Annotated in this window: 47 protein-coding genes (1 of these 47 cut by a window edge); 34 read left to right on the top strand and 13 right to left on the bottom strand. The window is 64.6% G+C overall.

Annotated elements, in window-relative coordinates:
* Both C2134_RS04360 and rfaD read left to right on the top strand, forming a co-directional pair.
* A partial coding sequence (locus C2134_RS04360) for a DUF924 family protein (protein ID WP_146042093.1) occupies positions 1–289 on the top strand: 289 nt, incomplete at its 5' end.
* A 51-nt stretch (positions 290–340) separates the two neighbouring features.
* Positions 341–1,342 carry an ADP-glyceromanno-heptose 6-epimerase gene (rfaD, locus tag C2134_RS04355; protein WP_103317833.1) on the top strand — a complete coding sequence of 334 codons (1,002 nt, stop codon included), beginning with the start codon at positions 341–343 and terminating at the stop codon, positions 1,340–1,342.
* Between the two features lie 56 nt (positions 1,343–1,398).
* On the opposite strand, the gene C2134_RS04350 is transcribed toward rfaD, so the two are convergent.
* Positions 1,399–2,205 (bottom strand): FCD domain-containing protein, encoded by an 807-nt coding sequence (locus tag C2134_RS04350; RefSeq protein WP_233196351.1) that lies wholly within the window; start codon positions 2,203–2,205, stop codon positions 1,399–1,401.
* A gap of 94 nt (positions 2,206–2,299) precedes the next feature.
* On the opposite strand from C2134_RS04350, the gene C2134_RS04345 reads away from it, so the two are divergent.
* The 10 genes from C2134_RS04345 (at position 2,300) to zapE (ending at position 14,815) form a co-directional block, all read left to right on the top strand.
* On the top strand, positions 2,300–3,253 hold the full coding sequence (locus tag C2134_RS04345; RefSeq protein ID WP_043622451.1) for a chemotaxis protein: 954 nt from the start codon (positions 2,300–2,302) through the stop codon (positions 3,251–3,253).
* 234 nt (positions 3,254–3,487) lie between these two features.
* On the top strand, positions 3,488–4,231 hold the full coding sequence (locus tag C2134_RS04340) for a (Fe-S)-binding protein (RefSeq protein WP_103317831.1): 744 nt from the start codon (positions 3,488–3,490) through the stop codon (positions 4,229–4,231).
* Entirely contained in the window at positions 4,228–4,923 is a 696-nt protein-coding gene (locus tag C2134_RS04335) for a LutC/YkgG family protein (protein ID WP_103317830.1), read from the top strand. Before C2134_RS04340 ends, C2134_RS04335 begins: the two co-directional genes overlap by 4 nt.
* The gene (locus tag C2134_RS04330) at positions 4,923–6,380 is read left to right on the top strand and encodes a LutB/LldF family L-lactate oxidation iron-sulfur protein (protein ID WP_103317828.1); all 1,458 of its coding nucleotides are present in this window, start codon (positions 4,923–4,925) and stop codon (positions 6,378–6,380) included. Before C2134_RS04335 ends, C2134_RS04330 begins: the two co-directional genes overlap by 1 nt.
* A complete protein-coding gene (locus C2134_RS04325; protein ID WP_103317827.1) occupies positions 6,377–9,196 on the top strand; it encodes an FAD-binding and (Fe-S)-binding domain-containing protein in 2,820 nt (939 codons plus the stop codon). The genes C2134_RS04330 and C2134_RS04325 overlap by 4 nt, the downstream gene beginning before the upstream one ends.
* A 128-nt stretch (positions 9,197–9,324) precedes the next feature.
* Entirely contained in the window at positions 9,325–10,959 is a 1,635-nt protein-coding gene (locus C2134_RS04320; RefSeq protein WP_103317825.1) for a lactate permease LctP family transporter, read from the top strand.
* Between the two features lie 193 nt (positions 10,960–11,152).
* Positions 11,153–12,043, top strand: a complete 891-nt coding sequence (gene cysM, locus C2134_RS04315; protein WP_103317823.1) for a cysteine synthase CysM — start codon at positions 11,153–11,155, stop codon at positions 12,041–12,043.
* A 77-nt stretch (positions 12,044–12,120) separates the two neighbouring features.
* Positions 12,121–12,732, top strand: a complete 612-nt coding sequence (gene yfcF, locus C2134_RS04310) for a glutathione transferase (protein WP_103317822.1) — start codon at positions 12,121–12,123, stop codon at positions 12,730–12,732.
* Between the two features lie 49 nt (positions 12,733–12,781).
* Positions 12,782–13,564 (top strand): substrate-binding periplasmic protein, encoded by a 783-nt coding sequence (locus tag C2134_RS04305; protein ID WP_158248691.1) that lies wholly within the window; start codon positions 12,782–12,784, stop codon positions 13,562–13,564.
* An 87-nt stretch (positions 13,565–13,651) separates the two neighbouring features.
* Complete coding sequence (zapE, locus tag C2134_RS04300; RefSeq protein ID WP_103317819.1) at positions 13,652–14,815, top strand: cell division protein ZapE; 1,164 nt, start codon at positions 13,652–13,654, stop codon at positions 14,813–14,815.
* A 3-nt stretch (positions 14,816–14,818) separates the two neighbouring features.
* Here the strand turns inward: zapE and C2134_RS04295 are convergent, their stop codons facing one another.
* Positions 14,819–15,568, bottom strand: coding sequence for an MgtC/SapB family protein (locus tag C2134_RS04295; protein ID WP_103317817.1), 750 nt, complete (start codon positions 15,566–15,568; stop codon positions 14,819–14,821).
* Between the two features lie 290 nt (positions 15,569–15,858).
* On the opposite strand from C2134_RS04295, the gene rbsK reads away from it, so the two are divergent.
* The 6 genes from rbsK (at position 15,859) to C2134_RS04265 (ending at position 21,679) form a co-directional block, all read left to right on the top strand.
* Positions 15,859–16,749 carry a ribokinase gene (gene rbsK, locus C2134_RS04290; RefSeq protein ID WP_103317815.1) on the top strand — a complete coding sequence of 297 codons (891 nt, stop codon included), beginning with the start codon at positions 15,859–15,861 and terminating at the stop codon, positions 16,747–16,749.
* On the top strand, positions 16,746–17,144 hold the full coding sequence (gene rbsD, locus C2134_RS04285) for a D-ribose pyranase (RefSeq protein WP_103317813.1): 399 nt from the start codon (positions 16,746–16,748) through the stop codon (positions 17,142–17,144). The genes rbsK and rbsD overlap by 4 nt, the downstream gene beginning before the upstream one ends.
* An 11-nt stretch (positions 17,145–17,155) precedes the next feature.
* Positions 17,156–18,664 (top strand): sugar ABC transporter ATP-binding protein, encoded by a 1,509-nt coding sequence (locus C2134_RS04280; protein ID WP_103317812.1) that lies wholly within the window; start codon positions 17,156–17,158, stop codon positions 18,662–18,664.
* Complete coding sequence (locus C2134_RS04275; RefSeq protein WP_103317810.1) at positions 18,661–19,599, top strand: ABC transporter permease; 939 nt, start codon at positions 18,661–18,663, stop codon at positions 19,597–19,599. The genes C2134_RS04280 and C2134_RS04275 overlap by 4 nt, the downstream gene beginning before the upstream one ends.
* Positions 19,600–19,648: 49 nt before the next feature.
* Positions 19,649–20,584 carry a ribose ABC transporter substrate-binding protein RbsB gene (gene rbsB, locus C2134_RS04270; protein WP_103317809.1) on the top strand — a complete coding sequence of 312 codons (936 nt, stop codon included), beginning with the start codon at positions 19,649–19,651 and terminating at the stop codon, positions 20,582–20,584.
* Positions 20,585–20,668: 84 nt separating this feature from the next.
* A complete protein-coding gene (locus tag C2134_RS04265; protein WP_103317807.1) occupies positions 20,669–21,679 on the top strand; it encodes a substrate-binding domain-containing protein in 1,011 nt (336 codons plus the stop codon).
* Here the strand turns inward: C2134_RS04265 and C2134_RS04260 are convergent.
* The 3 genes from C2134_RS04260 to C2134_RS04250 all read right to left on the bottom strand — a co-directional run bounded on the left by C2134_RS04260 (position 21,676) and on the right by C2134_RS04250 (position 25,722).
* Entirely contained in the window at positions 21,676–22,869 is a 1,194-nt protein-coding gene (locus C2134_RS04260; protein ID WP_158248690.1) for an MFS transporter, read from the bottom strand. The two genes, C2134_RS04265 and C2134_RS04260, sit on opposite strands and share 4 nt — an antisense overlap.
* A gap of 65 nt (positions 22,870–22,934) precedes the next feature.
* Positions 22,935–24,329 (bottom strand): CoA transferase, encoded by a 1,395-nt coding sequence (locus C2134_RS04255; protein WP_103317803.1) that lies wholly within the window; start codon positions 24,327–24,329, stop codon positions 22,935–22,937.
* Positions 24,330–24,456: 127 nt separating this feature from the next.
* Positions 24,457–25,722 (bottom strand): S10 family serine carboxypeptidase-like protein, encoded by a 1,266-nt coding sequence (locus C2134_RS04250; protein WP_103317802.1) that lies wholly within the window; start codon positions 25,720–25,722, stop codon positions 24,457–24,459.
* A gap of 203 nt (positions 25,723–25,925) precedes the next feature.
* Between C2134_RS04250 and C2134_RS04245 the strand changes: the two genes are divergently transcribed.
* The 3 genes from C2134_RS04245 to C2134_RS04235 all read left to right on the top strand — a co-directional run bounded on the left by C2134_RS04245 (position 25,926) and on the right by C2134_RS04235 (position 29,220).
* Positions 25,926–26,801 (top strand): flagellin N-terminal helical domain-containing protein, encoded by an 876-nt coding sequence (locus C2134_RS04245; RefSeq protein ID WP_103317800.1) that lies wholly within the window; start codon positions 25,926–25,928, stop codon positions 26,799–26,801.
* Between the two features lie 194 nt (positions 26,802–26,995).
* On the top strand, positions 26,996–27,490 hold the full coding sequence (locus C2134_RS04240; RefSeq protein WP_146042092.1) for a putative pterin-binding protein: 495 nt from the start codon (positions 26,996–26,998) through the stop codon (positions 27,488–27,490).
* Positions 27,487–29,220 carry a hybrid sensor histidine kinase/response regulator gene (locus tag C2134_RS04235; protein ID WP_158248689.1) on the top strand — a complete coding sequence of 578 codons (1,734 nt, stop codon included), beginning with the start codon at positions 27,487–27,489 and terminating at the stop codon, positions 29,218–29,220. The genes C2134_RS04240 and C2134_RS04235 overlap by 4 nt, the downstream gene beginning before the upstream one ends.
* Positions 29,221–29,287: 67 nt before the next feature.
* Here the strand turns inward: C2134_RS04235 and C2134_RS04230 are convergent, their stop codons facing one another.
* The 8 genes from C2134_RS04230 to C2134_RS04195 all read right to left on the bottom strand — a co-directional run bounded on the left by C2134_RS04230 (position 29,288) and on the right by C2134_RS04195 (position 36,638).
* Positions 29,288–30,169, bottom strand: coding sequence for a helix-turn-helix domain-containing protein (locus tag C2134_RS04230; protein ID WP_103317795.1), 882 nt, complete (start codon positions 30,167–30,169; stop codon positions 29,288–29,290).
* A 242-nt stretch (positions 30,170–30,411) separates the two neighbouring features.
* Positions 30,412–32,502, bottom strand: coding sequence for a flagellar biosynthesis protein FlhA (locus C2134_RS04225; protein WP_103317794.1), 2,091 nt, complete (start codon positions 32,500–32,502; stop codon positions 30,412–30,414).
* Complete coding sequence (flhB, locus tag C2134_RS04220) at positions 32,499–33,638, bottom strand: flagellar type III secretion system protein FlhB (protein WP_103317792.1); 1,140 nt, start codon at positions 33,636–33,638, stop codon at positions 32,499–32,501. Before flhB ends, C2134_RS04225 begins: the two co-directional genes overlap by 4 nt.
* Entirely contained in the window at positions 33,631–34,410 is a 780-nt protein-coding gene (fliR, locus tag C2134_RS04215; protein WP_103317790.1) for a flagellar biosynthetic protein FliR, read from the bottom strand. The genes flhB and fliR overlap by 8 nt, the downstream gene beginning before the upstream one ends.
* On the bottom strand, positions 34,411–34,683 hold the full coding sequence (gene fliQ, locus C2134_RS04210; protein ID WP_103317789.1) for a flagellar biosynthesis protein FliQ: 273 nt from the start codon (positions 34,681–34,683) through the stop codon (positions 34,411–34,413).
* Positions 34,684–34,696: 13 nt separating this feature from the next.
* The gene (fliP, locus tag C2134_RS04205; protein WP_103317787.1) at positions 34,697–35,440 is read right to left on the bottom strand and encodes a flagellar type III secretion system pore protein FliP; all 744 of its coding nucleotides are present in this window, start codon (positions 35,438–35,440) and stop codon (positions 34,697–34,699) included.
* Positions 35,440–35,781, bottom strand: a complete 342-nt coding sequence (gene fliN / locus C2134_RS04200; RefSeq protein ID WP_103317785.1) for a flagellar motor switch protein FliN — start codon at positions 35,779–35,781, stop codon at positions 35,440–35,442. The genes fliP and fliN overlap by 1 nt, the downstream gene beginning before the upstream one ends.
* 17 nt (positions 35,782–35,798) lie before the next feature.
* Positions 35,799–36,638 carry a flagellar motor switch protein FliM gene (locus C2134_RS04195; RefSeq protein WP_158248688.1) on the bottom strand — a complete coding sequence of 280 codons (840 nt, stop codon included), beginning with the start codon at positions 36,636–36,638 and terminating at the stop codon, positions 35,799–35,801.
* Positions 36,639–36,871: 233 nt separating this feature from the next.
* Here C2134_RS04195 and fliE point away from each other — a divergent pair, with 233 nt between their 5' ends.
* From fliE to motA, 13 genes are all read left to right on the top strand, one after another.
* A complete protein-coding gene (fliE, locus tag C2134_RS04190; RefSeq protein ID WP_103317782.1) occupies positions 36,872–37,213 on the top strand; it encodes a flagellar hook-basal body complex protein FliE in 342 nt (113 codons plus the stop codon).
* An 11-nt stretch (positions 37,214–37,224) separates the two neighbouring features.
* Entirely contained in the window at positions 37,225–38,898 is a 1,674-nt protein-coding gene (fliF, locus tag C2134_RS04185) for a flagellar basal-body MS-ring/collar protein FliF (protein WP_103317780.1), read from the top strand.
* A complete protein-coding gene (locus tag C2134_RS04180) occupies positions 38,882–39,940 on the top strand; it encodes a flagellar motor switch protein FliG (RefSeq protein WP_233196350.1) in 1,059 nt (352 codons plus the stop codon). The genes fliF and C2134_RS04180 overlap by 17 nt, the downstream gene beginning before the upstream one ends.
* Positions 39,937–40,608 (top strand): flagellar assembly protein FliH, encoded by a 672-nt coding sequence (fliH, locus tag C2134_RS04175; RefSeq protein ID WP_103317778.1) that lies wholly within the window; start codon positions 39,937–39,939, stop codon positions 40,606–40,608. The genes C2134_RS04180 and fliH overlap by 4 nt, the downstream gene beginning before the upstream one ends.
* A gap of 3 nt (positions 40,609–40,611) precedes the next feature.
* Complete coding sequence (gene fliI, locus C2134_RS04170; RefSeq protein WP_103317776.1) at positions 40,612–41,925, top strand: flagellar protein export ATPase FliI; 1,314 nt, start codon at positions 40,612–40,614, stop codon at positions 41,923–41,925.
* Positions 41,922–42,359, top strand: coding sequence for a flagellar export protein FliJ (fliJ, locus tag C2134_RS04165; protein ID WP_103317774.1), 438 nt, complete (start codon positions 41,922–41,924; stop codon positions 42,357–42,359). The genes fliI and fliJ overlap by 4 nt, the downstream gene beginning before the upstream one ends.
* An 84-nt stretch (positions 42,360–42,443) precedes the next feature.
* On the top strand, positions 42,444–43,793 hold the full coding sequence (gene fliD / locus C2134_RS04160; RefSeq protein WP_103317772.1) for a flagellar filament capping protein FliD: 1,350 nt from the start codon (positions 42,444–42,446) through the stop codon (positions 43,791–43,793).
* A 24-nt stretch (positions 43,794–43,817) separates the two neighbouring features.
* Entirely contained in the window at positions 43,818–44,210 is a 393-nt protein-coding gene (gene fliS, locus C2134_RS04155; protein ID WP_103317770.1) for a flagellar export chaperone FliS, read from the top strand.
* A complete protein-coding gene (locus C2134_RS04150; protein WP_103317768.1) occupies positions 44,197–44,484 on the top strand; it encodes an ABC transporter substrate-binding protein in 288 nt (95 codons plus the stop codon). Before fliS ends, C2134_RS04150 begins: the two co-directional genes overlap by 14 nt.
* Complete coding sequence (locus C2134_RS21690) at positions 44,481–45,494, top strand: flagellar hook-length control protein FliK (protein ID WP_233196349.1); 1,014 nt, start codon at positions 44,481–44,483, stop codon at positions 45,492–45,494. The genes C2134_RS04150 and C2134_RS21690 overlap by 4 nt, the downstream gene beginning before the upstream one ends.
* A gap of 25 nt (positions 45,495–45,519) precedes the next feature.
* Positions 45,520–45,957: a flagellar basal body-associated FliL family protein gene (locus C2134_RS04135; protein WP_103317763.1), complete on the top strand. Its 438-nt coding sequence runs from the start codon at positions 45,520–45,522 to the stop codon at positions 45,955–45,957.
* A gap of 5 nt (positions 45,958–45,962) precedes the next feature.
* Positions 45,963–46,658 (top strand): FliA/WhiG family RNA polymerase sigma factor, encoded by a 696-nt coding sequence (locus C2134_RS04130; RefSeq protein WP_103317761.1) that lies wholly within the window; start codon positions 45,963–45,965, stop codon positions 46,656–46,658.
* Between the two features lie 16 nt (positions 46,659–46,674).
* Positions 46,675–47,244: the 5' portion of a flagellar motor stator protein MotA gene (gene motA, locus C2134_RS04125; protein ID WP_103317759.1), read on the top strand. The gene runs 297 nt beyond the window's last position; 570 of the gene's 867 nt are visible here — the first part of the coding sequence; the start codon lies at positions 46,675–46,677; its stop codon lies off the right edge, out of view.

Raw genomic sequence — 47,244 nt, 5'->3', positions numbered from 1 at the left:
CCGTTTGGCGCTGGAATGGGAGCTGGACAAGCAATTGCCTCCGGTGGCGCGGGTGTTTTTTTATCTGCCGTTCGAGCATAGCGAGGACCTGGCGGACCAGCAGCTGTCTGTCAGGCTGTTTACCGCCTTGGAGCCGCAAGTGCCGGATGGCGGCTATTTGGATTACGCGCAACGCCATCATGATGTGATTGCCGAGTATGGCCGTTTTCCGCATCGCAACGCCGCTTTGGGGCGGAGCAGCACGGCGGCGGAACTGGCGTATCTGGCCCAGCCCGGCGCCGGCTTCTGAACCCATACATTTTCCGGACCTAGCAGTCCGTTGCCGAACAAGGATCAATATATGACTATCGTCGTCACCGGCGCCGCCGGTTTCATCGGTTCCAATCTGGTCAAGGGTTTGAACCAGCGCGGCATTACCGACATCCTTGCCGTGGATAATCTTTCCAGCGGCGACAAATTCCACAATCTGGTCGATTGCGAGGTCAGCCATTACCTCGACAAGCACGAGTTTCTGCACCTGTTGCTGGACGGCGAGTACGAGGGCGAACTGACCGCCATTCTGCATCAGGGCGCGTGCTCCGATACGATGAACCATGACGGCAAGTACATGATGGACAACAACTATCAGTACACGCTGGCCTTGTTCGATTATTGTCAGCACGAAGAAATCCAGTTCCTGTACGCCTCCAGCGCCGCAACCTACGGCAAGGGCACCGTGTTCCAGGAGCAGCGCGAATACGAAGGCCCGCTGAACGTTTACGGCTACTCCAAGTTCCTGTTCGACCAGGTGCTGCGCCGCCGCATCAAGGAAGGTCTGTCCGCTCAGGCCGTGGGGTTCCGCTACTTCAATGTTTACGGCCCGCGCGAGCAGCACAAGGGCCGCATGGCTTCGGTCGCTTTCCATCACTTCAATCAGTACCGCGAGCATGGCAAGGTCAAGCTGTTCGGCGGCTGGGATGGATGGGGCGACGGCATGCAGAGCCGAGACTTCGTCTCGGTCGAGGACGTGGTCAAGGTCAATCTGCACTTCCTGGATCACCCGGAGAAAAGCGGCATCTTCAATCTGGGCAGCGGCCGGTCGCAGCCGTTCAATGATGTGGCCGAGGCCACCGTCAATGCCTGCCGCCGCCACGAGGGCAAGCCGGCGCTGACCTTGGCCGAGATGGTGCAGCAGGGCATCGTCGAATACATCGCGTTCCCGGACGCGCTGAAGGGCAAGTACCAGAGCTTCACCGAGGCTGACATCGCCAAGCTGCGCGAAGCCGGCTATCACGACGCGATGCTGTCGGTCAGCGAGGGCGTCAATCGTTACGTCGATTGGCTGATGAGCCGCCAAGGCTGAGCCGCGTTTGGCGAATTTGGGCCGCGCCGTCGTGAGACGGCGCGGCCTTTTGCATTTCAACGGCCGGAAATATCCTGCTGCAGCCGCATGCGGGCGCGGGCGTCGCGCTCGGCCAGAATCTGCTGGTTTTGCAGGGTATCGGCGACAAAATCGATATGCCGTTCCGCCGCCAGTTGCGCGGCGTCCGGCTGGCGGTCGCGTATCGCCTGCCAGATGGCCAGGTGTTGCGCGCGCAGCGCCTCGGCCACTTCGCCGACGGCGAACAGATTGGCGATATTGTCCTTCACGTGCCGTTGCAGCATGGCCAGCAGGCTGCCGGACAGGTGGGCGAACAAGACATTGTGCGAAGCCTCGGCCACGGCCTGGTGGAATGCCACGTCGGCCTGCGCCTGCTCGGCCAGGCTGCCGCCGCGATAGGCCTGTTGCAGCCGGTCCACGCAGTGCTGCAGCCGTTCCAGGTCCGCCGTCGTCGCGCGGCTGGCGGCGCAGCGCGCCACCGTGCCTTCCAATACGCGGCGGAACTCCAGTACATCGTCGTGCAATTCCTCGTGCTGGTTCAGCAAGGCTTCCCAGGGGTCGGAAAACGCCGTTTCCAGGCGGTCCGTCACCCAGGTGCCGCCGCCCTGGCGGCTGGATAGCAGGCCGCGCGATACCAGCTGTTGTATCGCTTCGCGCAAGGAGGGGCGAGACACGCCGAACTCCTCGGCCAGTTGCCGTTCCGGCGGCAGCCGGTCGCCGGGTTTGAGCACGCCGTCGAGTATGCGTTTTTCCAATTGCTGCACGATCATGTCGGACAGCTTGGGCAGGGTGACTTTCGGATAGGCCATGGCAGGGATGATTGGTCTGACCAGATAGGCCAGCATAACAAATGCCTTATCCATTGTCATGACGGAGAGGACTATCTAATTTTTGAGATTTGCTATAAAGACCTAGTACTTTTATCAGAGGAATGCCGCCATGTCCGACCTTCTGAAGAAGATTGACGCCCGGACCAAGCTGGCAGGCACCAATAAACTGGAAATCCTGCTGTTTTCGCTAGGCAACGATCAGCGTACCGGGCGCAAGGAAGTGTTCGGCATCAATGTGTTCAAGGTGCGGGAAGTGATGCGCACGCCGGAGATTACTTCGGCGCCGGAAATGCCGGCCTCGGTGGAAGGCATGGTCAGTCTGCGCGGCTCGCTGGTGCCGGTGATCGATCTGGGTAAATACACCGGGATCATGTCGGAGAAGCGGCCGGAAATCATGATCATCACCGAATACAACGGCCATACCCAGGGCTTCCTGGTGGAGACGGTGGACACCATTCTGCGGCTCGATTGGGCGGCGATGCGCGTCCCGCCGGACATGATAACCAACCGCATGGCGGGCTTGGTCACGGCTGTCACCGAGCTGGACAACGGCACGCTGGTGATGATGATGGATGTGGAGAAAGTCCTGGCCGAAACCTGCCTGGTGGATGAGGCCCAGAGCTATATCGCCATTGAGCCGGTGAAGGAGGATCGCCATATCTTCTTCGCCGACGACAGCGCGGTGGCGCGCAAGCAAATCGAGCGCACGCTGGAGGCGATGCACATCCGCTATACCTCGGCCATCAACGGCATGCGCGGCTGGGAAGATCTGCAAAAGATGGCGCAGCAGGCGGAGGCGGCCGGCCACAAGCTTAACCAGGTTCTGCACCTGATCCTGACTGATGTGGAAATGCCGGAGATGGACGGCTATATGTTGACCAAGATGATCAAGGACGATGCCCGCTTCGCAGGCATTCCGGTGTTGATGCATTCCTCATTGTCCGGCATGGCCAACAAGAAGCTGGGCGAGTCGGTGGGTGTGGATTCCTATGTCTCCAAGGATGAGCCGCAGAAGCTGGCCAGCAAGCTGCGCGAGATGCTGCTGCTGGATAAGGCGGCGTAGGCTTTCTATCCTGTTTCCAGGCTAACGCCATTCAGCATGGCAGGGCGCGTCAGTCCGACGGCGGCGCGCCCTTATTGTTGCCTCCCCGCATGATTCATCGAGCTTTTCCCGGGCGCCGTCATCATATCAGGCTCGCCATCTCGACAGTCCTCTTGTCATATTGACGAAACCAAGCATTCACTCTAAAGTGGTTTTTATAAAAATAATTGGTCTTACCAATTTACAAAGGAAGCCATGAAGACGCCTGCCGATGTTTATCTGTTCGGCACCTGTCTGCTCGACCTGTTCCTGCCGGAGGCTGGCCTGGATGCCATCGCTCTGCTGGAAAGGTTGAGCGTGCGGGTGCATTTCCCTCAAGCCCAGAGCTGCTGCGGTCAGCCGGCCTATACCAGCGGCCATCCTAAGGAAGCGCTGGCGGTGGCGCGCGCGCAATTGTCCTGCTTCCCGGAGGACTGGCCCATCGTGGTGCCGTCCGGCTCTTGCGGCGGCATGATCAAACACCACTGGCCTCGCCTGTTCGCCGGGGAGCCGGACGAAGTGCAGGCTTGCGACATCGCGGCGCGGGTAGTGGAGTTTTCCGATTTCCTGCTGAACCACCTCGACTGGCAGCCACAGGACCAGGGCGCGCCGGTCAAGGTGGCGGTGCATACCTCCTGTTCGGCGCGGCGCGAGATGGGTGTGCACAAGACCAGCTGGGCATTGGTGGACCGCTTGCAGAATGTCGAGCGCGTGGTGCACGACCACGAATCCGAATGCTGCGGCTTCGGCGGCACCTTCTCCATCAAGCACCCGGACATCGCCGGCGCGATGGTGGCGGACAAGGCGCAAGCGCTCGCGAACAGCGGCGCGGTGGAGTTTGTCACCGCCGATGGCGGCTGCCTGTTGAATATCAACGGCAAGCTGGGGCAGTGCGGCAGCGGATTCAAGGGCCGGCATCTGGCCAGCTTCCTGCTGGAGCGCACCGGAGGCAAGCGATGAGTGCCCGGGCTTCCATCTTGCAGAAGTTGCGCGCAGCGCCACGGCAGGCGCTTTCGCGCCCGGACCTGGCCGGCCATTTCCAGCATTTTTCCAGGCCTGACGATGAAGTCGCCCGCTTGCGCCACTGGGCGGCGATGATGCGCGCGGTGAAAACGGAAATTTTGTGGACCCGGCAAGACAACTGGGACGCAGCCTTGCTGGATTGGCTGGCGGCGCATCCGCAGCCCTCCATTGTCTTGTCCGACACCCCGCATGGCCGTCGCCTGGCGCAGCGCCTGGAGAGCGTCCATAACGCGCCGCGCATCGTCTGGTTCGACCATGAGGTGGATGACTGGAAGGCGGAGCTGTTCGACATCGCCGCCGGCTTCACCGCCGCGCGCTGCGGCATAGCCGCCACCGGCACGCTGGCGCTGTGGCCGGACGAGGCCGAGCCGCGCACCATGAGCCTGGTGCCGCCCTTGCACATCGCCTTGTTCGACGCCGCCAAGCTGTACCCGGATTTTTATTCCGCGATGACGGCCGAGCGCTGGTCTGACGGCATGCCTACCAACGCCTTGCTGATTTCCGGCCCCTCCAAAACCGCCGACATCCAACAAACCTTGGCCTACGGCGCGCACGGCCCGCGCGAGTTGCTGGTACTGGCGCTGCTGCCGCCGCACATCGCCATCCATGACGTGGAAGGAGAGGCGTGATGAGCGAGCACAAGATCACCATCTATCCTTCCCGCGCCTTCAAGGACAACGCCAAACTGGCGCTGACGGATGGCAAGCTGCGGCAAAGCCTGCGCGGCGCGATGGATTTCCTGATGGCCAAGCGGCTGTCGGCATTTCCCGACGAGGCCGAACTGGCGGCCCTGCGCACCTTGGGCGAGGGCATACGCCAGCGTTGCCTGTCCAGGCTGCCGGATTTGCTGGAGCAGCTGGAGAAAAAACTCATCGCCAACGGCGTCCGGGTGCATTGGGCGGAAACGCCGGATGAGGCCAATCGCATCATCCACGGCATCGTCGCCGCCCGGAACGGCAAGCTGATGGTGAAGGGCAAGTCCATGGTCAGCGAGGAGATCGAGCTGAACCATTACCTGGCTGAGCAGGGCGTGGAGGCGGTGGAGAGCGATATGGGCGAGTACATCGTCCAGCTGGCTGGCGAGAAGCCCACCCACATCATCATGCCGGCCATCCACAAAACCAAGCAGGACATCGCCCAGTTGTTCCACGAGCAACTGCCGGACACGCCTTACACCGAGGATGTGGACGCGCTGATCCAGATCGGCCGCCGCGTGTTGCGGCAGAAGTATCTGGATGCCGATGTCGGCCTGTCCGGCGTCAATTTCGCCGTGGCGCAGACCGGCACCCTATGCCTGGTGGAGAACGAGGGCAATGGCCGCATGTGCACCACGGTGCCGGATGTGCATATCGCCATCACCGGCATCGAGAAGGTCGTGGAAAAGTTGGAGGATGTGGCGCCGCTGTACAGCCTGCTGACCCGCTCCGCCATCGGCCAGCCCATCACCACTTACTTCAATATGATCAGCGGCCCGCGCAAGCCGGGCGAGAAGGACGGCCCGCGCGAGGTGCATCTGGTGCTGCTGGACAACGGCCGCAGCCAAGCCTACGCCGACGAGCAGTTGCGCAAAACGCTGCAATGCATACGCTGCGGCGCCTGCATGAACCACTGCCCGGTCTACACCCGCATCGGCGGCCACGCCTACGGCACCACGTATCCGGGGCCGATAGGCGAGATCATCTCGCCGCATCTGATGGGGCTGGACAACACCCGCGACCTGCCGACGGCGTCCAGCCTGTGCGGCGCTTGCGGCGAGGTGTGCCCGGTGCGGATTCCGATTCCGGAAATGCTGATGCGGCTGCGCGAGGAAAGCCAGCGGCCGGCGCATGAGCGGGTGGCGCATCCCTTGCGCGGCCAGGGGGCGGCGGCCAGCACGGCGGAGCGCATGGCCTGGAAGGGCTGGCGGCTGGTCCATGCCTCGTCTAATCTATACCGGCTATTCGGTTGGACGGCCACGCGCTTGCGCAAGCACGCGCCCAAAAACCAGCTGGGCTGGACGCAGAACCACCTGCCGTTGACGCCGGCGCCCAAGACGCTGCATGAGCTGGTGCGCGAGCGCGAGGCGAAGCGGGGAGGCAAAGCATGACCCCTGCCCACGCCGCTTTTTTGGCGGACTTGCGTCGCGTCATGCCGGACAAGCGCATCTATACCGATCCGCTATCCACGCTGGCCTATGGCACCGATGCCAGCTTCTACCGGCTGCGGCCGCAGATTGTCGCCAGGGTGGAGAGCGAGGACGAGGTGGCCGAGCTGCTGCGGCTGGCCAGGTTGCGCCACGTTGCCGTCACCTTCCGCGCCGCCGGCACCAGCCTCTCCGGCCAGGCCGTCAGCGATTCGGTGCTGGTCTTGCTGGGCGATGGTTTCAATCGCGGCGAGGTGCTGGACGGCGGCGAACGCATCCGTCTGGCGCCGGGCATGATAGGCGCGCACGCCAACGCCATGCTGGCGCCGTATGGGCGCAAGATCGGCCCTGATCCGGCGTCGATCAACACCGCCAAGATAGGCGGCATCGCCGCCAACAACTCCAGCGGCATGTGCTGCGGCACGCGTGACAACAGCTACCACACCCTGCAGGCGCTGCGGGTGCGCTTGCTGGATGGCGGCGCGCTGGACACGGCAGATCCGGCCAGCGTCGCGGCGTTCCGCGAGTCGCACGCTGGCTTGCTGGACGGCTTGGCGCAGCTGTCGCGCGAGCTGGCCGGCGATGCCGAGCTGGCCGAGCGGGTGCGCCGCAAGTACCGGCTGAAGAACACCACCGGCTACGGCATCAACGCGCTGTTGGATTTTGCTGATCCGGTGGACATGCTGGCGCATTTGATGATCGGCTCCGAAGGCACGCTGGGCTTCATCTCCGAGATCACCTTCAACACGGTGGTCGAGCATCCGCACAAGGCGTCGGCGCTGGTGTGGTTCGATGAGCTGGATTCCTGCTGCCGCGCCGTATCGGCCTTGAGCGCTGTGCGCGATGCCGGCGGCGTGTCGGCGGTGGAACTGATAGACAGCCGCAGCATTCGCGCGGTGCAGGGCAAGCCGGGACTGCCGGATTTCCTGTATCAGCCGGTGGGGCCGGGCAGCGCCTGCCTGCTGATCGAGCTGCGGGCGGAGAGCGAGGCCCGGCTGGACGAATGCTCGGCCCAGATCGAAACGCTGCTGGCTGGCTTCCGGCCCAAAGTCTCCAGCGGCTTCAGCCGCGACGCACGCGAGTGCGAAACCTACTGGGCCTTGCGCAAGGGCCTGTTCCCGGCAGTGGGCGCGGCGCGGCCGGTGGGCACCACGGTGGTGATCGAGGATGTGGCTTTTCCAATACCCCAGCTGGCCGACGGCGTGGCCAAGCTGACCGCGCTGTTCGACAAGCACGGCTACGACGAGGCGCTGCTGTTCGGCCATGCGCTGGATGGCAATCTGCACTTCGTGTTCGCGCCCGGTTTCGAAAGCCCGGCCGAGGTCGCCCGCTACGATGGCTTCATGCAGGACGTCAGCGACTTGGTGGCCGGCGAGTACGACGGCTCCTTGAAAGCCGAGCACGGCACCGGCCGCAATGTCGCGCCGTTTGTGCGCCAGGAGTGGGGCGACGCCGCCTGGCACATCATGCGCCGCATCAAGGCGCTGTTCGATCCGCAAGGCCTGCTCAATCCCGGCGTGATCATCACCGACAACGACAGGCTGCACCTGGAAAACCTGAAACCGATGCCGGCGGCGGACGAACTGGTGGATCGCTGCACCGAATGCGGCTTCTGCGAGCCGGCCTGCCCGTCGCACGGGCTGACGCTGAGTCCGCGCCAGCGCGTGGTCAGCTGGCGGCGCATCCGCCAATTGGAACGCGACGGCGGCGGCGCGGCGGAACTGGCGGCTTTGAAGGCAGGCTACCGCTACCGCGCCATCGATACCTGCGCCGCCACCGGCATGTGCGCCACGCGCTGCCCGGTGGGCATCAACACCGGCCTGCTGATGAAAAAGCTGCGAGGCCCAAGCAAGCGTCCCGCCTTGGCCGGCTTCGCCACGCGGCATATGGGCTGGATGACGGCTGCGGCGCGGGCCGGTTTGAGGCTGGCGCACGGCTTGGGAGCGCAGCGGCTGCATGACATGACCCGCCGCCAGCCGAACGAGCGCAAGGTCATCCCCTTGGTTCCGGCTAGTTTGCCGCGCGCCGCCGCGCCGCTGCCGAAGCTGGGCGGCGAGGGCGAGCCAGTGGTGCTGTTCGTCAGCTGCGTCAACCGAACGCTGGCCGAGGGCGAGGGCGGCGAGTCCGTCGCCGCGCATACGATCAATCTGCTGCGCCGCGCCGGTTTCGCGCCGGTGTATCCGCCCGGCCATGACGGCCTGTGCTGCGGCCAGCCTTTCGCCTCGGCCAATGCGGCGGATGCCTTGGCCGTCAGCCAGGCCTCGCTGAATGAGGCGCTGCTGCAGGCCAGCAATCAAGGCCGCCACCCGGTGTATCTCGACAACAGCCCGTGCGCGGCGCGCGTCAAGCAGGCGCAGGCCGAAGGCTTGCTGGATGCCCGCTTACAGCTGTTCGATGCAGCGAGCTTCCTGGCTGAGAAAGTTCTGCCCAGATTGGAAATCGCGCAGCGGCTGCCGCAATTGGCCTTGCACATCCCTTGCAGCGCCACCGCCATGGGCGCGGCCGGCAGCTTGAAACAACTGGCCGCCAGTTGCTGCGACGAGCTGACTGTACCGGACATCGCCTGCTGCGGCTTCGCCGGCGACAAGGGCTTTACCGTGCCGGAGCTGAACGCCCACAGCCTGAGGAGATTGAAGCCCGCCTTGCCGGATGCCTGCCGCCATGGGGTGTCGATGAGCCGAACCTGCCAGATCGGCCTGACTGAGCACGGCGGCATCCCATACCGCAGCATCGAGGCGCTGCTGGATTTCTGCACCACCCCAAACAGCGGTCCGTCATGAAGACCGTCTTTTCAACGCTGATGTAAACCCAAGAAACGCAAGCCAGCCTCTAGCATGCCGCCGCGCGCCCAGCCCGTCGGCAGGGGAGCGGCTGCGCCTGCGAAACCAGGAATGAGGAGAAGCCACCCATGCAAGCAATCTGGACGCAACACTATTTCCCATCCGGCAGCCTCGCGCTGTCGGCGTTGATGGCCGCGCTGCCCATCGTTTTTTTCTTTGTCGCTTTGGCGGTACTGCGGCTGAAGGGCCATGTGGGCGGCACGTTGACGGTGCTGATCGCGCTGGCGGTGGCCATCTTGTTTTACGGCATGCCGGCGCAGATGGCGCTGGCGGCGGCGGCCTTTGGCTTTGGCTATGGCCTGTGGCCGATCGCCTGGATCATCGTCGCGGCGGTGTTCCTGTACAAGATCACCGTCAAGACCGGGCAGTTCGACATCATCCGCGCCTCGGTGCTGTCGGTGACCGAGGACCAGCGGCTGCAGATGCTGCTGGTGGGCTTCTCGTTTGGCGCTTTTCTGGAGGGGGCGGCCGGTTTCGGCGCGCCGGTGGCCATCACCGCCGCGCTGCTGGTGGGGCTGGGCTTCAATCCGCTGTACGCGGCCGGGCTGTGCCTGATCGCCAACACCGCGCCGGTGGCCTTCGGCGCGATGGGCATCCCCATCATCGTGGCTGGGCAAGTGACGGGTCTGGACCCTTTCCTGATCGGTGCCAAGGCTGGCCATCAGCTGCCCATCCTGTCGGTGATCGTGCCGTTCTGGCTGGTCATGATGATGGACGGCCTCAAGGGCGTGCGCCAGACCTGGCCGGCGATCCTGGTGGCCGGGGTGTCGTTCGCCGTCACCCAGTTTTTCACTTCCAATTACATCGGGCCGGAGCTGCCGGACATCACCTCGGCCCTGGTCAGCCTTGTGTGCCTGACGCTGTTCCTGAAGGTGTGGCAGCCGCGCGAGATCTTCACTTTCAGCGGCCGCCGCGCGCCGACGGCCCGCCTGGCCAGCGGTTTCAGCCTGCCGCAGATCGTCCGCGCCTGGAGTCCGTTTTTGATCCTGACCGCGCTGGTGACGGTGTGGAGCGTCAAGCCGTTCAAGGCTTTGTTCGGCAAGGGCGGCGCGCTGGAGGGGTGGGTGTGGAAGCTGCATGTGCCGGGGCTGGACAAGCTGGTGCTCAAGACTGCGCCCATCGTCGCGCATGACACGCCGTACGAGGCCTTGTACAAGTTCGATATCGTCTCCGCCGTCGGCAGCGCCATCTTCCTGGCCGCGCTGCTGTCCATGGCCTTGCTGAAGTTCTGCCCGGCCGACGGCGCGCGCGCCTTTGCAGAGACGCTGGCCGAGCTGCGCCGGCCGATTCTGTCCATCGGCATGGTGCTGGCCTTCGCCTTCGTCGCCAATTATTCCGGCATGTCCAGCACGCTGGCCTTGTGCCTGGCCAATACCGGGCAGGCTTTCCCGTTTTTCTCGCCATTCCTGGGCTGGCTGGGCGTGTTCCTGACCGGCTCCGACACCTCGTCCAATGCGCTGTTCTCGGCCTTGCAAGCTGCCACCGCGCACCAACTAGGCGTGTCGGACGTGCTGTTGGTGGCGGCCAACACCACCGGCGGCGTCACCGGCAAGATGATTTCGCCGCAGTCCATCGCCGTGGCTTGCGCGGCGGTGGGGCTGATAGGCAAGGAGGCGGACCTGTTCCGCTTCACGCTGAAGCACAGCCTGATTTTCTGCAGCTTCGTCGGCGTGCTGACCTGGCTGATGGCGTATATGGGGTAGGGCGGATGCCCCGCTTGCGGGGCGATCCGCCGAGTGGCGCTCTCGCTCCAGGAGGAGGGCACAAGGGAAAATTTCTATTCAGTGATCCCGCGCATGCCCTCCGCCCTTACCGCTGGTTATTAGATTAGAAATAACGATTTCGCATGCGCTGATAGCTAATCGATATAATGGGGCCAGCTTTGGGAGAGTCACCGTGTACAAACATCTGGAAGATTTCGTCGGCAGCACGCCGTTGGTCAAACTGAAACGTCTGCCATCCGGCAACGGCAACGTGGTGTTGCTGAAGCTGGAGGGCAACAATCCGGCGGGCTCGGTCAAGGACAGGCCGGCGCTGTCGATGATTCGCCGCGCCGAGCAGCGCGGCGACATCCAGCCCGGCGACACGCTGATCGAACCCACCAGCGGCAATACCGGCATCGCGCTGGCGATGGCGGCGGCGATGATGGGTTACCGCATGGTGCTGATCATGCCGGAAAACTCCAGCGCCGAGCGGGTGCAGGCGATGCGCGCCTACGGCGCCGAGGTGATCCTGACCCCGGCGGCCGGCTCCATGCCCGCCGCCATCGATCTGGCGCGCAGCATGGAGGCGGCTGGAGAGGGCCGCATCCTGGACCAGTTCTCCAATCCGGACAATCCGCAGGCGCATTACGAAACCACCGGCCCGGAAATCTGGGAGCAGACCGGCGGTCGAATCACCCATTTCGTCTCCAGCATGGGCACCACCGGCACCATCATGGGCACCAGCCGTTTCCTGAAAGAAAAAAATCCTGCCATCCGCATTGTCGGCGTGCATCCGGAGCCGGGCAGCCAGATCGCCGGCATCCGCAAATGGGAAGATCCGTATGTGCCCAAGATCTGCGACTTCTCCCGCGTCGATGAGATCCAGCATGTCGGCCAGCAAGAAGCCGAAGATACCGCCCGGCTGCTGGCGCGGCGCGAAGGCGTCCTGGCCGGCCCGTCTTCCGGCGGCGCATTGGCGGTCGCCCTGCGCCTGGACGCCCAACTGAAGGACGCGGTCATCGTGTCCGTGGTGTGCGATAGGGGCGACCGTTACCTTTCCACCGGATTGTTCGACCACGCTTGACGGTGTGTCGACGGCGGCCGGCTTGGCGGCGATGGAAGGGTTGATTAGCATGTGGGTTTTGCCAATGGAATGCCATCATGCTGCAACTGTATGTTGATCACGATTTCCTCAGCCCCTACGCCATGGCGGCTTTTGTCGCATTGACCGAGAAGGGCCTGCCTTTTGCCGTTCTCACCCGCAATCTTGACGGCGGCGAGCAGTTCGAGCCGGGTTATCGCGCGCAGTCGCTGACTTCGCGCGTCCCCATGCTGGTGGACGGGGATTTTCATCTCAGTGAGTCGTCCGCCATCATCGAATACCTGGAAGACGCCTATCCCGACACCGCCCGCGTATTGCCCATGGATTTGAAGGCTCGCGCCCGCGCGCGCCAGTTGCAGGCCTGGCTGCGCAGCGATCTCTTGCCGTTGCGGGACGAGCGTACCACCGCCACCGTGTTCGGGCGCAAACCGGCATTGCAACTATCGCCAGCCGCCCGCGCGGCGGCGGACAAGTTGATCGCGGTGGCCGAGGCATTGGTGCCGGCCGATGGCGGCAATCTGTTTGGCGACTGGTGCGTGGCCGATGCCGAGCTGGCTTTGTTGTTGCGGCGATTGACGCAGGACGAACTGCCGGCCCGCTTGGCGGCCTATGCGGACCTTCAGTGGCGGCGGCCATCGTTTGCGGCTTGGCGGGCGCGCCAGCCCGAGTAGTCAGTCGCATATTTTCTATAATGCCTTGATGACAAGGCAGGGGATGGCGATGGTGCTATCGCGGATAGGCAGGCAGTTGGCCTGCATTGTGCTGTCCTGGGCTTGCGCGCAGCCAGCATGGTCTACGCCGCGCGATCTGTTTTTCGTCACGCAGTTGTTTCCCCCCTTTATCACGGAGGATGCGGCGGGCAAGCCGGATGGCGGGCTGGTGCTTGTGCTGCAGGAAGCCTGCCGGCGTCTATCCTGGCGTTGCACGGTGCAGGTCATGGTATGGAAGCGCGCCTTGCTGATGATCAGCCTGGGCGAGGCCGATGGCCTGGTTCTGGCGCAGGATACGCCGGAGCGGCGAGCAGTGATGGACTTGTCCCGGCCGGTGCTGACCAGTAGTTATGGACTTTATGCGCGCAATGGCAATCCGCTGCGCTATCGGCAGCCGGCGGATTTGTCCGGGCACAAGATAGCCGTGTATGGACCATCAGTATCGCAGTCCAGTTGCGAAAAGCTGGTGCAGGGCGTGCCGGGTATCGCTCTGACGGTGGAACTGGACCCGCAAACCGTATTGCGCAAACTGTCTGCCGGCCGCTATGGCAACGAGGCGGTGGCCTTTTCCAACGATGATGTGGCGCGCTACTGGATCCGTCGCGATGGTTTATCTAATTTGCATCAACTGGCTGAAGTGAAAACGCTTGCCTACTTGTACGGTTTCACTCGCAGCCGCGTGCAGCCCGGCATGCTGGACGAATTCAACCGCGCGCTGGATGAGATGTGCCGCGATGGCAGCTTGCAGAAGCTGGCCGCGCCTTCCGGCATCCGCCCGGTTGCCTGCCGCTGAATGCGCGTTGAGCGGGCAAAGCGGTTATCATAAGGGCACATTCCGCCGCGACCACGGCGTTCCACGCAGCGCAGAACAAGCAAAACCATGTCGCAACATACATTTTCCCCGGACGAGAATGTCCATTGCAGCCCCAAGGGTTGGTATCAGCTGGCCAGCGAGCGGCCAGGCTTCATTCACGACGCGGCGCAGGCCGCCGCCATTGAGCAATTGGACCGGCTGTGGCACCAATTGGTGGATTTCAAGGCCAAGCGTAACCGCTTCCTCGGCCGCAGCCTGCGCAGCCCGGAAGTGCCGCGCGGCCTGTATTTCTGGGGCGGCGTCGGCCGCGGAAAAAGTTTCCTGATGGATGCCTTCTACGCCTGCGTGCCTTACCGCCGCAAGCGCCGCATACACTTCCACAACTTCATGGCGGAAACGCACCGCGAGCTGCGCAAATTCGCCGGCAACAAGGACCCGCTGCTGGCCTACGCCGACCAGATCGCCAAGGCCACCCGGCTGCTGTGTTTCGATGAATTCCACGTCTCCGACATCGCCGACGCGATGATACTGGGCCGCCTGCTGGCGGCCTTGCTGGAGCGCGGCGTGGTGGTGGTGACCACCTCCAACTACGCGCCGGACGATCTCTACCCGAACGGCCTGCAAAGGCAGAACTTTCTGCCGACGATAGCGCTGATCAAGCGCGAGCTGGACGTGCTGAACGTGGACGGCGGGCATGATTACCGTCTGCGCGAGCTGACGCGCGAGCCGCTGTTCATGGTGCCGGCGGATGAGGCCAACGAGCGGCGGATGGAACAGTTGTTTGTCAAAGTCGGCACTGGTGCCGAGCTGCCGCAAAAGTCCATCACCGTATTGGACAGAGAGATTGCGGTGAAGCGGATGTCGCCCGGCGTGATCTGGTTCGACTTCATGGCGCTGTGCGATGGCCCGCGCGCGCAGACCGACTATCTGGAAATCGCCAGCGAATACCACACGGTATTCCTGTCCGGCATCCCCAAGCTCACTGCCAAGCAGGCGTCCATCGCCCGCCGCTTCACCTGGCTGGTGGACGTGTTCTACGATAATCGCGTCAAGCTGATCGCCTCGGCCGAGGCGCCGCCGGAGGAAATCTATACCGAAGGCGTGCAATCCGGCGAATTCTTCCGCACAGCCAGCCGCCTCACCGAGATGCAGTCCAAGAGCTATCTGGAACTGCCGCATCAATCGATGGCGCAAAGCCACGACCAGCCGCCGCCGGGCGTGGCGCTGTAGACATCAGTTGCGCGCCGGCTGGATATCCAGTTCCTGGATATGGTCGGCCGCCATGATGTCGCGCGCCAGGTCCACCACGCTGAAGAAGGTGCGGCGGTCCTGCGCCGAAATCATGAAGCTCCAGCGGGTGCCGCTGGCGTCCGCCTGGATGCTGATGCTTTCCTCATGCAGCTTGAGGCCGAACGGCGACAAGCGGCCAGCCAGCGTTTCCACCGTCCAGGAATGCTCCGGATTGAGCTTGACGTTGACGAACAGGCTGACCCGGCGCGGCAGCACGCCTTCTATCCGGTTGACCACGGTGACGAAGACCATGCACAGAATGGTCAGCGCGATGGCTGCCGCGTAGAAGCCTACGCCGATCAGGATGCCGATCACCGACGACATCCACACCGATGCGGCCGAGGTCAAACCGCTGATGCTCAACCCCTCTTTCATGATCATGCCGGCGCCAAGAAAGCCGATGCCGGTCAACACCCCCTGCGCTACCCTTGTCATATCGGGGTGGACGGCGTCAGGCGCGGCGCCGCCGTACCAGTAGCCGGAATAGCCGATGATGGTGATCGCCGCGGCCGAGGCCATGCAGACCAGGCCATAGGTGCGCATGCCGGCGGCGCGGCCGTTGTACCAGCGCTCGTAGCCCAGCAGGCTACCCAGGCACAAACCGCCCAGCAGATTGCCGATCACCAGCAGGTTGATCTGCCATTTGGACGCGCTCCAGTACAGATCCGACAATTGCGACCAGCTCCACTCCATGCATGCCTCCATGAGAGCCGCGCAAGCCGGCGCGGCACAATCGCTTAAATCGCGCATGATGGCATATCCGCTGTCTTTGCCCAAGCATGCGTCCACGCAGGGCTGGCGCGCGAAGTGCTTACACAGCGTTATTTCTTCACGTGAAAATATGTAGTGTGAGGACTACATATTTGCGTTTTCCCCCTTCCCCTATGCGGTGGCACTCTGCTATAAATCGATGCTGATCACGTTTTAGCAGGCATTCAGCGATTTTTGCGCTGCAATGTAGCAAAGGTACACAAGGAGAGCGCATGACTCGGGTACTGGTAGTCGGCAGTATCAATATGGATCTGGTGACCTCGGCCAGGCGCCTGCCGCAACTGGGCGAAACGCTGCTGGGAGAGGGCTTCGCCACCTATCCGGGCGGCAAGGGCGCCAACCAGGCCGTCGCGGCCGCGCGCCTGGGCGCGCAAGTGGCGTTGCTGGGCTGCGTGGGCAATGACGCGTTTGGCCGCCAACTCCTGGCGCACCTGGAGGCAGAGGGCGTGGACATCCGCCGGGTGGCGACCGTGGACGGCTCGACCGGCATCGCCGCCATCACCGTCAGCGGCGGCGACAACGCCATCGTGGTGGTGCCGGGCGCCAACCACCAGCTGACGCCATCGCATTTGGATGCCGCCGAGCAGGCTTTTGCTGAAGCCGACGTGGTGCTGACCCAGCTCGAAATCCCGCTGGAGACGGTGCGCCATGCCGCGCTGCTGGCCCAGCGCCATGGCAAGCCGCTGCTGCTGAATCCCGCGCCGGCCGTGGCGCTGCCGGAAGCATTGCTGCAAAGCGTCGCCTTGCTGACGCCCAACGAACATGAATTCCTTACCCTGCTGGCCCAGCCCGACGCCGACTGGCGCGCCCAACTGGCGGAGCGGCCAGGCAAGTTGGTGATGACCCATGGCAAGCATGGCGCCTACTTCGCGCTGAAGCGCGGCGAGCTGCGCCATCAGCCCGGCTTCGAGGTGCAGGCGGTAGACAGCACCGGCGCCGGCGACACCTTCAACGGCGCGCTGGCCACCTTCCTGCCGCTGGGTCTGGAAGAGGCGGTGCGCCGCGCCAACGCCGCCGGCGCGCTGTCGGTTACCCGGCACGGTGCCCAGGGCGGCATGCCCACGCTGGCCGAGCTGGAAGCTTTTCTGGGGAGCAAAGCATGAAGAAGCATGGCCATCTGAACCGCGACATCGCGCGCATTCTGGCATCCATGGGCCATACCGACAGCCTGGTGATCGCCGACTGCGGCCTGCCCATCCCGCCCGGCGTGGAGTGCGTGGACCTGTCGCTGAAACTGGGCCAGCCCGGCTTCCTGGAAACGCTGGACAGCGTGCTGGCGGATTTCCAGTGCGAGCGCGCGGTGTTCGCCAGCGAATCCCAGGATCGCAATCCGCCGGTAGCCGCCAAGGCCGCGGCCATGGCGCAGGATGGCGTGGCGCTGGAGTTCGTCAGCCATGAAACGTTCAAGGCGCGCTGCCAGGCCGCGCGCGCGGTGATCCGCACCGGCGAGTCTACGCCTTACGCCAATGTGATCCTGCACTCCGGCGTGATTTTCTGAGGAGCCGCACCATGCAAGTGACCATGCGCGGCATCAGCAAGGCCTTTGGCCCGGTGAAGGTGCTGCAGAATGTGGCGTTCCATCTTGAAGGCGGGGAAATCCACGCGCTGATGGGCGAAAACGGCGCCGGCAAGTCCACGCTGATGAAAATCCTCAGCGGCGTGCACCGCGCCGACGAGGGCGAGATTCTGCTGGACGGCAAGGCTGTCGGACTGGGCGACACCGCCGCCGCGGAAGCGGCCGGCATCGCCATCATTCACCAGGAACTGAACCTGATCCCGCAACTGTCGGTGATGGAGAACCTGTTCCTGGGCCGCGAGCCGTCGCGCTTCGGCGTCATCGATTTTGCCGCGATGCGTCGCCAGGCCAGGGCGCAGCTGGCGGCGCTGGGCGCGGAGGGCATCGATCCGGATGCCGAAGCCGGCAGCCTGTCCATCGGCCAGCAGCAGATGGTGGAAATCGCCAAGGCCCTGGCGCTGAAGGCGCGCGTGCTGATCATGGACGAGCCGACGGCGGCGCTGACCGAGCGCGAGATCGACCGGCTGTTCGGCTTGATGGCCCAGTTGAAAGCCGATGGCGTGGCCATCGTCTATGTCTCGCACCGCATGGAAGAAATCTTCCGCGTCTGCGACAAGATCAGCGTGCTGCGCGACGGCTGCTTTGTGGGCGAGCGCGAGATCGCGCGCACGGATTTTGACGAAGTGGTGCGCATGATGGTGGGGCGCGAGATCGGCGAGCGCTACCCGCGGCGCGATGTCGCGCCCGGCGCGGTGCGCCTGAAGGTGGAGAATCTGGCCGACGAGGACATGGTCAGCGGCATAGGCTTTGAGGTGCGCGCCGGCGAGGTGCTGGGCATCGCCGGCCTGATGGGTTCCGGCCGCAGCGATATTCTGAAAACGCTGTTCGGCGCCAAGCGCCGCACCGCAGGCCGCGTCGAGCTGGACGGGCAGGCGCTGAGCGTGGCCGCGCCGGGCGACGCCATCGCCGCCGGCCTGGGCTTCGTGCCGGAAGACCGCAAGAGCAAGGGGCTGGTGCTGGGCATGTCGCTGCGCGAGAACGCGACGCTGGTGCACCTGGACCGTTACGCCCGGCTGGGCGTGGTGAACGCCGGCGATGAGAGGCGGGCGGTGGACGGCATGATAGAGCAGTTGCGCATCCGCACCCGCGACGCCGAGCTGGACGTCAAGTCATTGTCCGGCGGCAATCAGCAGAAAGTGGTGTTCGCCAAATGGCTGGCCCATCCGCCCAAGGTGTTGCTGCTGGATGAGCCGACGCGCGGCGTGGACGTGGGCGGCAAGGCCGAGATCTATCACATCATCAACCAGCTGGCCGCGGCCGGCACGGCCATCGTCATGGTGTCGTCCGAGCTGCCCGAAGTGCTGGCGCTGAGCAATCGCATCCTGGTGCTGCACGAAGGGCGTCAGGCCGGCATCTTCGACGCAGCCGCCAGCAATCAGGAAATCTTGATGGCCGCCGCCGCCGGCGGGGCCGTTGCCACCGAAAGCAGGAAGCAAGCATGACTCCGCAACAGAAAGCCAATCTGCAACGCCTTGGCCCCTTCATCGCTCTGGTGCTGGTAGCCGTCGGCCTGTCCGTGATGAGCCCGGACTTTCTCACCGTCAACAACCTGCTGAACGTGATGCGGCAGGTGTCGATCAACGCGCTGATCGCCTTTGGCATGACGCTGGTGATCCTGCTGGGCGGCATCGACCTGTCGGTCGGCTCCATCCTGGCGCTGTCGTCGGTGCTGACCGCCACGCTGCTGCGCAGCGGTTTCGATCCCATGCTGTCCACGCTGCTGGGCATTCTGGCCGGCGCGGCGATGGGCTTGGCCAACGGGTTGGTGATCAGCAAGGGCAAGGTGGCGCCGTTCATCGCCACGCTGGCCACCATGACCATTTTGCGCGGTCTGGCGCTGGTGTTTTCCAACGGCAGCCCGATCACCGGTTTCGACAGCGAGCTGTTTTCCATGTTGGGCGGCGGCTATGTGGCCGGCCTGGTGCCGGTGCCGGTGGTATGGATGCTGCTGCTGTTCGCCGGCTTCTGGTTCCTGCTGAAAAAAACGGTGTTTGGCCGGCATGTTTACGCCACCGGCGGCAACGAGGAAGCGGCGCGGCTGTCCGGAGTCAAGGTGGATCGCGTCAAGCTGTGGGTGTATACGGCTTCGGGTGCGATGTCGGCCATGGCCGGCGTGGTGCTGACTTCGCGCCTGAATTCGGCACAGCCGACGGCGGGCACCGGCTACGAGCTGGACGCCATCGCCGCCGTGGTATTGGGCGGCACCAGCCTCAGCGGCGGGCGAGGATGGATTTTCGGCACCCTGATCGGCGCGCTGCTGATCGGCGTGCTCAACAATGGCCTTAACCTGCTGGGCGTATCGTCGTTCTACCAGCAAGTGATCAAGGGCGCGGTCATCCTGCTGGCCGTTTTGCTGGATAGAAGCAACAAGAAGTGAGTACGCGCGGCGCAAGCCGCCATCCGTTCATTTTTCTGGGAGTCTCAGCATGAATCGCATTCTTACCCCGCTGCTGGCCGGCGCGCTGGCATTCGGTATCGCCGCCTGCTCCAAACAGGGTCCGGGCGCCGCGCCGGCCGCCGAGGCCAGCGCCGCCGCGGCCGACGGCAAGATCACCGTCGGCCTGGCGGTGTCCACCCTGAACAACCCGTTCTTCGTCGAACTGCGCGACGGCGCCGCGGCCGAAGCCAAGACGCAGGGCGTCAACCTGATCACGGTGGACGCGCAGGACGACCCGGCCAAGCAGCAGTCCAGCGTGGAAGACCTGATCCAGAAAAAGGTCAATGTGATCCTCATCAACCCCACCGACTCCTCCGCCGTGGCCAATGTGGTGAAGGAGGCGACGTCCAAGGGCATCAAGGTGGTGTCGCTGGACCGCAGCGTCAACGGCGCGGAAGTCAGCGCCCATATCGCCTCAGACAATATCGCGGGCGGCATGATGGCCGGCAAGTACCTGCTGGAGAAGCTGGGCGGCAAGGGCCGCATCGTCGAACTGGAAGGCATTGCCGGCTCTTCGGCGACGCGCGAGCGCGGCGAGGGCTTCCACCAGGTGGTGGATAAGATGGACGGCGTCAAGCTGCTGGCCAAGCAGCCGGCCGACTTCGACCGCGCCAAGGGCCTGTCTGTGATGGAAAACATCATCCAGGGCAACAAGGACATCCAGGGCGTGTTCGCGCACAACGACGAAATGGCGCTGGGCGCGGTGAAGGCGATCCAGGCGGCCGGCCTGAAGAACGTGGTGGTGGTGGGCTTCGACGCCACGCCGGACGCCGTGGCCGCGGTCAAGGGCGGCACGCTGGCCGCCACCGTGCAGCAGCAGCCTGGGCTGATCGGCCAGTACGGCGTGCAGACCGCCAAGCGTCTGGCCGAAGGGCAGAAGGTGGACAAGTTCATCCCGGTGCCGCTTAACCTGATCAAGCAGTAAGCGTCTGCAAGGGCCAGCCGGCATGGCCGGCCCTGGTTCTTCCGTTTATCATCCCTGGCGTCGCCCACCTCAACCCTCCTGACCATGAGCAGTTTCAAGCGCCTCACCATAGACGATATCGCCGCGCTGGCCGGCGTGTCGCGCACCACCGCCAGCATGGTGTTGAACGGTCATGCCGAGCGCTATCGCATCTCGCCGGCCACGGTGGAGCGAGTGCGCCAGGTGGCGAGCGAGCATCATTTCAAACCTTCGCAACAGGCGCGGAGCCTGCGCAGCCGCAGCAGCAATAGCATAGGGCTGGTGATTCCCGACCTGACCAACTCCACGCACGCCGAGCTGGCCCAGGCGCTGGAAAACGGCTGCCGCGCGCGGGATTACCAGCTGCTGATGGTGACAAGCGACGAAGACCCGGCACGCGAGAGCGCGGGCATCGGCCAGCTGGCGGCGCGCCAGGTGGACGGCATGATCGTGGTGCCGTGCAGCGGCGACGCCGCGCGCTACCAGCCCTGGACCGAACGGCTGCCGTTTGTCTTCGCCGACCGCCATATCCCTGGCAGCGGCATTCCGTCCGCGGTGACTGACGCCGAAGACAGCGTCAAGCGCTTGCTGGCGCCGGTGCTGGAGGCCGGCGTGGACGAGCTGGTGTATTTCGGCGGCCAGCCGCAGTTGTCCGCCAGCCGCGAGCGCCTTGCCGGCTTTCGCCATGCGCTGGCGGCGGCGGGTCTGGAGGAGGGAGAGGATTGGGTGGCCGAGCGGGATTTCCAGCGCGAGTCCGGCTACCGCATGCTGGCGGATTGGCATGCGCGGAACGGCCGCTATCCGCGCGCGCTGTTCACCGCCTCCATCACCTTGCTGGAAGGCGTGCTCTCCTTCCTGCGCGAGCGCCACAAGCTGCGAGAGGCACCGCAATACCTGCTGACATTTGACGATCACACGCTGCTGGACTGCCTGCCGCTGCCGGTGGACGCTATCCGGCAGGACAGCCGCGCCCTGGCTGAGGCCAGCCTGAGCCAGGTGCTGGCGCTATTGCGCGGAGAGGCGTTGGACGGCCCCGACCTGCGCATGCCGGCCAGCCTCAACTTGCGCCGGGTCTAAATGCCCTGCGTTGCCTGGCGCGCGGCCGGTTCGCGCGCATCGCGCATCAGCAGCGAACCGATGAGGAAAGTGGAGGACAGCAAGGTGGCGAAGGCCATCGCCAGGCCATAATCGCCGCCGCGCAGGTCCACCAGCCGCCCAAACACATAGGGCGCCACCGTGGCCAGCAGATAGCTCAGGAACCAGAACAGGCTGAAGGTGACGGCTGCCTTGTCCGGCGTCATGCCGGGTTGCTCCTGCGCCAGCGTCACCAGGCTGGTGATGGGCAGGAAAATGAAGAAGCCGGCCGCCAGCGCCGACGCGGTCACCAGCCCGGCGTTGTCGCTCCATCCCCATATTTGCGCATGCAGGCCGATCACCGCCAGCAGCTGCAACAGGCCTGAAATCCGCAGTAAGGGCAGGCGGTGCGTCATTTTCCTGGCCAGCCAAATGCCCGCCACCGTGCCGGCCAGCCCGGCCAGCACGACATACTTGGCCTGCTGGATGCCCGCGTTCTGGTAAAAGCTGAACAGGATGACGTAGAAGGCCAGCGTGCCGCTATAAGTGAAGGCCAGCAGCCAGTTGAAGCGCTCCCTCAGGCCCTGGCCCAGCGTGTGGCGCGGCGCGCCGGCTGCCGGTTTGGCTTCTTGAGCGCCATCCGCGCCGAATGCCAGCCACAGCGCGAGACAGAGCACGCTGCCCATCGAGACGGCCAGCAGCGTGGTTTGCCAGTCGCCAAACCATCCCAGCATGACCGGCAGCCCAAACAGGATGAGGGCGGTGCCGACGTTGAAGGCGACCGAGTTCAAACCGTTGACGAAGGGGCGCTCATCGGGCTCGAACCATTGCATGACGATGGGCGAGAAGTAGACGATGACCAGCGCGCCGCCCAGGCCCATCAAGAAACGCACCAAGAGCAGCCAGGGATAGCCGTGGACGAAGGGCGTCAGCACGCCCAGCGCCATCAGCGCCATGGCCAGCGCGACGGCTTTTTTGGCCAGCATGCGCGACAGGATGCCGGCAGCGATGAAGGTGCCCAGCAGCTTGGCGGCGGCCACGGCGTTGCTGATGTGAGAGCCGGCCGCCAGGTCGTGCACGCCCAGTTCGCGCATGATTTGCGGAATGAAGGCGCTGCCGCCGGCCCAGCTCATGCCAAAGAGGACATAGCTGGAAAACAACAGCGCTTCAATCAGGTATTTGTTGGTTTTCATCATGCCCTCGACAGATATCGAAATTGCCAGTGTCAGCGAGCGTCGTAGCGATGAAACCTGTTCTTTTAGACAGCCCAGCTGGCGGCATGGCTGCCCAGGGGCATGGCCGGCAGCGGCCAGCGCGCAGGCGTCAGCGATAGCTCGGCCGCATGGCGCACGGCGAGCAGTCGGCCAAAGCCCGAGTCGGTTTCCTCCAGCCAGGGACGGACGTCTTCCAGCGTGGGGATGGGTAAGTCGATCGCGCCTTCTACCCTGCCAAGGCCGCGCAACCAGTGCGCGGCCTGCGCCAGCGATACCTCCACATGCCAACTGCCGCCTTGCTGCCGCTGGTGGCGCAGCGCGGCCGTCGCGCCCAGCGCCGCCAGATAGCCGGCGATATGGTCCAGCGCCTGCGCCGGAAAGGCGCGCGGCGTCTCGGAACCGGCGGCCTCTGCTTCGGCCAGGTTGAAGCCGCTGGCGGTTTGCGTCAGCGAATCGAAACCGCGCCGCCCGGCCCATGGGCCTTGATTGCCGTAGGCGCTGAGCGAGACATAGACGATGCCGGGCCGTATCCGGGCCGCATCGTTTGGCGAGAAGCCGAGTTCGGCCAGCCCGCCTGGACGATAGCCCTGGATGAAGACATGCGCGTCGGCCAGCAGTCGGCGCAGGGCATCGCGGTCGGACTCGCGGGTCAGATCCAGCTGCGCATTGCGTTTGCCGCGTCCCATGTCCATGTCCAGCGTGGGAATGGTCGGCAGTTTGGGCGAGGTGATGTGCAACACGTCCGCGCCATGCGCCGCCAGCACGCGCCCGCCCACTGGGCCGGCGATGATGCGGGTCAGGTCCAGCACTCGCACGCCGCCAAGGGGGCGGTCCGCATCCGTCAGCGCCAGCGGTTCGGCATGGTCCAGGCGGGTCAGCGAAAACACAGCTTGCGCCGCCACCTCCTGGCCCTGAGGGTGGGCATCCCATTCCGCGAAGCTGCGCAGCGCGGTGGCCACCAGGCCGCGGGCGGCGGCGGCGTCTTCAAAATCAAAGGCTGTCCATTTTTGCAGCGCCGCCGTTACCGCTGCCTTGTCGTACTCGCACTGCAACAGTTGCAGCACGCCTTGGCAGTGATGAGGGAAGTTGGTGTGGATGCGCAGCCAGCGGCCGTCCCCGCAGCGGTAGATGCCGGCGATTTTGTCCCATGGGTCGCTCGGTTGAGCGCCATCGACCCGCAGATAGTGCTCGCTGCGAAATTCCGCGACGGCATGATGCAGATTGACGCTGACCGTTTGCCGTTCGCCGCCTCTTGCGTGCCAGAACGCCGCCGCGGACAGACCGCTTGCGGCGAGGCAGGCCTGGGCGGCGGCATCCAGCGCAAAGGAAGAGGGCAGCACGGGGCCCTGGCCCTGGAGGCACAATTGGTCCAGCCAAGCGGAATCCAGCTGGCTGTGCTGCCAGAGTTGTCGAATGGCCTGCTCTGCAATGCGGTTCATGGCGCTCCCCTTGATTGAAAATGACATTTAAATTCAGTGAGCAGGAAAGGTCAATTTATAGTCGTTAGTGGGAGCAGGTGGTTGGCATGGGAAACTTCGCTGTCGCCGTCATGCTAAAGAAGGGGGCTTAACGCGCTTGGGATTCCCCAGCCTCTGTCGCCGCCAAGTATTGCTGCAGCATAGCCAGGGAACAGGCCGGCTGAGCGCGCGCGATATGCAGGCCTGCATCATGGATGATCAGATGGGAGAGCTGATTGAGGCGGCGAAACTGGCCTGCGGGCAGGCCGTAAGGCTGCCAGGTTTCGCGTTTTTGCTGGCGGAATACTGCGGCATCGCTCCAATAGAGAGTATTGAGCCACGCCTCCATGCCGTGGTGGTTGCCTTGCATGCTGTACTCGCCATGAAAGAACAGCAGCTTCAGTTTTTCCATCAGTCTTGGAAACAGGTGGGAAGAGGATTCCTGCCATGCCGCCTGTTGCCTGGCGAATGGCGAGGGCGGCTTGAGCGCGCGCGGGTCGATATGCAGAGCTTGCTGCACCGCAGGTTTGGCCAGGTAATCGTCAAGCTGCGGGAAAGCATGATTGGGAGGGAAGCGGATGTCTTGCGAATCTCGGCCGCTGCATTGCTCGATATAAAGCTCCAACTCCCTCGCCAGCTGATTTGCGCGCTGGCGCTGCAGCGGTGACGGCGAGGCATTGGCTTGGCGAAAATCCTGTAGCAAGGTTTCGGCATGGCTCTTTTCTTCGGCATGGATCAGCCGGTGCTGGCTGGCAAATTCGATGTGGCTCTGCAGCTGGATTTCGGGCGCGATCAGCGCATTGCCCAGGCCCAGCCCTCGCAAGCGGATCTGGGGCTGGCCGCCATGGTTGCCATCGAGGATGCGATGGGCGAGATGCGCTTGCGTGTGGCAGGCCTGGCCAACGCCGAACAGATAGCAGTCAAGCTGCCGGTAGCGGGGCCAGCGCAACAGGAATTCCTGCAGCGCGTGATAGGCTTGCTGGCTGGTTTCCTCGTAGTTTGCCGGCTGATAGCGCGGATGGGTCAGGAAGGACAATCCATAGCCTAGCGGCTGATCGATGATCAGATAGTTGGCATGGAGGTGCCAGCTGAACGGATTGGCATGCACCCAGCCGGATTCGTCCAGCAGATACGGGCCGTGTCCATCGAACAGGCATGCCAGGGCATTCTGTTCCGTCGCTTGATTGATCCAGACCAGCAGCGGCGCCTGTTCTGGATTGCTGGCGGCTTCGCTGAACCAGAAATACAGCCAGCCGCCGGCATCATCGCCTATGGAAAGATAGCCGGACAGCTGGTGGGCGAGGACCGGGCCGAAGCCGGGGAATTGGCTTAGCACGGCGCTTTGGTCGAGAAACGGGTTTGCCTGGGTATTCATCGCTGATGCTCCATCCGTTTAATGACATTGGACTGGATTGCGCATCTTCTTTATAGACGTGCTATGGCTTGATGGCATGAAGCTTGCGAAAAATGCCGTGATTTTTCACATTCTGTTGCAGTTTAAGTTGTGTGGACGCTTGGCCGCCTTGTTGGGGTAGGGCAGCGATGCCGATTCACGACCAACCAAGATGGAGCTTTCCCATGCTGAGCCTGTATACCAATATCGCGGCACTGAACACCAAGTCCAATATGAACAGCACCCAAGGCGCGCTGTCCACTTCCATGACTCGCCTGGGCACCGGCCTGCGCATCAACTCCGCGATGGACGATGCCGCCGGCCTGCAGATCGCCACCCGTCTGGACGCGCAAAGCCGCGGCATGACCGTCGCCATGAAGAACGCGCAGAACGGCATCTCCATGCTGCAGACCGCCGAAGGCGCGCTGGGCGAAGTGACTAACATCCTGCAGCGCATGAAGGATTTGGCCACCGAAGGCACCAACGCCACCACTACCACCGATGACAAAACCGCCATGCAGGCCGAGTATGACGCACTGGGCAAGGAATTGAAGAACATCATGGGTAACACCACGTTCGGCGGTCAGAAGCTGTTGGACAAGACCGCCGGCACATTGGGTAACGGCGACAAAGTGACCTTCCAGATTGGCGCGTCCAAGGACGAGCAGATGGTAATCGATACCAAGACATCGCTGACAGCACTGGACACCGCGCTGGCTGCTGCAGCCTCCACTTACGGCGCTGCTGCGGGTGGCGGCGCGCCGGCTGCAGGTACCGAGGTCGGCATTGCCGACACCATCGACAAGTTGAACACTGCGATCGCCAATGTCGGCACCTCCCGATCGGTGATGGGCGCCGCCGCCAACCGCCTGGACCACGTCGTCAACAACCTGAACAACGTGAACAACAATACCCTGGCCGCCAAGGGCCGCATCATGGATACCGACTACGCAGTCGAAAGCTCCAGCATGACCGCCAAGCAGATGCTGATGCAGGCTAGCACCTCCATGCTGAAGCAAAGCGGCAGCATGAACAGCCTGGCCATGTCCCTGCTGCAGTAATCATCGGGATGGCGGCGTATTTTGCCGCGCGAAAGCCAGTGGCTATGCCGCTGGCTTTTTTATTATGCATTGGCAACGCCATACGGCATGAGGGTGGGGGATAATGCGACGGACCGTATGCAATTGCCGCGCAAAGCTGGTTGTTCCACTGTTGTGGCGAATATAATTGCGCTTTTTTGTGTTGGACGATGAGGATGGCTATGCGAAAGGCCTGGTGGGTATGGTTAGGCCTGTGCCTGAGCGCTTGCGCTCTGGCTGATGCCGATCCGGTGGTGTTGACGGTGTCGGGAAAGATCGGGCGCTTCACCGATGCCAAGCGCGGGGTTTATCAATTCCGCGACAGCGATTTGGCGAAGCTGCGGCAGCTGAGTTTTCGCACCGCCACCAGTTGGACGCCGGTGGTGACGTTCAGCGGTCCGCTGGTGAAGGATATCCTGGCCAAGGTGGAGGCCAAGGGCAGCACGGTGAGAGTGCTGGCGATCAACTATTACCGTTACGACATTGCCGTTTCCGAATTGAACAGCCGCAATGTGATGCTGGCGCGCCGCATCGATAACAAGCCGTTCGATGTCGCCCATTACGGACCCTTGTGGCTGATGTACCCCTTGCCCGAGATGCCCGATGCCGAAAAAGGACCGCCGCTTGACGCCAAACTGGTATGGCAGGTCGAAGCGCTGGAGGTGATGTGACGCTGGCCAAGCTCAAAAAAACGCTGCGCATGCCGTGGTGGCTGATGTTGCCGCTGTTGGTACTGCTGTTCGCCGCGGTGTGGAACTTTTACCGCATCGACCACGCCAGCCAGGCTTTGATTGATGGCGGCAAGAGCGAGCAGCTGTACTGGAATGTCGCGCAGTTGCATATAGAGCTGGAGAAGACCCGCGCCGAACTGATCGGCTATGCCGCCGCGCCGCAGAACCTGCCGGCGATGAAACAGCAATATCAACTCTTGCTCAGTCGCTATCAGGTGTTCGAGGCGCCTGACACCGTGCTGGTGCACCGCCAACTCAAGGCCGTGTCAGGCTTTGATGAGTTGAAAACCGCGCTCAGCCCGATGTTGAAAGCCCGCGACTGGCAAAACATGACGCCGCAGGCGGCGCGCAAGATGGTGTTGCGCATCGATGCGCTGCGCCCGGTGCTGGCGAATTTCGCCGTGCAGAGCCGCGAAGCCGAGGTCGCGGCGCGGATGGCGCGCACCCGCGCGCTGTCCAGCCAGCGCTCGCAGATGCTGGCCCTGCAGCTGGTGTTGTGCGGCGGCATCTGCGGCATTCTGCTGATGCTGATGCGTTTCCATGAGGTGAAGACCTTGGCGGAGGCCCGTCAGTCGCTGCTGGACCAGGAGCGCGACGCCCACCAGGCGACAGTGGCGCTGGAGCTGGATCGCACCACCTTCCTGGGCGCGCTGGGGCATGAGATTCGCTCCCCCTTGCAATCGATGCAAATGTGCATGGAGCTGGTGGAGCCGGCCGTGCTGCCGGAACCGGCCGCGCAACTGGCGTTGAAGCGGATGAAGGCCGGCATGGCGCAGCTGACCAGCCAAGTGCATGACATCATGGACGTGTCGGCGATCAAGAACATGCAGCTGCGGCTGAATCCGGGGCGGATGAGCCTGAGCGGCGTGCTGCGCACGGTGGTGGAAGTGATGCAGCCGCTGGCCGACGCCAAGGGACTGCAGCTGCTATGCGAGACTTCGGACCTGCCGGACATGGTGATGATGGACGAAATCCGTCTGCGCCAGATCGTCGGCAATCTGGTGTCCAACGCCATCCGCTATACCGACCAGGGCGAAGTCAAGATCCGCGCGCGCGGCCTGCGCAGCGAGGAGCAGCTGGAGTTGTGGCTGGAGGTCAGCGATACCGGCATCGGCATCGCCGAGGAAGACCGGCAGCGCATCTTCCAGCCGTTCAGCCAGGGGCGCAATCGCCGTCCCGGCAGCAGCGGCTTGGGCCTGTCCATCGTCAAGGAACTGGTGCGATTGTTCGGTGGCCATATCGAGATGGACAGCGAAGTGGGCAAGGGATCGGTCTTCACGGTGCGGCTGCCGCTGCGCGAGGTGTTGGCGGGCCGAGGCGGGCGCAGCCTGCTGCTGGTGGACGATGACGCCCAGATTCGTTCGTCGGTGGCGGAGTGGCTGGCTCAGGATGGTTTCCAGGTGCGCAGCGCCGCCACCTTGACGCAGGCGGCGGATTGCCTGGCGCAGCAGCGATTCGACATCCTGCTGCTGGACATGCAGCTGGGCGGCGACAGCGGCTATCTGCTGGCGGAACTGGCGCGCAAGCAGCCGCAAAGACCGTTGATGCTGGCAATGAGCGCCGATCCGGCCGAATTTGCCGATTCCCGCGCCAGCTGGTTTTCCGCCCGGTTGGGCAAGCCTTTCGATGGCCAGCAGCTGCGCGCGGCGTTGGCGGTGTTGCCGGCGTAGACCGCATCGTACGATGGCATGCAAACAGGCTCCTTGCGGAGCCTGTTTGTTTTTGCGCGGATGCGGTTTAGTTCAGCCCGGCCGGTTCCAGCGCGTTGGTGACCATGTTCTTGATCTGCAGCGCCAGGATGGAGCCGGGCGCCGGCTTGCCGATGTAGTAGACGCCGTGCGTCTGCAGCGCTTGGGACAGCTCATTCTCGTGCTCCAGCGCGTAGCCGGTCAGCACGATGATAGGCACATTCGGCGAATGGCGGCGGATGGTTTCGATCACTTGCATGCAGCTGCCGGGCTCGTCCAGCACCCAGTCCAGCACGAAAGCGTCAAAATCTTCCTGCGGCAGCGCCTGCAGCAGCGCTTGCGACTGGTAGTAAGGCAGCGCGAACAGACCCTGCTGCACCAGGATGGCGGACAGCAGGTCGGCATCCTTGTCATCCAGCACCGCGACCAGCAGGCGCTTGCTGTTGGCGCGCTTGGGCGGGCGGATGGTCAGGTACGTGACTTCATGGCCGCCCTCGCCGTCGAACTGGGTGCCGGGGAAGACATGCCAACAGTCATGCAGCCGCTTGGCCAGCAGCAGCGGGGCGCAGGAGTCGTCTGCCAGTTCTTCGCCCAGCTGGATCCAACAGTGCGCTTCGCCGCTCTGGTTGTTCAGATGCAGAATGGCCGGAATCAGCTCCTGCTCGTTGGCGGCGGGCGTGGCCGGGGCATCCGGCTGCGCGCGGTTCACCAGCAGGGTGGAGGTGGGGATATTCAGATATTGGGCAAGCTTTTCCACCTGGGCCAGCTGCCATGGGCTGCTGCCGTTCAGCTTGCGGTAGGCCTGGGAAGTGCTCAATCCCAGAATCTGTTCGATCAGACCGGCTTGTTGGGCTTCCGGCCAGTGGAAGTGCTCCAGCTGGGCGCGGATGTTGTCACAGATGATCTGATTGGCGCATTTGGCATCGGACATGGTGAAGTACCTTCACATCAAATTCATGCTCTGCATGCTAGCACCCATCTTCTTGTCATGCCAGTGTAATGTGCATTAAATGGCAAAATTTTCGTATTTTGCAAATCATGCAATTGCATTTTCACAACATGCAAAAAAATCCATTGGTATGAGTCCTTTCCTGGCAAGGGCTGCAGCCATTCTGGCGGCGTGGCGGCGCATCTCGCGCGAAATGCCGCCCTTGCGCATGAAATGCAACAAGGTCAGCCCAGCGTACCCGTCAAGCTGACCTGGCGGCTTTCCGGCACCTCGTTGTACGACAGGACGTTCAGGCCGGGTGCGAACAGCCGGCCGTAGCGCGCCAGCAGCGGCCGGATTTGCGGCATCACCAGCAGCACCGGCGGCTGGCCCATCTGTTTCATCTGATCGCGTATCACCGGCATATTGGCTTGCAGCTGCTGCAGCACGTTCGGGTCCACCGGGAAGCTGTCCAGCTGAGGCTTGCCGGTTTGCTGCGCCTGCGACAGCGCGGAGAGCAGCAGGTTTTCCAGCTCGGCCGACAGATTGAAGGCGCGGATTTCGTCGCGCGGGCCGGCGATGGCCTGCACGATCTGCCGTTTCAACGCGCAGCGCACTTCGGCGGCCAGCATGATGGCATCCTTGGTGGTGTCGCTGGCTTCCAGCAGGGCCGTGGCGACAGGCACGATGTCTTTCAGCGAGATGCCGTCCTGCAGCAGCTGGCGATAGGCGCGCAGTTGCTGCACCGGCGTCAGCGCCTGGCCCAGCGCGGTCGCCAGCTTGGGGGCGAGGGCCGACAGCCTTTCGGTCAGCGCCGCCACGTCGTCATGGCGGAACAGTTCGGGCAGGTTTTCGCGCATCACCTTGTTCAAATGGGTGGCCATCACGCTGGCGCAGTCCACCACCTGATAACCGAGGCCCAGCGCCTTGCTCTTGTCGGTCAACGCGATCCACGTCACCGGCATGCCGTAGGCCGGATCGATGCCGGGGATGCCGTCGATGTCGCCGTAGACTTCCGGCGAGGGAATGGCCATCAGGCGGTCGGCGTAGACCTCCGCCTCCGCCACGGTGGCGCCGGAGATCTGGATGGCGTATTGCGAGGGTTTGAGCCGCAGATCGTCGCGCAGGCTGATGGCCGGCAGCAGCAGGCCCATCTGCTCGGACAGGCTTTGCCGCACACCCTTGACCCGCTTGGTCAGCGGCGCCCCCTGACTGGCATCCAGCAGCGCCACCAGCCGGTAGCCCAGCGTGACGCTCAACACATCGGAATAGGGCAGGGTGCTCCATTCCAGCTCGATTTCCGCCTCGCCCTGAATGGCAGACTTCACCGCGGTCTGATTCAGCGCGGCGGCGGCCGGCGGCTGGCGCGCGTGCATGCGCCAGGCCACATAGGCCAGCAGCGCGGCGAATCCCAGGAAGGTGGGCCAGGGCATGCCGGGGATGATGGCCAGGATCAACATCATGCCGGCGGCGCTCATCAGCACGGTCGGCGAGGCCAGCATCTGCTTGCCCACCTGGGCCGGCATGTCGCCGTCGTCGCTGATGCGGGTGACGATGATGGCGGCGGCTGACGACAAGAGCAGCGCCGGAATCTGCGCCACCAGGCCGTCGCCTATGGTCATCAGCGCGTACTGGCGGAAGGCGTCGCCGGCGGACAGGCCGTGCATCAGCGCGCCGATGGCCACGCCGCCGAACAGGTTGATGATTAGGATCAGGATGCCGGCGATGGCGTCGCCGCGCACGAATTTGGACGCGCCGTCCATTGCGCCGTAGAAGTCCGCCTCGGTGGCGATGTCGCGGCGCCGCTGCTGCGCCTGCTCCTGATTGATCAGGCCGGCGTTGAGGTCGGCGTCGATGGCCATCTGCTTGCCCGGCAGCGCGTCCAGCGTGAAGCGGGCGGACACTTCGGAAATGCGCTCGGCGCCCTTGGTCACCACCATGAAGTTGATGATCATCAGGATGACGAACACCACCATGCCGACCACGAAGTTGCCGCCTATCACCACATTGCCGAAGGCCTCGATCACCCGGCCGGCGGCATGCGTGCCCTCGTGGCCGTGCAGCAGCACCACGCGGGTGGACGCCACGTTCAGCGACAGCCGAAGCAGCGTAGTGGCCAGGATGATGGTGGGGAACACCGAGAAATCCAGCGGCCGCCGCGCCGACACGCTGACAAGGATCACAATGATGGCCAGCACGATGTTGAAGGTGAACAGCATGTCCAGCGCCAGGGGCGGCAGCGGCAGCATCACCATGGCCAGAATGGCCAGGAGGAACAGCGGGGCGGCCAGTTTGTGGCGGCCGATATCGGCAAGCAGTTTGGTCAGCGAGTTCATGATGCGGCTTCGGGATCGGACAGTTCGCGCGGTACCGACAGGTCCGGCAGGGTGGGGAGCTTGCGGCGGTTGCCCGCCTGGAACGCTTTCAGTTGCAGAACATAAGTCAGCACTTGCGCCACCGCGCGGTACAGCGGCGCGGGGATCTGCTGGTTGACCTGGGTGGTGTGGTAGACGGCGCGCGCCAAGGGCGGCAGCGGCAACACCGTCAGTTTCAGCTCGTCCGCCAGCTGGCGGATGTACAGCGCCATCTCGTCCACGCCCTTGGCGACGATGAAGGGCGCTTCGGCCCGATCTTCGTCGTACTTCAGCGCCACCGCGTAGTGGCTGGGGTTGACGATGATGACATCGGCGCCCGGCAGCGCCTTGCGCACGCCGCGCTGCGCCAGTTGGCGCTGCAGCTGGCGGATGCGCTGGCGCACTTCCGGGCGGCCTTCGGTGTTTTTGTACTCTTCCTTGATTTCCTGCTTGCTCATTCTTTGTTGTTTCAAGAACAGGAAGACCTGCAGCGGTAAGTCGGCCAGCGCGAACAACAGGAACACGGCGGAGAGCTTGAGCAGACAGCCCAGCAGCAGATCCGCCGCGCCGGTTAAGGTCGGTAGCAGCGGCATGCTGTGCAGGGCGAAGAAGTCATGCAGCGAATCGCTGGCGATGCGGTACAGCAGCCAGCCCAGGATCAGCGCTTTCAGAATGGATTTGCCGATCTCGCTGGCGTGCTTGGGCGAGGCCAGCCGGGAGAGATGCGCCAGCGGGTTCATGCGCTCGAACTTGGGACTGAGCTGCGACAGCACGAAGACCCAGCCGCCGGGAAACAGGCTGAGCAGCAGCATGGTCAGCGGAATGACGGTCAGCGGCGCCAGCATTTTCAGGATCAGCAGCAGGGTGCCGGCGAACAGCTTGGACCAGCTGTTCTCCAGCGCGCCCTGGCCGGCCAATGGGGCGAAGGCCAGCGCGAACAGCCGGCGAAAATCGTCCAGCCAGTCCGGAGCCAGCCAGAAAACCAGCTTCAAGGCCAGGATCAGGCCCAGCGCGGCGGCCAGGTCTTTGGAGCGCGGCACCTGGCCTTGCTCGCGCGCCTTGCGCAGCCGTTGCGGCGTGGCTTTTTCGGTCTTGTCGCCCTGGCGCGCCTCAGCCATGGCCCATCCCCAGCAATTGGTCCAGCAGGCGCAGCGTCTGCCCGCTCAGGCTCAGGTATTGCGGCGGCAGCACCTGCATCAGCAGGGTCAGCGTGCCGAGGCCGAACAGCGTCACCACCGGGAAGCCCAAGGAAAACAGGTTAAGCGCCGGCGCCACGCGGTTGATCATGCCGAAACCAGCCTGCACCACGAAGGTGGCGAACACCGCCGGCAACGCCAGCACCACCGCGGCCGACATCACCCAGCCCACGCTGGCCGCCAGCACCGGCAGCGACGCCTGCGGAATGCCCGCGCCCAGGGGCCAGGCGCGGAAGCTGGCGTATACCACCTGCACCAGCACCAGATGGCCGTCCATGGCGAAGAACAGCAGGGCGGCCAGCAGGTAGAGCAGGCTGGAGACCACGTCGGAGCTGTTGCCGTTGCCGGGATCGTTCATCACCGCCATCGACAGCCCCATTTGCGACGACAGCAGGAAGCCTAGCAGCGACAGGATGGACATGGTCAGTTGGAAGGCCAGGCCGAACAGCAGGCCGATGATGATCTGTTCCACGCTGGCGGCTACGCCGTGCATGGAGAACGGATCAATCGGCGAGTGAGCCGGCATGATGGGCAGGCAGGCGACGGCCAGCGCCAGCGCCAGGCCGATGCGCGCCGGCATCGGCACCATGGCGTCGCCGATGAAGGGCGCGATGCTGAACGCCGCCAGCAGCCGGCAAAACGGCCACCACACGGCGGGGAGCAAGTCCAGCAACTGGGCGTATAGTCCCTGCATCTAGCCCACCTGGCTGGCGGCGCGCTGGAACATGGCGACGCAGAAGTCCATCAGATAGCCGGTGATCCAGTGGCCGGCCAAGGCGATGGTCAACAGCACGATCAACAGCCGCGGCAGGAAGGACAGCGTCTGTTCGTTGATCTGGGTGGCGGCCTGGATCAGGCTGACCACCACGCCGACGATCAGGCTGGGCAGCACCAGCAGCACCACCAGCGTCACGACTACGCGCAGGCTGTCGTTGACGATGTCGATGGCGATATCGGGTGTCAGCATGGCTCCGTCTCTCCTAATAAGCCTGTATCGACGTGACCAGGGTGTTGACGGTCAGCGACCAGCCGTCCACCAGCACGAACAGCAAGAGCTTTAGCGGCAGCGAGATCACCAGCGGCGACAGCATCATCATGCCCATCGCCATCAGTACGCTGGACACCACCAGGTCTATCACCAGGAAAGGGATGAACAGCATGCAGCCGATCTGGAACGCGGTTTTCAGCTCGGACAGCACAAAAGCCGCCAGCTTGACGGTGAAGGCGTGGTCTTCCGGATGGGCGACGTCGCCCTCGCCGGACAGCTTGGCCACCTGGGCCAGCGCGGTCTTGCTGGTTTGCGCCAGCATGAAGCGGCTGACCGGCTTGGCGGCGATCTCCAGCGCCTGCTGCATGGTGATCTTGTCCTGATCGAACGGCACCATGGCCTCGTTCCACACCTGCAAGCCCACCGGCCGCATCACCAGCAAGGTCAGGATCAGCGCCACGCCGGTGATCAGGCGGTTGGGCAGGCCCTGCTGCAGGCCCAGCGCCTGGCGCAACAAGGACAGCACGATGACGAAGCGGGTGAAGCTGGTCATCATCAGCGCCAGCACCGGCAACAGGCCCAGCGCCGTCATCAGGATCAGGATCTGAGTCTTGATCGTGAAATCCACCGGCATGCCGCCGGCGTTGGCTGAGAGCAGCTTCAGGGGTTCGGCCCAGGCGGGTGCGGCCAGCAGCAGAGTGGCCGCTGCGGCGGCCAGTGTGGCAATCCGTTTCATCAAGCCAGGCTGTCCAGCTGCAGGTCGTTCAGTTCCACTACGCGCAGGCCGTAGTTGTCGCCGGACACCACCACCTCGGCGCGGCCTATGGTTGTGCCGTTGACCTTGATGTCCAGCGGCTCGCCGGCCACTTTGTCCAGTTCCACCACCGAACCGGGGCCAATGCGGCACAGGTCGGCCAGCGAGATGTCCGCGCCGCCGACTTCCAGCGTCAGCTTGACCGGAATCTTGCGCAGAAACGGCGTCATGTCGCGGGCGGGCGCGGCTGCCTCGGCGGCCGGCGCCGGCGTGTCCAGTCCGTCCAGAATGCCGTCCAGGTCGAAATCTTGGTTGTGATCCATCGGGTTTCCTTCGGTACTCATTCGATATCGGCGAAGCCGCTCAGGCACAGCTTGCCCTGGCGCTCCGCCACCTGGGCCGAAAACAGCGGCGTCTCGCGCACGCAGACCTCGGCGCGCGGCGGCAGCGATACCGGCAGCACGCTGCCGGGTTTCAAATCGAGGATGGCGCCCAGCGGCAGCGCTTGCTGCAGCAGGCGCGCGTTCAGCCGCAGCTGCAGCGTCTCGTCGAAGCGGGCGCGTTCGGCAGGGCCGGGCAGGCGCGGCCGCTGGCCGGACAGGCTTTGCAGCAGCGCGTCGAAGGCGGTGTGGTCCAGGCGCAGGCGCAGCGCGCCCAGCGGCCGATCGCCGTCTGCGACGTCCAGTTCCAGTTGCCAGGCCGGCTGCGGCGCGAAGCCTTGCGGGCGGAGGGTGATGTCTGGCGCGTCGCGGCCAGCCAGGCGGTGGATAACGCCAGCCAGCCGCGGCAGCAGCCGTTCGGCCAAGGTTCTCGCCAGCCTGCGCTCGGTTTCCGTCTCCGCCGGCAGCTCGTCTTTGGCCGCGGCGCCGTCGGCGCCAAAGCGGTAATCGAGGATGCCCAGCAGCAGGCCGCGGTCGAAATGGCTGCCCAGCTGCCAATCGTCCAGCGCGTGCCACTGCCAGCGCAGCTCGTCGGCGGCGGGCAAATGCTGGTTGAGCGCAGACAGGCGGAAGCCGGCGTGATAGCGCCGGTTCAGCTCGCGCTCGAAGAAGTCGCCCAGATCCTGCCGCAGCGCGCGGGCGAACAACGGCAGCAGGTGGGTCGGCCGGCCCAGGGTGCGCAGATCCAAGGCCTGCAGGCGGGCGCCGTCCTCCGGCGCAACGATTTTGGCTTTGGGCATGACGGTGTGTCGTTCGTGGGGAGGTTGCGGACAACCCCCGGCTATTGCTGGGAGTGTGCATCTTACTGGTTGGCCGCTTGCGGTAAAGGGGGAAAATTCACGCTTAGCGTTGTGAAAAGTACCGGCATTTAAATAAATCATTGAGTTTAAAATCCGGCAGCCTGCATCAAGACTTGTTAGCGCAGTCAATAAACGGCGCGGGCTTCAAACGATTTGAACTCTAAGGATGGGATATGGCCGCCAATCTCGGTTTGATGATTCATGCCGACCGCAACCAGCTGCTGGGCGAGATGAACGCGCTTGGCCAAGGCGCCGTCGCGGCGCCGCGGCCGGCGCAGGACGAGACGCCGGCCGCGCATAGCTTCGGCCAGGCGATGGTGGCGGCCGTGCGCGACGTCGATCAACAGAACCGTCTGGCGTCGGAAAAGATGACCGAGGTGGATAGCGGCCAGAGCGACGATCTGGTCGGCGCCATGCTGATGAGCCAGGAAGCCAGCCTGTCCTTTTCCATGCTGATGCAGGTGCGTAACAAAGTGGTCGGCGCGGTGGACGAGCTGATCAAGATGCAGCTGTAAGGGGCGGGCAAGTGGTCAAACAACTGCGCAGCGGCTTTGCCGCGGTACAACAAAGAATGGCCGGCCGCCGTCTGCTGCCGGACAACGCCTGGCGCACGCTGCTGCCCATCGTGCTCTTGGCCATAGGCGTCAGCGTGGCGGCCACCTTGTGGCTGTGGCGCGACGATGCCAGCTACAAGCCGGTGTTCGGCGCCCAGGAGAAAGTCAACAGCGCCGACATGATGGCGGCGCTCGATGCCGACAAGATTCCGTATCGCATCCATCCGCAAACCGGCCAGGTGCTGGTGCCGGACGCCGATCTGGCCCGCGCGCGCATGCAGCTGGCGGCCAAAGGGGTGGTGGCGCAGTTGCCCGCCGGGCTGGAGCTGCTGGACAAGAACGATCCGCTGGGCGTCAGCCAGTTCGTGCAGGACGTGCGCTTCCGCCGCGGCTTGGAAGGCGAGCTGGCGCAGAGCATCATGGCGTTGGACCCGGTGCGCGCCGCGCGCGTGCATTTGTCGCTGCCGCGCAGCACCTCCTTCGTCACCGCCGGCAGCGAGAAGGGCTCCGCCTCGGTGGTGGTGACGCTGAAACCGGGCCAGCAGTTGTCGAATGAGCAGATCGCCGCGGTGGTCAAACTGGTGGCGGGCAGCGTGTCCACGCTGGAGCCGTCGCAGGTGACGCTGGTGGATCAGGCCGGCGCGCTGCTGTCCGGGCGCATCGACCTCAGCGACGGCAATCTGTCGGCGACCGACAGCGAGGCGGCCAAGCGCTTCCGTCAGGAGGCCTTGCAGAATGTGCGCGACCTGTTGACGCCGGCCTTGGGCGCCGACAATTTCAAGGTCAGCGTGACGGCCGACGTGGACAACGACCGGGTCGAGGAAACCCGCGAAAAATACGGCGAAGCGCCCAAGGTCACCAATGAGGCTTCGCGCGAGGAAACCAGCACCGAGCGCGCCGCGCTGGGCGTGCCCGGCTCCCTGAGCAACCGGCCGGTCAATACCGATTCGTCCGGCGCGGCCGGCGAGAAAGCCGGCAACAGCAAGAACGCCGTCACCCGCCAGTACGCCTACGACCGCAACATCACCAATATCAAGAAAGCGCGCGGTACCCTGCGCCGCCTCAGCGTGGCCGTGGTGCTGAACCAGGCCGCGGCGCCGGGCCGCAAGGGCTGGCAGCCGGCCGACCTGGCCAATATCGACAAGCTGCTGCGCAACGGCTTGGGCATCAACGCCGAGCGCGGCGATGTGCTGGCGGTGTCCGCGCTTCACTTCGCCGCCGCGCCGCAGGAGGAGCCGATCTGGCAGCAGCCGGAAACCTGGTATGAAGGCGCGCGCTGGACGGCCTACGCCGTAGCGCTGCTGCTGGCCTATTTGCTGCTGGCGCGGCCGTTGCTGAAGATCGCCCGCCAACTGGCCGAACACAAACTGCGCGACTACGCGCCGGACGAACTCGACGTGACGCCGGAAGATCCGCTGCTGGACAACCGTCCGCTGCGCGAGGCCGCGACCCAGCGCCAGGCCGCGCTGGCGGCCGCGCCGGGCGACAGCGCGGTGGTGCCGCTCTTGGAAAATTACGATCTGCCGCCGGCTGGTTCGCCGGTGGACGTGATGGTGGAGCACCTGAAGGGGCTGGCGGCCAAGGAGCCGGAGCGCGTCGCGGAAGTGGTCAAGCAATGGGTGCAGAACAATGGACGCAAACAATAATCCGCCGCCGGAGTCTCCGGCTTACGTTCCCCCGCAACCGCCTGCCGGCCATGGCCAGATGAGCGCCATCGAGCAAGCCGCCGTGCTGCTGCTTTGCATGGGCGAAGAGCCGGCCGCGGCCGTGCTGCGCTGCCTCAGCCGGGAGGAGCTGCTGCAAGTGACGCAAGCCATGTCCGGCATGAGCGGCATCAAGGTGGACGCGGTGAAAACCACCATGCAGCGTTTCTTTGACGAATATCGCGAGCAGAGCGGCGTGCACGGCGCCAGCCGCAGCTTCCTCAAGCGCTCGCTGGAGCTGGCGCTGGGGGGCGACATCGCCGGCAGCGTGCTGGACACCATCTATGGCGATGCCATCCGGCCCAAGATGGCGCGGCTGCAATGGGTGTCGCCGCAATGGCTGGCCGACCGCATCGCCGTCGAGCACGTGCGGATGCAGGCTGTGTTCCTAGCTTTCCTGCCGCCGGCCTTGGCCGGCCAGGTGGTGGACGCCTTGCCTGCCGCCAGCCGCGACAGCGTGCTGGTCAATGTGGCCAGGTTGAAGGATGTGGACCGCGAACTGCTGCACGAGCTGGAAGAGCTGGTGGATCGCTGCCTGGAAAGCCTGCACACCCAGAGCACGGCGGTGGAGGGCATGCAGCAAACCGCCGACATCATCAACCGCCTGCCGGGCGACCGCAGCCGGATGATGGAGCTGCTGCGCGCGCACGATCCGGACATCGTCGACGAGATCGAGGCGAGGATGTACGACTTCTTCATCTTGTCGCGCCAGACCGAAGAGGTGCTGATGCGCATCTGCGAGGACATTGCGCTGGAACAGTGGACCATCTCGCTGAAAGGCGCCGAGCCAGCCGTGCGCGACGCCATCATCCAGACCATGCCGCGCCGCCAGGCGCAGAACTTCGAAGCGACGATGCGCCGTTCCGGCCCGGTGCCCAAGAGCCGCGTCGAGGAAGCGCGCCGCGAAATCATGGCCCAGGTGAGACAATTGGCCGATGCCGGCGAGATCGATCTGCAGCTGTTCCCTGAGGAGGTGGTCGAGTGAAGGCCTGGAGACCGTTCCGCTTTCCGCCGCTGATCGAGGGCGCGCCGCTGGCGCCGGCCGCCGCGGCCGAGGTGCAGGCCTCCGCCGCCGACGGCTTCCGCCAGGGCATGGATGCCGGCTACCGCGAGGGCTACGACAGCGGCGAGGCGGCCGGCCGCGATGCGGGCTACCAGGCTGGGCTGGAGCAGGGCCGCGCCGAAGGCGCCGCCGCCGCGCGCGCCGAAACCCTGGCCGGCTTGAATCAACTGGCGGCGCCGCTGGAGGCCGCCATCAAACAATTGCGCAAGCTGTGCCGCGATTACCAGGCCGCGCAACGCGACGAAGTCGTCGATCTGGTGGCCAAGGTGGCGCGCCAGGTGATTCGTTGCGAACTGGCGCTGAAGCCGGTGCAGATTCTGGACCTGGTGGAAGAGACGCTGGCCGCCTTGCCGCAGGGCGCGCATGCGCAGGGCGAGGTGGAGGTGCTGCTCAATCCGGAGGAGTGCCAGCGCATCCGCGAACTGGCGCCGGAGCGGGCCGCACGCTGGCAATTGTCCGCCGATCCGGCGCTGGCGCCGGGCGAATGCCGCGTGCGCGGCGTCGAATTCGAGGCGGACGCCGGCTGCCAGCAGCGGCTGGAGCATTGCGTGGCCAGCCTGCGCGAGCAGCTCATGGCGGAAGAGGGCTAAGCGATGCTGCGCCAGGCGCTGAGCCAGCTATCCGTGCCGGAAACGCCGGTCGCCACCGTCAGCGGCAAGCTGGTGGGGGTGAATGGCCTGCTGCTGGAAAGCGTGGGCTGCCCGCTGCATACCGGCCAGCGCTGCCTGGTGGAAACCGCCGGCGGCGGCTGGCTGCAGGCGCAGGTGGTGGGCTTCCGCCGCGAAGTCTCCTTCCTGATGCCGTTCAAGAAGCCGGTGGGGCTGACCACCGGCGCGCGCGTATTGCCGGCGCCGGACAGCAGCGGCCTGATGATAGGCGATGGTTGGCTGGGCCGCATCGTCAATGGCCTTGGCGAACCGCTGGACGACAAGGGCCGCCTGGGCGGCGACGCGCCGCTGGCCGCCCATCCGCCGCAGATCAATCCCTTGAAGAAAAAGCCGGTGGATAGGCCGCTGGATGTCGGCGTGCGCGCCATCAACGGCCTGCTGACCATAGGACGCGGCCAGCGCGTCGGCCTGTTCGCCGGCTCCGGCGTGGGCAAGAGCGTGCTCTTGGGCATGATCACCCGCCATACCGAGGCCGAGGTTGTCGTCGTGGGCCTGATCGGCGAACGCGGCCGCGAGGTGCGCGAGTTTGTCGAGCACGCGCTGGGGCCGGCAGGGATGGCCAAGGCGGTGCTGGTGGTGGCCCCGGCCGATGAATCCCCGTTGATGCGGCTGAAGGCGACCGAGCTGACCCACACCATCGCCGCGCACTTCCGCGACCGCGGCCGCAACGTGCTGTTGCTGGTGGATTCGCTGACCCGCTACGCCATGGCGCAACGCGAAGTGGCGCTGGCGCTGGGCGAGCCGCCGGCCACGCGCGGCTATCCGCCATCGGTGTTCGGCCTGCTGCCTAGCCTGGCCGAGAGCGCCGGCAACGGCGAAGGCGGCGAGGGCAGCATGAGCGCCATCTATACCGTGCTGGCGGAGGGCGACGACCAGCAAGATCCGGTGGTGGACACCGCGCGCGCGATTCTGGACGGCCACATCGTGCTGAGCCGCGAGCTGGCCGAGCGCGGCCACTACCCGGCCATCGATATTTCGCGTTCGGTCAGCCGTTGCATGAGCCAGCTGGTCGATGAAGAACACGTAGCCGTCGCGCGCGAGGTGCGAGCGGCCTGGAGCCGCTACCAGGAAGTGCGCGGCCTGCTGCCGCTGGGCGCGTATGTGCCCGGCGCGGACGCCGCCACCGACCGCGCCTTGCGGCTGCAGCCGCGCATCGAGGCGCTGCTGCGTCAAAGCGCGGATGACGCCGCGCCGTTTGCCGATACGCGCCATCAACTGCAGGAGCTTGCCCGCGCATGAATCCGCCGATTCGCCAATTGGACCTGTTGCTGACGCTGCGCCGCCGCGACGGCGAAAAGCTGGAGACCGAGCTGGCCGCCAAGCGCCGGCTGCAGGAGCGCTATCGACGCAATATCGAACGTCTGGAGCAACTGAACGCAGCCAGCGGCGCCACTGCCGCCGCCGGACATCCGGCGCTGGCGATGAACTGCGCCGGCTACAAAAGCCATCTGGCCGGGCTGAAGCAGACACAGCAGCAGGATTTGCGGCTGGCGGAGGCCGATGCCGAAGTCAGCCGCGGGCGGCTGGAAGCGGCGCGCCGGCGCGAGGAGCAGGTGCGGCAATTGCGCGAAGCGCTTGCGCTGGACTGGCGGCATCAGATGCAGCGGGCCGAGCAGAAACGGACGGATGAAACCGCTGGCCAGGCCTGGCTGAGAGGGCGCGGCGCATGGTGAATATTCACGGCATTTCAGTCTGGGTCCGCGGCGGTCGCCACTTCAATGGTGCAGACCATTGATTAGCTGACGAAAGGGATAGCGATGGCGATTGACTTCAACGCGATGCCGCCCAGCACCTGGGCGGACAATCTGGCCAAAAACAGCCTGGGCAATTTGCAGAACGCGCTGGATAGCCAGAACAAGGCTTCCAAGGCGCGCAGCGACGCGCTGAACCAGCTGCAGAAGGCGCTGCAGGATTACAAGAGCAGCCTCACTACGCTGAGCGGCAAGAAGAGTCTGATGGCCATGAGCGCCAGCGCCACGCCGGACGGCGCGGCCACGGTCAGCGCCAAGGGCAATGCCCAGGCCGGCAATTACAGCGTGTTTGTCGAGCAGCTGGCCAGCGCTCAGCAACTGCTGATGGGCGATTTGGCCGGCGCGGCCGCGAAAGCGGGAGATAAGCTCACCATCAAGCTGGCCGGCGGCGACAGCTTCACCGTGCCGCTGGACGGCGCGGACAAGGATGGCGACGGCAAGCTTACGCCGGGCGAATTGGCGCTGGCGATCAACCGGGCCGACGGCAATGCCGGCAAGGTCAACGCCATGGTGCTGAACAGCAACGGCAGCAGCCAGTTGGTGCTGTCTGCCGGCAAGAGCGGCGAAAAGAACGCGATTTCACTGGACCTGAGCCAAGTGGCCGATGCGGGCCTGAAAGCCGGCCTGTCTGCGCCCAAGGAGCTGAGCAAGGCCCAGGACGCGGTGGCCTGGCTGGGCGGCAAGACAGCCGGCGTGCGTCTGCAGCAGGGCTCGAACACTTTCGACAACATCGAGGGCGTCAGCTTCACCGTCAACAAGCTGAGCAAGGACGGCGATCCGCCGCTGCAACTGGCCATCAGCCGCAGCGACAGCGACACCACGGCCAATGTGCAGTCCTTCGTGGATGCGTACAACAAGATCTACAAGGCGATAGCCGATCTGTCGCAGCCGGGTTCCAGCGGCAAGCCGGGCGCGGCCTTTGCCGACGACTCCAGCGTGCGCGCGCTGAAGGGCCAGCTCAACGCCATCCTGCGCCAGTCTTACGACGGCATCACCTTGGGCCAGCTGGGCATCAGCGCCAGCCGCGACGGCACGCTGACGCTGGACAGCAAGAAGCTGGGAGACGCGCTGAAGGCTGCGCCGGACGCGCTGGATCGCTACTTCAACGCGACGGGCCAGAACGGCGCGCTCAAACAGAGCAGCGATTATCTGGACAAGTGGCTGAATTACAGCAACGGCCTGATCAAGCAGCGGCGCGACAGCGGCGACCGCGAGCAGAAAGACCTGGGCCGCCGCCAGGACGCGCTGCAGCAGCAATACCAACAGTTGTACCAGCGCTATCTGGCCCAGTTCACCCAATTGCAGAACATGCAGGACCAGATGAAGCAGACGCTGGGCATGCTCAATTTCAACTGATTTGAAGAAGACGGGATCGAGATCGTGGATTACGAAGCCTACCGCAACTATCACGCGGTGAATCTGGAGTCGCAGACCCACGCCGCCAGCCAGGTGGAACTGGTGCTGGTTCTGTTCGACGGCCTGCTGGAGGAGATCGCGCGCGCGCGCGGCCATCTGCAACAGCGCCGCTACGAGCAGAAGGGCGAGAGCATCAGCAAGTGCATCAACATCCTGAATGGCCTGTCCAGCGCGCTGGATTTCGAATCCGGCGGCGAGGTGGTGGCCAATCTGGCGCGCTTGTACGACTACTGCGCGCATCGCCTGTACCAGGCCAGCGTGGAGCTGGACATCGCCGCGCTGGACGAGGCGGAGCAGCTGCTGGCCACTTTGAAGGGCGGCTGGATAGGCGTGCGGGACCAGCATGACGCGGCCTGAGGTGGCGCGTTGCTGCCAAGCCATCGCCGATGCCGGCGCGCGCCGCGACTGGGCGGCGCTGGCGGCGCTGGATCTGCGCGTGCGCGCCAGGCTGGAGGCGCCGGATTGCGATCTGGATGGCGAAGAAAAATCGGCCTTGGCTGCCGCTTATCGCGGCGCGTTGGCGAGCGGCCGCGCGGAGTTGGACGCGTTGCAGAACCGGCTGGCAGGCATGGGCCGTCACCGCGAAGGCCAACTGGCCTACGCGCAATTCAGTGAATGGGAGCAAGCATGAGCAGAGTGGCGCCGCCGATTCAGATGACGCAGCCTCCGCTTGGCGACGACGCCGTCGCGCCGGCATTGGGCGATGGATTGCCGGACGATGATGCGCCGGTCAATGATTTTGCCTCTGCGATGCAGGCGGCAGATCAAGCAGACATGCCGAATGCCGCGCCGCCGAGCGCGGCGGTGGCATCCGGCGGCGCGCCGGCCGTGGTGACCAGTCTGGCGCCAGGAACGGCAGCTGCGCCGCGACACGAGCGGCGGCTGCCGGACGACGCTGACGATGACCGGGAGCGGATCGATCCAGTCGCGCAGGCTCCCGCCATGCAGCCGTCGCCGCTGTGGCAGGCGCTGCTGCCGCAAAGCCTGCCTGCGCAGACTCAAACGCGATCGGCCACGGCAGAGACGGCCACCGCGCCGGTGCAGGATGCGGCCTCAACGCAGCGGACTTTGTCCATGCCCGTCGGGCAGATCAAGGCTTTGGCCGAACAAGCGGCCGAACTGGCGCCGTCAAGCGAGCTGCCAATGCCGGCGCTGAATGCAGCCGCCTTGTCCTTGCCAACCGCCCATGCGGCCGAAGCCGGCAAAGCGGCGGAGGGTTTCAGCCTGGCCTTGCCGGCCGCGCAGCCGGAAAGCTGGAGCGGCAAGCTGCAGGCGGCGTTGGGCGAACGGCTGCAGGTCTTGTCCAACCAGAACATGGACCGCGCCACCATCCGTTTGGACCCGCCGTCGCTGGGCACGCTGGAGATCGCCATCCGCCACCAGGCCGGGGCGTTGACGGTGGAGTTGACCGCCTCGCACGGCGAGGTGGTGCGCCAGCTGCAAAACATAGGCGACGCGCTGCGCCAGGACTTGGGCGCTCGCCAGTACACCCAAGTGGCGGTGGACGTGAAGGAGGGCATGCCGTCCGGCCATGGCCAGGGAGGGCGTCACGGCCGAGAGCCGCAGCGGGAGGAACCCGGCCGCGCATTGGCGCAGGACGGCTGGACTCAGGCCGATGGCTTCTCGCTGGATCAGGGCTGAAGCAATTTAAAGAGGTGATGGATAGATGAATGGCAAAACCCTGATCGCCGCGGCGCTGACGGCCTTGCTGGCGGCTGGCGCTGTGGCCGGCGGCTGGTGGTATGTCCAGCAGGGCAACCATGCCGCGCCGCAGGCGCCCAAGCCGGTCGATTACCGCTTTATCACGCTGGATAAGAACATCGTGATGCTGAAGAGCGAAGCCGGCGGCGATCCGCGCTATATGGCGGTGGACTTGGTGTTTCGCAGCACGCCGGATGACGAGGCCAAGGTGAAGGAGCAACTGCCGCTGTTGAAGAGCGTCGCGGTGCGCGCCTTGTCGCAACTGAGCCGCGAACGCGCCAACGCCTTGGGCATAGACGACTACCAGCGCCTGCTGGACAAGGCCTATCGCGCCGCCTTCGCCCGCGAGCGGATGGCGCTGCCATTCAGCGAGGTCATGGTCAGCAAGCTGATCATCGAGTAAGCGCGATGTACGCCGAAAGCTATGCCTCCCCTTGCCAGGCTGCCGACGAGGCCAGGCACTTGGCCACGTATGCGCCGCTGGTCAAGCGCGCGGCGCGCCAGTTGGCCAGCCAGGCCGGCGGCGTGTTCGACCGCGAAGACATGGAGCAAATCGGCCTGATGGCCTTGCTGGATTGCTTGCGCCGTTATGGCGGCGAGCCGGACGAGCGTTTCGCCGGCTTCGCCATGCTGCGCATTCGCGGCGCCATTCTGGATGAATTGCGGCGGCTGGATTGGCGTCCGCGCGCGGTGCGGCAGGAAGCGCACCGGGTGCGCGACGGGCTGCGCGAACTGAGGCGCAAGCTGAGGCGGGAACCGTCCGAAGCCGAGGCGATGTCGCTGCTGGGGCTGGACGCCGAGGCCTACCGCGACGCGCTGCTGGCGGAAAACGCCGAGGCGATGGCGAGCTTCGACGAGATGGTGGCCGCCGGCGTGGAGCTGGCGGGCGAGGGCTCGCCGGAGGCCCGGCTGGAGCGGCAGAGCGAGCTGGCGCGCGCGCTGACCGCGCTGAACGAGCGCGAGCAGCAGGTGATCCAGCTGTATTACGAGTTTGAACTGAGTCTCAAGGAGATCGCGGCGGTGCTGGAGCTGACTGAGGCCCGCATCTGCCAGATCAACAAGAGCGCCCTGAAAAAGATGCAGGCCTGCCTGATGGCCGCCTGAAGCAAGGAAACACCCCATGCAGCAATTGTTTGGCATTCTGATCGTGCTGGTTTGCGTATTCGGCGGCTTCATGCTGCACGGCGGCGCGTTGTCCATCATTTGGCAGCCGACCGAGCTGTTGATCATCTGCGGCGCGGCGCTGGGCGCCGTGGTGCTCGGCAACCCGCCGCATGTGCTGAAGGAAATGGGCGGCCAGATCAAGCGGGTGGTGATGCGCAAAAAACAGGGCGCGGAATTCCAGCGCCAGCAGCTGCTGTTGATGTACGAGCTGTTGATCACCGCCAGCCGCGGCTTGAAGGCGCTGGATCAGCATGTGGAAGCGCCGCGGCAGAGCGCCTTGTTCAACCGCTATCCGCTGGTGCTGGAAAGCCCCAAGCTGCTGGCCTTCATTGTCGACAACTTCCGGTTGATGGCGATGGGAAAGATCAATGCCCATGAGCTGGAAGGCGTGCTGGACCAAGAGCTGGACGCCATCCACGAGCAGTTGAACCAACCATCGAAGTCGCTGCACAAGATCGCCGAGGCGATGCCGGGCTTCGGCATTCTGGCCGCGGTGCTGGGCATCGTGATGGCGATGAATACCGTG

The organism is Chromobacterium sinusclupearum (assembly GCF_002902845.1).
GTDB classification, from domain to species: Bacteria; Pseudomonadota; Gammaproteobacteria; order Burkholderiales; family Chromobacteriaceae; genus Chromobacterium; species Chromobacterium sinusclupearum.
Note: the sequence above shows the minus strand (reverse complement) of the source record. Positions and strands in the feature narration are given on the sequence as shown.

Coding starts and splice junctions, on each gene's coding strand:
- C2134_RS04250 (WP_103317802.1), bottom strand. CDS start 25,722: ATGAATACCCAGGCAAACCCGTTTCTCGACCAAAGCGCCGTGCTAAGC.
- C2134_RS04230 (WP_103317795.1), bottom strand. CDS start 30,169: ATGTCCGATGCCAAATGCGCCAATCAGATCATCTGTGACAACATCCGC.
- C2134_RS04245 (WP_103317800.1), top strand. CDS start 25,926: ATGCTGAGCCTGTATACCAATATCGCGGCACTGAACACCAAGTCCAAT.
- C2134_RS04345 (WP_043622451.1), top strand. CDS start 2,300: ATGTCCGACCTTCTGAAGAAGATTGACGCCCGGACCAAGCTGGCAGGC.
- flhB (WP_103317792.1), bottom strand. CDS start 33,638: ATGGCTGAGGCGCGCCAGGGCGACAAGACCGAAAAAGCCACGCCGCAA.
- C2134_RS04135 (WP_103317763.1), top strand. CDS start 45,520: ATGAATGGCAAAACCCTGATCGCCGCGGCGCTGACGGCCTTGCTGGCG.
- C2134_RS04295 (WP_103317817.1), bottom strand. CDS start 15,568: ATGGAGTGGAGCTGGTCGCAATTGTCGGATCTGTACTGGAGCGCGTCC.
- C2134_RS04325 (WP_103317827.1), top strand. CDS start 6,377: ATGACCCCTGCCCACGCCGCTTTTTTGGCGGACTTGCGTCGCGTCATG.
- C2134_RS04265 (WP_103317807.1), top strand. CDS start 20,669: ATGAGCAGTTTCAAGCGCCTCACCATAGACGATATCGCCGCGCTGGCC.
- C2134_RS04320 (WP_103317825.1), top strand. CDS start 9,325: ATGCAAGCAATCTGGACGCAACACTATTTCCCATCCGGCAGCCTCGCG.
- C2134_RS04330 (WP_103317828.1), top strand. CDS start 4,923: ATGAGCGAGCACAAGATCACCATCTATCCTTCCCGCGCCTTCAAGGAC.
- rbsK (WP_103317815.1), top strand. CDS start 15,859: ATGACTCGGGTACTGGTAGTCGGCAGTATCAATATGGATCTGGTGACC.
- C2134_RS04275 (WP_103317810.1), top strand. CDS start 18,661: ATGACTCCGCAACAGAAAGCCAATCTGCAACGCCTTGGCCCCTTCATC.
- fliP (WP_103317787.1), bottom strand. CDS start 35,440: ATGAAACGGATTGCCACACTGGCCGCCGCAGCGGCCACTCTGCTGCTG.
- C2134_RS04305 (WP_158248691.1), top strand. CDS start 12,782: ATGGTGCTATCGCGGATAGGCAGGCAGTTGGCCTGCATTGTGCTGTCC.
- C2134_RS04180 (WP_233196350.1), top strand. CDS start 38,882: ATGGACGCAAACAATAATCCGCCGCCGGAGTCTCCGGCTTACGTTCCC.
- C2134_RS04340 (WP_103317831.1), top strand. CDS start 3,488: ATGAAGACGCCTGCCGATGTTTATCTGTTCGGCACCTGTCTGCTCGAC.
- C2134_RS04335 (WP_103317830.1), top strand. CDS start 4,228: ATGAGTGCCCGGGCTTCCATCTTGCAGAAGTTGCGCGCAGCGCCACGG.
- rbsB (WP_103317809.1), top strand. CDS start 19,649: ATGAATCGCATTCTTACCCCGCTGCTGGCCGGCGCGCTGGCATTCGGT.
- C2134_RS04280 (WP_103317812.1), top strand. CDS start 17,156: ATGCAAGTGACCATGCGCGGCATCAGCAAGGCCTTTGGCCCGGTGAAG.
- rfaD (WP_103317833.1), top strand. CDS start 341: ATGACTATCGTCGTCACCGGCGCCGCCGGTTTCATCGGTTCCAATCTG.
- fliN (WP_103317785.1), bottom strand. CDS start 35,781: ATGGATCACAACCAAGATTTCGACCTGGACGGCATTCTGGACGGACTG.
- fliE (WP_103317782.1), top strand. CDS start 36,872: ATGGCCGCCAATCTCGGTTTGATGATTCATGCCGACCGCAACCAGCTG.
- yfcF (WP_103317822.1), top strand. CDS start 12,121: ATGCTGCAACTGTATGTTGATCACGATTTCCTCAGCCCCTACGCCATG.
- fliQ (WP_103317789.1), bottom strand. CDS start 34,683: ATGCTGACACCCGATATCGCCATCGACATCGTCAACGACAGCCTGCGC.
- C2134_RS04195 (WP_158248688.1), bottom strand. CDS start 36,638: ATGCCCAAAGCCAAAATCGTTGCGCCGGAGGACGGCGCCCGCCTGCAG.
- fliR (WP_103317790.1), bottom strand. CDS start 34,410: ATGCAGGGACTATACGCCCAGTTGCTGGACTTGCTCCCCGCCGTGTGG.
- C2134_RS04225 (WP_103317794.1), bottom strand. CDS start 32,502: ATGAACTCGCTGACCAAACTGCTTGCCGATATCGGCCGCCACAAACTG.
- zapE (WP_103317819.1), top strand. CDS start 13,652: ATGTCGCAACATACATTTTCCCCGGACGAGAATGTCCATTGCAGCCCC.
- C2134_RS04130 (WP_103317761.1), top strand. CDS start 45,963: ATGTACGCCGAAAGCTATGCCTCCCCTTGCCAGGCTGCCGACGAGGCC.
- C2134_RS04255 (WP_103317803.1), bottom strand. CDS start 24,329: ATGAACCGCATTGCAGAGCAGGCCATTCGACAACTCTGGCAGCACAGC.
- C2134_RS04350 (WP_233196351.1), bottom strand. CDS start 2,205: ATGCTGGCCTATCTGGTCAGACCAATCATCCCTGCCATGGCCTATCCG.
- C2134_RS04240 (WP_146042092.1), top strand. CDS start 26,996: ATGGCTATGCGAAAGGCCTGGTGGGTATGGTTAGGCCTGTGCCTGAGC.
- C2134_RS21690 (WP_233196349.1), top strand. CDS start 44,481: ATGAGCAGAGTGGCGCCGCCGATTCAGATGACGCAGCCTCCGCTTGGC.
- fliJ (WP_103317774.1), top strand. CDS start 41,922: ATGAATCCGCCGATTCGCCAATTGGACCTGTTGCTGACGCTGCGCCGC.
- fliD (WP_103317772.1), top strand. CDS start 42,444: ATGGCGATTGACTTCAACGCGATGCCGCCCAGCACCTGGGCGGACAAT.
- C2134_RS04150 (WP_103317768.1), top strand. CDS start 44,197: ATGACGCGGCCTGAGGTGGCGCGTTGCTGCCAAGCCATCGCCGATGCC.
- fliI (WP_103317776.1), top strand. CDS start 40,612: ATGCTGCGCCAGGCGCTGAGCCAGCTATCCGTGCCGGAAACGCCGGTC.
- rbsD (WP_103317813.1), top strand. CDS start 16,746: ATGAAGAAGCATGGCCATCTGAACCGCGACATCGCGCGCATTCTGGCA.
- C2134_RS04260 (WP_158248690.1), bottom strand. CDS start 22,869: ATGAAAACCAACAAATACCTGATTGAAGCGCTGTTGTTTTCCAGCTAT.